This window comes from Streptococcus sp. HMSC065E03 (genome assembly GCF_001815045.1).
Taxonomy (GTDB): domain Bacteria; phylum Bacillota; class Bacilli; order Lactobacillales; family Streptococcaceae; genus Streptococcus; species Streptococcus parasanguinis_AD.
In genome coordinates, this window is record NZ_KV818852.1 from 46,759 (window position 1) to 88,581 (window position 41,823).

Below are 41,823 nucleotides of genomic sequence, written 5' to 3' on the forward strand. Positions count from 1 at the left end.
CTGACGTCCGTACTCACCTAAGGAAAGTTTTTTATATGACTTTGTCTTCAATATGAAGGCAGGATCTTAACATCCTGCTTTTTCTTTATTTTTTCTTTCCCAACATGGTTGCAAATCGAAGTTGAATCCGATGGCCATTCTCATCTCGATGATGGAGATGGCCTGGATTTTCATTGTACTTGACCAATTCCCAATCCTTGTAATACTCCGCCAATTCTCCTTCTTTAAAGGTAAACGAGAAGGGCATATGGCAAGGATAATCTTCCGTATCCATGGCACAGACAATGAGATTGTAGCCCCCTGGATTGGTATGCTCTTGCATATTGCGGATAATCGCTGGAATCCGATAAGCGTCTAAAAACATGAGGACCACAGTTGATACGATGAAATCATAGTTTTGAGTAAGGGCTGCAGCATTGATATCATAGAGTCCCACTGGCATCTCTAGATCTTCCTCAGCGACAATACTTTGTAAGATCTCAAGTGCCAGCTCATTTTGATCCACCGCTGTTACGTCAAAGCCATGTTGGGCCAAAAAGAGGGCGTTTCGACCTTGCCCGCATCCTAGATCCAGCGCCTTTCCAGCTGGGACAATTCCCACTGCTTCTAGCACTTCTGAATGGACAGGGTTGGTATTGTATTTTTTGGGGAAATAGTCTTTTGGCTCACAGTAAAATTCCAAGTACCACTCCACATCGTCCGTCGCTACTTCCACACGGTGCCAGGCCTGGGGCTCAGCCATGGGGTTCTCTGCTCCTGCTTCAAATAGGTGGCTCGCGATTTCTTCCCCCTCTTCGGTCAATTCAATAAATCGTAACTGACCTTTTAAAACTGTAATCTTCCCCCAGGTTCCTACCTTGGTATTGTGCTTTCTTTGAAGAGCTTCTGGCATGCTATCCTTAGTCCAGATAGGCATGCGTTTGTAGGCGATCAATTTTTGTGTCATGCTGCTTCTCCTTTTTCTTTCACTACCCTTATCATACAGAAAAAAGCCCCTTTTTACAAGTTGGAAAAAGGAGAGCCCATCTCCAAGAAAAAAGACAGATCTGAAACAAGTTTCAAAACTGTCTTTTTCTTTAACGTGTATTGTATTGTTTCATGACCCGTGCGATGTCCCGGTTTTGTTCCCGACGCTTGATGGATTCACGCTTGTCATAATCATGTTTCCCTTTAGCGAGCCCCAAAAGCAATTTGGCATAGCCGTCCTTGAGATAGACCTTCAAAGGCACCAAGGTCATTCCGGTCCCTTTGGTGTCTTGGTCCAGCTTTTGGATTTGCTTTTTATGAAGAAGGAGCTTGCGACGACGGTCTGGATCTTGGTTCCAGATATTGCCTTCCTCGTAAGGGGCAATGTGGACATTGCTAAGCCAAACTTCGCCATTTTTTACTTGTGCAAAGCCATCTTTCAAGTTAATGCGTGCTGCACGGACACTTTTGATCTCTGTCCCCGTCAGCACCATCCCTGCTTCAATCGTATCCACGATGGTGTAGTCATGTCTCGCCTTTTTATTTTGCGCGACTACCTTTCCTTCGCCCTTTGCCATGTTTGGCTCCTTTCTTTGCTACTTCCTTGTAAAATGGTTTCTTCCCTTTTTTCTTTTTGGATTTAGAGGAAGAATCTTTCCGCTTGTCATCTTTTCTAGCGGTTGATCCCTTAGAAACTTTTTTGTCCTTGCGTCTACGATCCCGGCGATTGCCATCTCGGTCACGCCCTTTGCCCTTGAGGCCTTTTTCGACGACATCCCATTCACTTGGAATATAAGAGAAATCAATCTCTCCTGTCATCTTGTCGGCTCTTTCTACCTTGATCCGGATTTGCTGACCGACACGGAAGGTTACTCCTGATTTTTCTCCGCGAAGAGTTAGATCTCGTTCGTTAAAATGGTAGAATTCAGGAAGATTGGTGATATGGATCAAGCCTTCCACCGTATTTGGCAACTCCACAAAGAGGCCAAATTTCACCACACTGGAAACCACGGCATCGTACTCTTCCCCAACATAGTCTTCCATGTATTCAGCCTTCTTCATGGCTTCTACTTCGCGCTCCGCATCAATAGCCCGGCGTTCCCGACTAGAGGATTGGCTGGCAATGTCTGGAAGGGCTTGTTCAAAGTGCTCTGCCACTTCTTGGGATTTTCCGTATTCGCGCACCATTCGATGAACCATGAGGTCCGGATACCGACGGATGGGACTGGTAAAGTGGGTATAATACTCAGCAGCAAGCCCATAGTGGCCATGGTTGTGCTCTGAGTAGCGAGCCTGTTGCATCGAGCGCAACAACATCATCGAAAGGACATCTGCATAGGGTTCTCCTTCAACCTTGCGCATAATTTCTTGCAGGGCTTCTTGGCTCATCTCACTAGCCGTTCCGTAGATTTGGATTCCAAAACTGGAAGCATAATCGATAAACTTCTGTACTTTTTCTGCTTTTGGATCTTCATGGATCCGGTAGATGAACGGTAGTTTCAGTCGCGTAAAGTGCTCCGCCACTGTCTCATTAGCGATCAGCATAAAGGACTCAATCATCCGCTCGGCAATTCCTCTTTGACGCAAAACGATATCGACCGGTTTTCCTTCTTTATTGACCAGGATTTTAGCCTCATTGGTATCAAAATTAAGGGCGCCGCGACGAATCCGCATGCTTTCTAGAATGCCATGCAAGGTGGCCATTTGATGAATACTTGGGACAATTTTCTTAAAGGTTTGAGCCTTTTCTTCGTCTCCCGCTAAGATATCATTGACGTCGCTATAGGTCATTCGGAAGGTTGTATTGATCACTGTTTGGGTAATGGTATGCTTGACGACCTTGCCATGAGGATCGATCTCCATGATGGCAGACTGGGTCAGGCGGTCCACATTCGGATTTAAAGAACAGATCCCATTGGAGAGACGCTCTGGCAACATGGGTACTACTCGGTCGGTCACATAGACAGAGGTTGCCCGATTTAGAGCTTCCTTGTCGAGTGCTGTACCTTCTGTAACATAATAAGAAACATCTGCGATGTGAACACCCAGCTCAAAGTTGCCGTTCTTGAGTAGCTTGATATGGACTGCATCGTCCAAGTCTTTGGCATCTGCCCCATCAATCGTAAAGGTGATCTCATCTCGCAGATCTAACCGTCCCTCTAAATCCTTAGCAGACGGTGCATCTGGAACCTGATCAGCCTCTTTCAGCACTTCTTCTGGAAATTCTGAGACGATGTCCATGGATTCTAACACTTCCAAGACATCGATTCCTGGATCTGTCACATGACCGACCACATCCCGCACAGTCGCCACAAAATAATTGTGTTTGCGGCTCGGGTATTGATCAATTTCGACTTTGAGGATTTCGGTCCCTTCCAATTGGATGGCTGGCTTCTTCACATAGATCAGCTGGCTGATCTTTTGATTTTTCGAACGAATGTAGCCGGCATATCTAGGCTTTTCCTCATCCAGAACGATTTGTCCAACTACCGTTTTGATGCTATGCTCCAAGACATCAATAATCTTAGCTTCTGCTGCCGTTCCCTTGTTTCGGTCTGCTACCTTGGTAATGACGATCTCAACGGTGTCACCATCGATAGCGTGATTAACATCATTTCGGCCAACAAAGAGGTCCTCTTCTTCGCCTTCTAAACTGACAAAGCCAAAGCCATTCTTATGCGCATGAAAGATCCCCTTGAGGGTAATAACTGGGGCCTTCTTTTGAGCCAAACGAAGAGAGCCATCATCTTCGAATTTCAACTCATGACGGCGTTCCATCAGAGAGATGGTTTTGACCAAGTCACGGAAATCCTTAGACCCTTCCTTTCCTAGAGCTGCTGCCAGATCATTGATCTGGGCTTTGTCATGCTCTTGTAAATATTCTTTAATACTTGTTTTCATTGATTTATTTGCTGGTTATCCAGCCTCCTTTTTTCTATCTACTTGTGTCTTTGTTTTACAAAATAAAAATAGGCAAAGACATTGTCTGAGCCTATCTTATCTACTAGAAAGTACCATTAAGATCATCGCGATCAATAACCAAAAGAAGATCATAATAGCTGTTAAACGCTGCATCACGGCTTCAAACCCGCGCGCTTTTGAACGTTCAAACAAGTCATTTGAGCTTGCGTCAAAGACGTTGCTCGATTGGTTTTTTGTTGGTTGCATAAAAATTGCGATAATAATCAATACTGATAATACTAGTAAAATAGTTGTTAATGCTCCGCTCATATTCAAAACTCCTTAAAATCTTCACTATTATACCATGAAAATCATTTTGATTCAATATGTAAGGTTACTTTTCTTTCCTTGGGACAATACTTCAAGACCTCGATCTTTTCGGGATGGGTTTTGGTATTTTTACTGGTCAAATAATTCTGACTCCCACAACTGGTGCAGGTCAATTGAACTTTAATTCGCACGTACGTCTCTCACTTTCAAATACTTTCTAAATAAGAATAAGAGGAACATCAAATCGGTAAAGGCCAAAAGGGCTGTACCGTAAAATACCCAATGATAGCCAAAATGCATGAAAATACTCGATCCCATCATTGGCCCTAACACGCCACCTAAGTAATAAAAGAGCTGGTTGTAGCTAAAGATCCGAGAAATTCCTTCAGGAGGGGTTAAACGATTCAATAATGCAGAAACTCCAGGTAGTAGGGCTCCTGTCCCGATCCCAAAGAGGAAGCGTAAGATTCCTAATTGTAGGGGTGATTGCGCTTGGGCACAAAGGATATAGAGACAGCCACTATAGAGAAGGGCGATTAATAAGAGCCGGTGATTCCCGATTCGGTCTCCGAGTTTTCCCATCCAACCTGAAAAGAGCATACTGGAGACTCCCATAGCCGAAACAATCATCCCAGATACAAAGATCAGGTTATCTCTTTGTCCCAAAGCTCGCACATAAAGAGGCAGGATCGGAGAAATAGATTGGGCGATCATTTGAATGGTCATGCTGGTCAAAAAGAGTCCCAAGAGGATATCTTTTTGCTGAATGGACATGAGTAACTCCCAGCTGGATTTTTGTTCTTCTTTTGGAAGGGGTTCATACTCTTCTTCAATGCCCCAGAAGGTTAAGAGGGAAACCAAAAATAAGAAGAAGCCGACCAAGAGAAAGACATTGCGCATTCCTAGATTTTCGGCAATGAGTCCCCCAATCAAAGGGCCCATCAAGGTTCCAGCCACGACACCAGTCGACAAGGTCCCTAGGGCATAGCCGGATTGGTCCTTGGGAACTTGACTGGCAATCAAGGCTGTACTATTGGGAACAAAGCCTGAAAAGACCCCATTGAGCAAGCGCAGGACCAAGAGCCAAAAAACGGATGGCACAAAGGCGATCCCTCCCATGGTCAGCGTCATGGCAATGGAAGCTCTAAGCATCATGGGTTTTCGACCATAACGGTCGGCCAGGCTCCCCCAGATGGGAGACATGATCGCAGAAGTTACAGAAGAACTCGCGACGGCAATCCCAGCATAAAAGGGAACAGCCTTGCCCGTAACACCCAACTCTTCCACAAAGAGGGCCATAAAAGGAACGACTAAAGAAAGGCTGGCTCCGATGAAAAAGCACCCGATCCAGGCAATATATAGATTTTTACGCCAATTGATTTCTCTTGTGATAAAATCATCTTCTTTCTAATTGTTGTAGGGCTGCATCTAATTGGGCATAGAGGGCAGCAAGATCGCCATTATTGTCTAAGACCAGATCTGCATGGGCTCTTTTTTCATCTAGCGGCATTTGAGATGCGATGCGTTCTTGGGCCTGCAGTTCTGATAAATGGTTTCGTTCCATCAGGCGTTTGAGCTGGGTTTCTTTTGATACACCTACCAACCAGACAGATTCAAACCACCCTTCATAGTGCTGCTCGATTAAGAGAGGAATATCCATAAAAAAGAGATCGGATTGGGCAGCTTGTCTATCTCTTACCTCAGCTAGAGCCTCACGAATAAGCCCGCCTTGGACGCGATTGGACCAGTCTCGTTCACTAGGGTCTGAAAAGATCCGCTGACCCAAAGCTAGGCGATCCAGCTCTCCTTCTTTGGTAAGGATCTCTCTCCCAAAATGATCCACTAGGACACGGTAAAGTTCTCCACCTGGTGCTTGCAAATCATGGACCACTTGATCAGCATCAATGACAGGATACCCTTTTTCTCTCAAATAACAGGTGACAGTAGACTTTCCTGAAGCAATTCCTCCTGTTAATCCGATGATTCTTGCCATCTAGTTCTCCTTTTGACAGTGGGGGCAAAAATGGGTTCCGCGTCCCCCCAGCTGGATTTTCTCAATCGGTGTCCCGCAGCGCAAACAAGGCTGGCCTGTTTTCCCATAGACCTGGTGTTCTTCCTGCATGGTGCCATCTTCTCCAAAAGCATTGCTGTAGGAGCGAATGGTGGAGCCACCCTTTTCAACAGCTTGAGCAAGCACAGCAATCGTTTCTTTGCGGATTGCTTTAACTTCTCTAGCAGTCAAGCTTTGACCCAAACGGGCTGGATGAACCTTGGCTCGATAAAGGACCTCATCCACATAGATATTGCCCAGACCAGCCACTAATTTTTGGTCTAAAAGAGCTGATTTAATGGGTTTCTTTGATTTTTTAAGAGATGCTTGGAAGGCTGGTTCTTTAAAATCCACTTCCGTCGGCTCTGGACCAATTTTTTTCGCCAAAAAATAGCTGTCGACAAGCTCAGGTATGAGGACTTCCATGGTCCCAAACTTGCGGACATCTTCATAGACCAGAGTACCACCATCTGTGAAATGAAAGAAGACATGGGCATGCTTGCGAAGAGGAACCTCGTCTGGATAAAAGAAATACTTGCCTTCCATCCGCAAATGCGAGATGAGGACCAGATCCGTCAGATAAAATAAAAGGTATTTCCCACGGCGCCCCATGGCCCGAATTTCTTGACCTGGAAGATCTTGACAAAAAGCATCTAGATCCGTCTGAATCATCTTAGGATACCTTACTTCCACTGACTGAATGGTTTTTCCAAGAATTAATTTCTCAAGACCGCGTCGAACCGTCTCTACTTCTGGTAATTCAGGCATAGAACTCCTTTCAAAAACAAGAAGCAGGCTTCTGCCCACCTCTTCTTAATATTCTTTTTCGTTGTATCCGAAATCGGCTAGGTCTAATTTCTTATCCCGCCAATTTTTCTTGACCTTAACCCAAGTTTCTAGGAAGACCTTATCCCCCAGCATGAGTTCGATATCCTTGCGTGCAAGGGTTCCGATCTTCTTGAGCATGGCGCCGCCTTTTCCGATGACAATCCCTTTTTGGCTATCGCGCTCGACCATGATGGTTGCTCGGATATGGACTTTATCTGTCTCTTCATCCCGCTTCATAGAATCCACCACTACGGCAACAGAGTGGGGAATTTCTTCCCGCGTCAAATGCAAAACCTTTTCACGGATCATTTCAGAGACCAAGAAGCGCTCTGGGTGATCGGTGATTTGATCGGCAGGGAAATATTGGAAACCTTCTTCTAAGTTTTCACTTAAAATATCAATCAAACGTGAAACATTGTTTCCTTGAAGGGCTGAAATCGGCACGATTTCCTTGAAATCCATTTGACTACGGAAGTCATCGATTTGCGCCAAGAGTTGGTCAGGGTGCACCTTGTCGATCTTGTTGACCACCAGAATAACCGGCACCTTAGCAGCCTTGAGGCGCTCGATGATCATGTCATCGCCCTTCCCACGTGGCTCATCTGCTGGCACCATAAAGAGAACGGTATCCACTTCACGAAGAGTGCTGTAAGCTGACTCCACCATGAAGTCGCCAAGTGCGGTCTTGGGTTTGTGAATCCCTGGGGTATCGATAAAGACGATCTGTTCCTTATCGGTCGTATAAATCCCCATAATCTTGTTGCGCGTTGTTTGCGCCTTGTCACTCATGATGGCAATCTTTTGACCCATAACGTGGTTCAAAAACGTTGACTTCCCAACATTGGGACGTCCTAAAATGGCTACAAAGCCTGATTTAAATGTCATAACATCCTTTCACGAGGGCATACTCCCTCTTATCCAAATACCAAGGCCCAGAATTTGGGCACAAAAATGATCAATCCTGTCACCAAGGCAAAGCCTGATACAACGAGGACTGCTCCAGCCGCCATGTCTTTGGCATTTTTTGCCAACATGGAGAAATGGTAGTTACTAGCTAAATCCACCACATTTTCAATAGCTGAATTCATAATTTCAAAAGCAATCACCAAGGTAATGCTCAGCAATAAAAAGAGCCATTCCGTCGCAGAAATCCTAAACACCAAACCAGCAAGCATTGCTACAAGGGCTGATAAGGCGTGCTTGCGCATATTGCGCTCTTCTTTGATCGATGTGAAAATTCCTGTTATCGCAAACTCCAGGCTTGAAGTGAAGTCTCGATTTTTCCATTTTCGCTTATTGTCTTGTGAGTCCATAGGCTGTCAAAATCTCTTCCTGTAAGCCAAACATTTCCTTTTCTTCTTCTGGCGTATAGTGATCATAGCCATTGATGTGAAGAAAACCATGTACTGCCAAAAATCCCATTTCGCGCTCAAAGCTATGGCCATATTCTTCCGCTTGCTCCCGCGCCTTGTCAATTGAAATAAAGAGCTCACCAATATAGGTATCGAATTCCGCCATCATCTCTGCCAATTCTGGATTTTCTGCAAGGTCTTCCTCGTCAAAAGAAATCTCCATCTCTGGCTTGTATTCTAAACTGATGACATCTGTCGGACGATCCGTATCACGGTATTCAAGATTTAGTTCATGACTGCGTTCATTGGTCACAAAAGTCACAGCCATTTCCTTGTCTTCTTTCCCAATTTTTTGAGCAGCAAATTCTAAAATTTCTTGCGTTTGTTTTAAGATTTCGTCAGAAACTTGGCCCGTCTCATCTACCATTTCAATATACATCTGGATCACCTCACTATTATCACTTTATTATATCACAAAAACCAGCCTATATACTAGATACAGGCTGGTTTTCAAACTTTTTCTTTGCATGATCATCTTACACCACTGTTTGCTGGATGGCATTCATCTGGGCATAGATCCCGCCTTGTGCAACCAGTTCCTCATGTCTACCACGCTCTACAATGCGTCCTTCAGATAAGACTAAGATCTGATCCGCATCTTGGATAGTGGACAAGCGATGGGCAATGATAAAGGTCGTCCGGCCCTTTTGCAGGACTGCCATAGCCTTCTGAATGATCTCCTCTGTCTCCGTATCAATGTGGGAGGTTGCTTCGTCCAGAATCAAAATTTTCGGGTTCATATAGAGGGTCCGCGCAAAGGAAATCAACTGGCGCTCCCCGCTTGAGAAGCCAGATCCCTTTTCAACCACTGGATGGTCGATTCCCTTTTCAAGGCGCTCTACAAAGGGCCAAGCCCCGACTTTTTTCAAGGCATCTTGGACCGCATCCCGATCAATGTGATCCTGACTCATGGCCACATTACTAGCAATGGTCCCTGTAAATAGATAAGGATCCTGCAGGACAATCCCCATATGGCTTCGTAGGCTCTCACGAGAGACTTGGCGAATATCTTGACCATCGATCAAAATCGCTCCTTCTTGAGGATCATAAAAACGATAGAGCAGGTTCATAATCGAAGACTTACCTGATCCAGTATGGCCCACAAGAGCGATGGTTTCCCCTGGACTAGCCTGAAAGGCAATATCCCGCAGAACTGGTTTGCCTTCTTCATAGGCAAATTGAACGTCGTCAAACACGACTTCTGCCTTTTCTATCTTCAGTTCCGATGCACCATCGGCCTCCAAAGGTTGGTCCAAGAAAGCAAGGACGCGGCTCCCCGTTTCTAAGGATCGCCGAATATTTGGGAATTGACGACTAAGATTGGCCATGAGATCAAATAGATTAATGACATAGTTAATATTGATAAATAAGAAACCAGCCGTCACACCGATATTGCCTTGTAGGAAAGAAATCCCAGCGATGGTCAAAATACCTGCAATCACTAAAAACTTGAGCAATTCCGTCAAGGTCCAAGAAGCAATGGAATCGGCTAAGAGGATTCGATCATTAGCTCCTAGCATCTTCTGAGTAGTGGCTTCAAACTCATCCACCACACCAGGCTCTTGATGATAGAGTTGAATCATACTGGCACCATGCAAGAGTTCATTGACCTGGGTATTGACCTCGCTTCTCGCATCAAAGAAATCCTTCATCGGTTGGTCCGTCATAACCTTATAGAGATACTGGATCCCATAGAAAATCGGAAAGACCAAACACAAGAGAAGGCCCATCATAGGACTCAGGTAAAAGAGAATCCCTAGAACGAAGAGAAAACGTACTAAAAAGATGATCAACACCATACAGGAGTTATAAAACTGAGTCCGCAAGGTTTCCGTATCATTGACAATTCTTGTCGCGATCTTTCCAGCCGGCTTATCATCAAAATAAGAGATAGGTAGCCCTTGCATGACTTGAAAGGCTTGGTCTCTTAGGTTAGCCGTCACTTGATTGCTTCCGTGTAGCAAGATCCGATTTCCTAGGTAGCTAATCAGCTGTCCAATGCTCAAGACCAAGAGATAAAAACCTCCCATCTGAAGCAAGTCCCCTTGCCCGCCACCATGGGTCAGTGCAGTCAAAGGTCCATCAATCATCTTTTGAAGAACGAATGGAGACAACTCAGAAAAGATGGTGGCTAATAAGAGACAAATAAAGCCAACAAGAAAGACTGTAGGATAAAGCGTGATCCTAGATAATAATCGTTTCAATACTTTCATCTTATTCTCCTTCCTGTTTTTGTTGCCGTTGGTATTGTTCGTAGTACCAACCCTCTTGAACCAGCAGATCACAAGCCCTGCCTTCTTCTACAATCTGTCCTTGATCCAAGACGATGATCCAATCCGCCTGATGGACAGCAGACAAGCGATGGGAAACAATAATGGTCGTCTTGTCTTTTCGTTCTTTTTGAATGGTGTCAATAATGGCCTGTTCGGTCTTGGCATCCACTGCCGAAAGGGAATCATCTAACAACAAGAGATCTGCATCTCTTAAGAAGGCACGCGCCAGAGAGATCCGTTGTTTTTGACCTCCTGATACAGAGACCCCTTTCTCACCGATCATGGTGTCCATTCCCTGAGACATCCGCTCGAGATCATCCGCAAAAGCAGCTTGGGCTACCGCTTCCACTATATCCTCGTCACTAGCACCATTTTTACCCAGAGCGATATTATCACGAATGGACTTGGAGAATAAAATATGTTCTTGGGAAACGTAACCAATTTTATCTTCAATGGAACGCCGATTGTAGGCAACGACCGGTTGCTGGTTAATCAAGAATCCTCCCTCACCAACTGGGTACTGCCGCAAGAACTGTCGGATTAGGGTCGTCTTTCCTGATCCTGTACGACCAACAATCCCTACTGTTTGGCCTTTCTGAACGGTCCAATCAATACCTGAAAGGCTCTTTCGCTCAGCACCAGGATAACTGAAGGAATAATCCTTAAACTCTACCGAATCGATCTGCTCTAAATAGTGTGTACCATCTGGCTCCAGATCATCTGTCTCATCAATCACTTCTTTTAGTTTTTTATAGGACATTTGCCCTGTCTGATAGACCAAGATCAGGTCCGCCATCATCCACATAGGCTCAATTAAAAAGACCAAATACAGCTGCAAGGCCAATAGCTTGCCAAGGCTCAACTGCCCACTTGCCAGGGACTGTCCTCCAAATAGCAGGAGCAAGACTGTCGAGAATCCAATAAACAACAGGGCTAAGGGGCCAAAAGAATATTGGATAGAAGCAATCTTGTCCCCTGTTTTGGAGAGACTAGCCGTTTTCTTCTGAAACTGTTTGACCTGCTGATCCCGTCTACTATAGGCCCGCATGACCCGGATCCCCTCGATGGACTCCAAGACTTCATCGTTCAACTGAGCAACCGCTTCCCGGTTTTGCTCAACATACTCCTCCTGCTTTCTACTCAAAAAATAGGTAGAGACGACAAGGAAGATCATGGGAATAAAGGAAATCAAGGTTAATTGCCAAGAAATGAAAAACATGGTCGGAATAATAAAGGCAAACAAGCCACCGCCAAACAGGAGCACCATCATCCCGTAACCAGCCATATCGGCCATGCCATCCACATCTGTCGTAAAGCGCGTCAAGAGGTCCCCTGAGCGAAATTTCTCAAAAAAGGGACGCCGCATAGCTACTAGCTTACGAAAAGCTTGTCCCTGAAGGGTCGCCTTGAAATGGACTGACGACTGAAAGAGTCGCAACTGCCAATAAAAAGCCGTCAGGTAATTGAGGATGGCTGATCCCACCAAGAGGACCATATCCCATACAAAGTTCGATTGCGTCAGCGTCTGCTGACTCAAATGATCCACTAAGCGCTGGATGACTTGCGTCGGGATCAATAAAGTGTAATCATAAAGAATCAGGACCATAGCGATCTTCACATATCGCCACTTGCGCTCCCTGATATACTCCCAAATAGCTCTGATCATATATTCTCCTTTTCAAAATGGCACAGAAAAAACCCAAGTAGGAGCTGAGTACGTGCTCAGTCCACACTTGGGCCATCTGATGCCTGTCACCAATTCAGTTAAGGCAGGCAAAAATGCATACAAAAAACCCAAGACAGACTCCTCCATCTTGGGTATCATTCAATTTTTACATAGAACTCAACTGAGATTGGAGAAGCTGTGTATTCAATTGTGTCATCAAAACATCTACTTTGTTCATGATGGTTTTCTCCTTTCTCTTTGTTGTTCTAACTTTACCACGTATTTCCTTGCTTGTCAACGCTTTTTTGAAAATTATTGAAAAAAGCAAAATTTTTAAGATGGACTCGCAAAAAAAGAAGCCTAGATCGTCTCTAAGCTTCTCTCTTCTGCTATGCTAGTTGCCGGGATTGAACCGGCGACCTCATCCTTACCATGGATGCGCTCTACCGACTGAGCTAAACCAGCAGTACCTATCTACTATATCATGGAGATAGGTCTTTTGTCAATATCCTGACTCATTTTTCTGCCAAATATTCTTCCTTAGTGAGGACATAATGAACTCTCGTCACCATTCGCCCTTCTTCATGCAAGTCTAGCATCGCGTAGGGCTCCTCGTGAGAATATTTCATCCCTGCTTTGGCCATCACCCGTCCAGAAGCTGGGTTGTCCTTATCATGAACAGCAATGAGCTTGTTCATCCCTAACTCTTCAAAAGCCAGGCCAATGACTGCCTTGGTAGCCTCTGTCGCTAGTCCCTGGTTCCAATAATTTTTATTCAGAACATAGCCGATACTCCCCTTTTTCAGACAAAGATCTAAATTTAGTAAATCAATCGTCCCGATAAATTTTCTATTCTCTTTCAGCTCGATCCCCCATCTTCCAAGTGGGCTCGCTAGGTAAAAGAGGGCAATGTTATTACGCGTTTCTTCCAGACTTTGATTGGTTGGAAACGTATAGCGCGTAACGGTTTCATCAGAAGCGTACTCAAACATAGCCGGTGCATCTTCAAGAGTGACCGGACGCAAGCGCAAACGCTCCGTCTCTGTTTCACGATAAGCTGCTAACTTCACATATAGATTTTCCATTTGACTCTCCTTCTTTAGGGTTTAGTTTAGCAGATAACATAAAAGAAGGCAAGCTCAAATTTTTCTTGCATTTTTACCCACTTTTCTATACAATAAAATCAATTAAAACAATCGGATAAGGAGTAAAAAGGTCATTGAGTCAAGAGAGCCATCTCACACCAATGGCCTTTTTACACCTAAATCCAAGCAAGGAGAAATAATCATGTTAATTGGTATTCCAAAAGAAATTAAAAACAACGAAAATCGGGTCGGTTTGACACCTGCAGGCGTACAAAGCTTGGTGAAGAAAGGACATCAAGTGTTGGTGGAAACAAATGCTGGACTTGGTTCTGGCTTTGTCGATGAAGATTACGCCAAACAAGGAGCGACTATTGTAGCAACTGCTGCAGAAGCTTGGGCCGCTGAGATGGTGGTCAAAGTCAAAGAACCTCTCGCTGAAGAATACGGCTTCCTTCGCGAAGACCTCTTGCTCTTCACTTACTTGCATATGGCTGCTGCTCCAGAATTAGCGGACGCTATGGTCTCAGCTAAAACAACAGGGGTGGCCTACGAAACGGTGCGTGACCTTGATGGACAATTGCCTCTCTTGGTGCCAATGAGTGAGGTTGCTGGACGGATGGCCGTGCAAATCGGTGCTCACTTCCTGACCAAACAAGAAGGTGGATCAGGCGTCCTCCTAGGTGGGGTGCCAGGTGTTCCCAAAGGGAAAGTCACCATCATCGGAGGCGGGGTCGTTGGAACCCACGCAGCTCGTATCGCCCTTGGACTCGGTGCCCAAGTGACCATCTTAGATATCAGCGCCAAACGTCTGGCTGTTCTGGAAGATGTCTTTGGTCATCAAATCCAAACCCTTATGTCCAACCCATTTAATATTGAGGCCAGCGTCCGTGATGCCGATGTTGTCATCGGTGCTGTCTTGATTCCTGGTGCTAAAGCTCCTAAATTAGTGACAGACGATATGGTTAAACAAATGCGTCCCGGTTCAGTCATCGTCGATGTGGCCGTTGACCAAGGTGGGGTTATCGAAACAGCAGACCGTGTCACAACGCATACGGAGCCAGTTTACGAAAAACATGGCGTGCTCCATTATGCCGTTGCCAATATCCCAGGGGCTGTCGCTCGTACCTCTACTATCGCCCTTACCAATGTGACCCTTCCTTATGTCGAATCCCTAGCTGACAATGGCTTCCACAAGGCAATTGCCCTCGACGAAGGCCTGCGCCAAGGGGTCACCACTTACCAAGGCCATATCACAAGCCAACCTGTTGCTACTGGTTTAGAGCGCGACTTCACCCCAATCGATGAATTGGTTTAATTTCTAACATAAAAAAGGCAAAGATCTGATGATCTTTGCCTTTTCTTTTATTCTTCTTCTTCCACATCCGGTTTTTCTTTGAGGACTGGATTTGGAATGGGCTCATAGGCCCGAATAATCTCTGCTACTACTGGATGGCGAACGACATCCTTGGCAGAGAAATGCACAAAGTCAATTTGAGAAATGTTCTTCAATTTCTCCTGAGCATCAATCAAGCCTGATTTGACATTTCGAGGAAGGTCAATCTGGCTAGTATCCCCATTGACAATCATCTTAGAGTTAAAACCAAGACGGGTCAAAAACATCTTCATCTGCATGATGGTGGTATTTTGCGCTTCATCGAGGATGACAAAGGCATCGTCCAAGGTCCGCCCCCGCATATAAGCCAAAGGCGCAATCTCGATAATCTCCCGCTCCATCATCCGAGTTGTTTGGTCTTTCCCTAAAATCTGGTAAAGAGCATCATAGACCGGACGTAGATAAGGGTCTACTTTTTCTTTAAGATCCCCTGGTAGGAAACCAAGGCTCTCTCCAGCTTCTACAGCAGGACGCGTCAAAATGATCCGCTTGACCTGACCACGCTTGAGGGCAGTCACTGCCAAGGTCACGGCTAGGAAGGTTTTCCCAGTCCCCGCTGGTCCAATCCCAAAGGTGACATCATGGTTCTTGACACTATCGACATAGATCTTTTGACCAAGCGTTTTAACCCGAATGGGCTTGCCGTAACTATCCTTGATAATCTCTTCTTCATAAAGAGCGATGAACTTATCCAATTCCCCATTTCTCACCATGGTAATGGCGGTCACCACATCTGGCGTTCCGATGGTCATGCCGCGGTTGACGAGGACCAAGAGAGCCTGAATGACCTGACGAACCTGCTCGCAGCTTTCTTCTTCCCCAATGATTTGGACGATTTCTGTCCGGGCATGAATGGTCACCCCAAATTCTTGCTCCATCAAACGGAGATGGCGTTCGTTGGATCCAAACAAATGAAAGAGATCGTCTGGATGCGTTAATGTAATTTCAACTGAATGTTCTTGCAAATAAAGAACCTCTCTACCTGTGTTTTTCTATTATTATAACAAAGAGGCCGAGAAAAAACCATCCTCGACCTGTCCTTTTCTAGTGGGCTTGGTATTCTTCCCAAATCGCATCAAAATCGCCAAGATTAAAGGAAAAGCTGGCATGCTCTTCTAAATAGCGACTGACCTCGTCGAAGTCATCTGTATGCTTGGGAAAAGCAGACTCGTGAAAAGCAAGATCTGCTAGAATGGCCTTAGGAGCATTGCTTTTAGGATTGCGCTCCGTCATCAGCCAAGTATAAAATGATTTTCGCATAAGCCTCCTCTTAGATCAACTCTGTTCCAAACTGGTCTTGCTTGATTTTTTTGGCCTTCATCAAACCACCCAAAGATTTTTTGAACTGGCCTTTTGAAATCCCAAAAGTTGCCTTGATCTCTTCTGGAGATGACTTATCATTCAAGGTCATAAAGCCTCCATTAGCTTCCAAATAGGTCAAAATCATTTGGGCATCGTTTTCCAACATCTCAAAGGAGCGTGGCTTCAAAGATAGGTTCAAGGTCCGGTCCACCTCACGAAAACCAATAACGCGAGCATTTAAGACCTCTCCCAAACGAGGTTCTGCATAGCGCTCACTTGGGTGGATAAAGCCCAGCATATTATTCTCTGGAAGGTAAACAAAGGTCCCAGACAATTTCAAGCGGTAGACAATGGCTGGCCAGTTTTGGTTTTGCATATTGTTGTAGGCTGGACGAGCCAAACGCTGGAAATCTTCCTGGTAGGCTAAGATCCCCCAAATCCGATCTTTCTTATCGACTTCTAAACGAATATAGAGACGATCGCCCTTTTTAGGCCATAGATCTTTGATCTCCGGTAGGATATCTAGTGAGACAACAATCTGCTTATCTGGAAGCCCTGTATCCACGAAGACTCCCAAATCCTTGCGCACTTCCGTGACCGTTCCCCAGCCAAAGCTTTCTTGAGTTGCAGTGACTTCAAGTGTCGTGAGTCGTAGTTTTTGCTTCATATCTGTATAGGCAAAGCCCTTGACACTTTCTCCGACTTGGTGTGGGCCTTCTGCTTTATCAAGCGCGTAGGTTTGGCCATCTTTTTGAACAAAATAGAAGTGATCATTTTCATCAATGACCATTCCCATGATGTAGCTTGCTAGATTCGTATTCATGTTTCCTTCTTTCCTCTTGCCTCTTCACAAGAATAATGGAAATAAAACCCAGCCAGCAGTGCCAACTGAGTCTATCTTTCCTGTAATGGTTGGGATGGATTAAACTTCCATCAATTCTTTTTCTTTGTGAGCTGTCATTTCATCTACATGCTTAACAGCGTCATCCGTAACTTTTTGAATCTCTTTTTCAAGACCTTTCAATTCATCTTCTGTGATTTCTTTTGCTTTTTCTTGTTTCTTCGCTTCATCCATAGCATCACGACGAATGTTACGGATCGCTACTTTAGCATTTTCACCCACTTTTTTCACTTCTTTTGCTAAGTCACGACGAGTTTCTTCTGTCAAAGCTGGGATAACCAAGCGGATAACAGATCCATCGTTGGCTGGAGTGATGCCAAGGTCAGAAGCATTGATGCTGTGCTCGATGTCTTTCAAAGATGATTTATCAAATGGAGTGATCAACAAGACACGCGCTTCTGGAATGGTGATAGATGCCAATTGGTTCAATGGTGTCTCTACTCCGTAGTATTCTACGAAAATACGATCCAAAAGACTTGCATTTGCACGTCCAGCACGGATGCTACCAAATTCACGTCCCAAACTTTGGTGAGACTGAGTCATTCTTTCTTTTGCTTTTTCTACGATTGGGTTTGCCATAATTTTCCTCTATTTTCTATTATTTTTCTACGTTATTTGATACAGTTGTACCGATATTTTCACCAAAGACAACGCGTTTGATATTGCCTGGTTCATTCATATTAAAGACAACCAAGTCAATGTCGTTGTCCATGGAGAGAGTGGAGGCTGTTGAGTCCATGATGCGAAGACCTTTGTTGATGACATCACGGTGGGTCAATTCCTCAAATTTCACAGCTGAAGCATCTTTTTTCGGGTCGGCATTGTAAACACCATCCACCCCATTTTTGGCCATAAGAATGGCATCTGCTTCAATTTCAGCTGCACGAAGGGCTGCGGTCGTATCTGTTGAGAAGTAAGGAGAACCAATCCCGGCACCAAAGATCACGATCCGATCTTTTTCAAGGTGACGAAGGGCACGACCACGGATATAAGGTTCTGCGACTTGTTGCATGGCAATCGCTGTTTGAACACGGGTATCCACACCAACTTGTTGAAGCGAATCTGCCATCACAAGAGCATTCATGACAGTTCCGAGCATCCCTGTGTAGTCTGCTTGGACACGATCCATCCCTGCTTCAGCAGCAGGTTCTCCACGCCAAAGATTTCCACCTCCGATAACCAAGGCAATTTCAATTCCAAGTTCGTGAACTTCCTTGATTTCTTGAGCCATTTTTTGGACAGTTTTGATATCGATTCCGACACCACGTTCGCCGGCAAGGGCTTCACCAGATAGCTTGATTAAGATACGTTTATACTTAGGTTCTACCATTTTCTCTCTCCTTTTTTGATCTGTATTATTTTACCATAAATTACGTTTTTTATATAGTCATATCCATCAAAATTTTTTATTTTCAAAAAGCTGTCTAACAAGGAAAAATCCCAGTCCGAGGACTAGGATTTACCATTAGACTTTTTTCTTTTCGCGACGGGCAATCCATGGCAAAATAATGCCTAATGCAATCAAGACAAGCGGAGTCAAGATATTGGTCAATAGAGAGAATTGCCAAGCGACTGGGTCCACCTTAAAGTCCACTTTTGGCACCATCCCTAAAATACAGGCAAAGGCCGTGAACAGGAAGCACCAAGCTCCAATAATAAAGCCTAGTTTTGGACTCTTGGTCATCTTGTATTCTGCATCTTTGTACTTCTTCCAAGCACGATTGAGCATGATATAGGCAAAGAAGACCCAGAGGTAACGCATTGGCATCACAACAGAATTCAGGTTGGTCATCCATTTTACTAACCCATCGATTTCTTGAATCCCAAAGAGGGGAACGACGATAAGAAGACTGACCAAAATCCCTGTCAGGAGGTAACCATTGGTCAAGACGCCTTTCTTGCTACGTTTGCGAAGCCAAGAAGGAATATATTCATCGTCTGCATTATGGAGCAAGATTTGAAGCGGAGCATCAATCGAAAAGGCCAGGGCTGCGATTTGTCCAATCATGTCTGTCAAAGCATAGATAATCACTAAGACATTCCCAACTCCCCAGTGTTTTCCAAGAATTTGGAAAGCTTGGAAGGCTCCATTTCGCATCAAATCTTCTGGAATATGTCCACTGTCAAAGAGCATCCCCATAGCCAAGGAACCAAGAATGGCAGAAAGTCCAACCATGATTGCCATGACAATCATTCCTTTCGGAAATTCACGCGCAGGATTACGGGTTTGGTTGACATAAGGAGAGATCTTCTCAGCTCCACCTACCGCAAAGACTAAGAGAGAAATGGTAGTAAAATAAGAGAAGTCAAAGTTTGGAATATAGGTGCTCACCTGATCCATATGTTGGGTCGCAAATTGCATACCCGGATTGATGAAAGGAACTCCAACTGCTAATAAGACAAAAAGGAAGGACATGATCAGCATGGCACTACCAGCCAAACCACCAATGACTTTCAAGGTCATCAAACCTTTGGTAGAGAGATAGAGAAAAATTCCAAAAATAATCAAGCAAAGGATAACCACCCATTGGATGCTTAAGCCACTCACAAATTTGTCATTCCCTTGAAGAACCCAACCTAGAGAAATCAGAATTCGCTGAGGTTTTTGAGCTAAATAGGGAATATGTACAACCCAGTAGGTCCAGGCCGCAAAATAGGCGAGACGTTTTGTAGATGTCTTTTCAACCCACTCACTGACACCACCCCCACTTTCTTTAAAGGTTGAGCCCAATTGGCCAACGATCAAAGCATAGGGAATGAAATAAATTGCCAAGATCAGGATCCAGGAAACAATAACAGAAATGCCTTGGGTCGAATAGTTATTCACGACATTTCCCAATCCCCACACCATATTAAAAGCAATGAGTGAGACCATGAGCCAATTTAATTGGTTGTGATCTTTCTTCATAATAGATCTCCTTATTTTTTGATAGATCTAGTATATCATTTTACTTTTGATTTGTAAGCGTTTTCTCTAACATTTGTTGAAATTTTTTAAAAGAAAAAAGCTACCCGAAGGTAGCTTTTTCATTTCAATTAAAGTGAGTTAACGTCCACTTTGATACCAGGACCTTGAGTTGTAGTCAAAGTCAAGCTAGTTACATAAGTACCCTTAGCTGTAGCTGGTTTTGCTTTTTGGATTGTGTCGTTGAAAGCTTTAAAGTTTTCAACCAATTTAGTATCATCGAATGAAACTTTACCGATGATCGCTTGAACGATACCTGCTTTATCAGCACGGTAAGTGATTTTACCACCTTTAGACTCTTCAACTGCTTTCGCAACATCCATTGTTACTGTACCAGTTTTAGGGTTTGGCATCAAGTTACGTGGTCCAAGGACACGTCCAAGACGTCCAACAAGAGCCATCATGTCAGGTGTAGCGATAACTACGTCGAAGTCCAACCAACCATCGTTGATTTTCGCAACAAGGTCATCTTCACCTACGAAGTCTGCACCAGCAGCTTTTGCTTCTTCAGCTTTTGCACCACGTGCAAATACAAGAACGCGAGCAGTTTTACCAGTTCCGTTTGGCAATACCATTGCACCACGGATTTGTTGGTCAGCTTTTTTCACGTCGATGTTCAAGTTGTATGCAACTTCTACAGTTGCGTCAAATTTTGCAAAGTTAGTTTCTTTTGCAAGAGCTACAGCTTCTTCTACGCTGTAGACTTTTGTGCTGTCGATTTTTTCAAGAGCAGCACGAAGTTGTTTGCTTTTTTTAGCCATTTTATCTTTCTCCTTGTAATGTGGTCATATCGATTTTCATCTCCCACGTCACTCGTCATTTGATCAAGTGTATTGCGGGCAAATAGGATTGTTACAATTAGTCAGTAACAGTGAATCCCATAGAACGAGCAGTACCTTCGATCATACGCATTGCAGACTCAATGTTTGCAGCGTTCAAATCTGGCATCTTAGTTTCAGCAATTTCTTGTACTTGTGCACGAGTAACTGTTGCAACTTTCGTTTTGTTCGGTGTACCTGATCCTTTTTCAACACCTGCAGCTTTTTTCAAAAGAACAGCAGCTGGTGGTGTTTTTGTAACGAAATCAAATGATTTATCTTCATAAACAGTGATCACAACTGGGATGATCATACCAGCTTGGTCAGCCGTACGAGCGTTAAACTCTTTAGTGAATCCCATGATATTGATACCTGCTTGACCAAGTGCTGGTCCAACCGGTGGAGCTGGAGTAGCTTTACCAGCAGGGATTTGCAATTTTACAAGTTTTTCGACTTTTTTAGCCATTTCTTAAATCCTCCTTTGTGGTTTTGGCGGTAATTACAGATTTTTACCTCCCACAAGTATGCTTTGTGCATACCTTTCTATTATACACGATTTCTCTTTTTTTGCAAGAAAAAATTAAAATATAGTAAACTTTTTTTTCGTTTTATGATAGAATGAAGCTATGTTAATCAAAGTTGCTTCTGTATTATTTATTTTTTTAACGCTGATTCTGAGTGGTATCATTGTTCACCTCTTTAAGCTTCAAAAAAGAGGATGGCGATCCACCGATATTGCCTTTCCTTTATTTGCCCTAGAGTACTACCTGATCTCAGACAGCGCCTTTTATCACAGCCTCTTACCGCTGCTAGCTTTAAGCCTTTCGCTTTTAGCCTTGGGGCTAACGATTTATTTCTTAAAAAAGAAAAAGAGTTTTTATTATCCGAAATTTATCAAATACTTCTGGCGTGCGGGATTTCTAGTCACCTTCTTGCTCTATCTGATCCTAACCGCTAGTTTATTTATCTAATGCCAAAAAGAGGCTAGGACAAAAGTCCTAGCCTCTTTTTGTTGTCGAGCAAGACGCAGTGGTTGAGTGGGCTCACTACGCTGATTTCATCAGCTTTTACAGCCCTACTCAACTGTGCGAAGGAGGGACGACGAAATCGAATTCTAACGAATTACCGATTTCTGTCCCACTCACTTTCTTTTATTTCTTCCGATGAAAGAACCAACCCACTAACTTCTTGAAGAGTTGAATCAAGATGAGAGCGAGAACCGCCATGATGGCGCAGATAAGCAGCGTTTGAAGCCTCAAGGGGCTCATGTTAAAGAATTTCCCTAGGATACTACTTGAAACCAGAAAAGCTAGGATATTTCCTAGGAGAACCAGTCTCTTGTAGTGATTGAGAGGCTGGGATTCTTGGTAGATGATGGTAAAACCGACGAAGGCCATCAAGCAGATGGCTGCACTCGAGAGCTCTTCAGAACTCATGCCAAATGTTGAAGAGAGCAATACCAGACTGAAGATCAGTATAAAATCCGTCAAGGCAGCAGGTAGCGCATTTTTAAAGACCGTTTCAATAAAGCGTCCTTTGATGCGCTCGCTATTGGGCTCAAGCGCTAGGAAGAATCCTGGAATCCCAATTGTAAAACCACTGATCAAAGACATCTGCGACGGCATGATCGGATAGGTAAAGGCTAAGAGCGTCACTGAGATAGCCAACAAAATGGAGAAGATATTCTTGATCAAAAAGAGACTAGCTGATCGCTGAATGTTATTGACCACCCGACGACCTTCTGCCACGATAGACGGCATCTTCCCAAAGTCAGAATCCAGTAAGACCACTTGCGCCATCTTTTTGGTCGCATCATTTCCAGATTCCATCGCAATACTACAATCCGCTGTTTTTAAGGCTAAAATATCGTTGACGCCATCTCCTGTCATAGCGACCTTGTGTCCTTTTGCCTGCAAGCCTTCTACAAGGCTTTTCTTTTGCTCTGGGGTCACCCGACCAAAGACTGTATACTGGCTCGCCGCTTGGTGCAAGTCTTCTTCCGTCTGCAAGGTTCTGGCATCAATCAGGTCTTCTGCTCCTTCAATGCCTGCTTTTTGTGCAATAGCAGAGACAGTAGCTGGGTTGTCTCCTGAAATAACCTTGATGCTCACTCCTTGTTTCTTAAAGTAAGCAAAGGTTTCTTTGGCATTTTTTCTCAAAGGATTGGAGAGAATAATCCAGGCTACCAAATCTACAGGAGCCTCTAACGTCTCTCTAAGGTCTTCTCCTCTATATTTTCCAAAGGCCAAGACCCGATGGCCTGCCTGCGTAGCAGGGGCGATCTCTTTTTCAAGCTCAGAGAAGTCTTCTCTTAAGACAAATTCTGGTGCGCCTAATACATAGATCCCAGTTTCAAAGGCAATGGCCCCATACTTTTTCTTGGACGTAAAGGGCAGTATTTCAAGAGTCTTCCAAGGCCGGCCAACTGGTGTCTTGTGAAATTTTCGGATCGCATCCATGGTGTCATTTTGATCCATACTAGCCTTGACATACTGAGCTAGAGCTTCCAAGTCTTGAGCGTCTTTAGCTGGACGAATCTCTGTCACTTCCATACCAGGCTCTGTAATGGTCCCTGTCTTATCGACACAAAGGACATCCACGCGCGATAAGGTCTCAATCCCCTTCATGCTATTGAGCAGAACCTTTTCCTTGGCCAATCTGACAGCACCAAGAGCCAGTGCCAAGGTCATCAAGAGGTACAAACCTTCTGGAATCATCCCGATCAAGGCTCCGACTGTTGAAGTCACACTGAGCTTTAGGCTATCGCCTAGGCTGATATAGCTACGAAGAAAAAGGAGCGAGCCTAGAGGAATGATAAGGAGACCAATGATCCCTACGATGCGGTTAACTGCATGAACCATATCAGACTCCTCATGGGACTTGACCTGCTTGGCTTCCAAGCTCAATTGGTTGATGTAGGAGTCATTCCCCACTTTTTCCAATCGTGCCAGTCCTTGACCAGCAATCACAAAGCTACCTGACATGAGCGCATCTTGCGCTCCTTTTTTGACCTCATCAGCTTCACCTGTCAATTGCGACTCATCGACTTTTAGCTCGCCCTCCAGCAAGACCCCATCCGCATAGATCTGGTCTCCAGCTTGAAAGCGAACGAGATCACCCTCCACCAGCTGATCGATAGGTAGAGCGACTTCTTTACCTTCACGAAGAGCGATCGCCTCACTCATGTGTAGAAATTGCATCTGACGCAAGATCCGTCTAGAGCGGACTTCCTGTACAATACCAACTAAGGAGTTAACCACGACAATCGGGACAAACAAGAGGTTGTTCCAAGACTTCACTGCTACCAGCAAAATAGCCAAAATCAAAAATATCAGATTAAAGTAGGTAAAGACATTGTCTCGAATGATCTGTCCTAGGCTTTTTTCTGTCTTGATTGTGACCTTATTTTGCTTGCCCTCTTGGATCTTTTTTGCTACTTCTTCCTGACTGAGTCCTTCTAATCTATCCATTGCGTTCCTCACTCATGTATTTCCAAAGGCAGTCCTTCTGGATCAAAGAAAAATGCCATTTTCTTACCATCAAAGTCATCATAGCGAAGGCCTGTATTCTCAATACCTAGCTGATCCAATCTAGCTAGATACGCCTCGACATCTTCCACTTTAAAGGCTAGATGACGCAGTCCCGCATGCTCGGGCAAGGGAAGCTTAGGCCGTTCTGGGGCCGTCGGTTTGATAAAGAGTTCTAACGTCAGCTGGCCCTGACGGAGATTGATCAAGATATCTCCGCGTTCAGGACGGTCATATTCACTGACAATCGCAAAGCCCAACTGGTCCACATAGAAATGCAACATGGCATCGCGATCCCGTCCAATGATAGCAATATGATGAATCATGTCTAACTTCATCTGGTCCTACTTTCTATTTCCTATAAAAAGAAAAGGGAGTGGGACAAGCGCCCTTTTTCCCTATCCTTATGATTGTTGCAATACTTTCCGAGGCTTGGTTCCTTCAGCAGGTCCAATCACACCGGCTGCTTCCAACTCTTCCATGAGGCGAGTCGCTCGGTTAAAGCCAACGGATAAGCGGCGCTGAATCATCGAAGCACTGGCTTTTTGAGTTTCAACCACGAGCGCCTTGGCCTCTTCAAAGAGAGGATCGCCTTCATCAGAGCCACCCATGCCTCCGTCAAAGTCCGATTCCGACACTTCGCCTGGATCAAAGGCATCATCATAATCGGCTTCTGCCTGCTCCTTGATAAAGTTGACAATCCGCTCGACATCGTCATCTGAGATAAAGGATCCTTGCAGACGAATCGGGTGGTTTTCATCGATCGGTTTAAAGAGCATGTCTCCGCGACCGAGCAATTTCTCCGCTCCATTTTCATCCAAGATGGTCCGTGAGTCGGTCCCAGATGATACCGCAAAAGCGACACGGGAAGGCACATTGGCCTTGATCAAACCTGAGATAACGTCAACCGATGGCCGTTGAGTCGCAAGAATCATGTGGATCCCAGCCGCACGCGCCTTTTGTCCCAGGCGAATAATGGCATCTTCCACTTCTTTACTTGCGACCATCATCAAGTCTGCCAACTCATCGACAATGACCACGATCAATGGAAGTGGTACTTGCTTCATCTCAGACTGGGCATTGTACTCCGCAACCTTGGCATTAAAGCCAGCAATATTCCGAGCGCCCACTTTCGAGAAGAGCTCATAGCGATTTTCCATCTCATCGACAACCTTTTGTAGGGCTCGACTGGCCTTGCGTGGGTTGGTCACCACTGGAATCAAGAGGTGAGGAATATCATTATAGACAGAAAGCTCCACCATCTTTGGATCGACCATCATAAATTTGACTTCGTCCGGACGGGCCTTCATCAAGATACTCGAAATAATCCCATTAACCGCAACCGATTTACCAGATCCGGTAGAACCCGCTACCAAGAGATGGGGCATCCGAGCCAAATCAAAGGTCCGAGCTGAACCATCTACAGCCTTCCCAAGAGGAATCTCAAGGAGTTTAGCGGGGTCTGTTTTGGACTGCTCCCACAATTCACGGAAGGAAACGGTCGCAATCTCTGAGTTGGGCACTTCAATCCCGACCAGAGACTTCCCTGGAATCGGCGCTTCGATCCGCACATCCTTGGCTGCTAGGGCCAAAGCCAAATCATCTGCTAGGTTGGAGATACGGTTGACCCGTACACCGACAGCTGGCTTGACTTCATATTTGGTAACAGAAGGACCGATCTCCGCTCGCTCCACTGTCGCCTTGATGTTAAAGCTTGCAAAGGTTTCTTCCAGAATGCGGATATTCTGGCGAACGATGTTTTTCTCTTTGGATTGATTTTTGGGCTTATCAGGCGCAAAGAGATCAATCGTTGGGAGTTTGTACTGAAGGAGTTCCTTAGGCGTGAAGTCCACTTGAACTTCTTCCCCATCGTCCTCGAATTCTTCGGCTACCGGAAGCTCTTCATATTCTTCAGGCTCTTCCGGCCATTCTTCATCTGGCAGGTAGATTTCTGGCCTTGCTGGTGCAACAATCTCAGCTTCTGGGAAGGGCTCTGTAAAGGGCTCTTCCGCCAACACTTCTCCTGTTTCAGGATCTACAGGGTGCCCTTCCATAGAAAGGGGAGTTGGAAGAGCAGCTCTTGCTTCTTCTTGCTCTCTATCAGCTGCAGCAGCTTCCTCGGCAGCTCTCGCTTCTTTTTCAAGGAATTTCTGTTCGCGACGCTCTTTGCGTTTTTCCATAGAAGCATGGAAGACTTCGGACCCCTTTTCAAACAAATCATAGATGGAGTAAGGGCTCATCAAGAGGATCCCCAACCCGATAAAGAGAAGACCGATAAAATAAGAGCCAATATTTGAAAAAAGGAAGGAAATCGGAGCATAAAGAAGGGCACCGATCATACCACCACCAGCAAAACTCTCCACCCGCAGATGAATCAAGTCTGCCATGATCCTTGAAAAGGTAACCTTGATCCCATTATTGTCTAAATGAAGCGAAGATACAAAGAAGGCCTGAAACATCAAAAGAACCCCAGCAAAGAAACTTAGGAATCCTGAAATCACCCCTTCGTGTTTGTCCAGCCATTTAAAGGCATAGAGGTAGAAAAAGGTCGCTAAAATAGCCAAGTAAGCCAAACTCCCAACAAAGAGTCGGATCAAGTTGTAGGCCAAGACCCCTACTGCCCCCAATTTCAAGGACGCAAAAATTAAGACCAGACTAATCAGAATGGTCGCAATCATGCGATGAATTGCTTTTTTTCTTTCTAATTCTGCTTTGGACAGTCGTCTTGTCGACCGTGTTTTTTTTGATTGATTATTGTTTGCCATAACCTTTATTATATCACATTTCCAAGCTAGTTCTCTAGTAAAATCACTTCCTCTCCTGTGCGAAATAAACAACGAAAAGAGGATCGGACAAAAGTCCTAAGTCTCTCAATTGTCTTTGGATTGTCGAGCAAGACGCAGTGGTTGATGGGCTCTACTACGCTGATTTCATCAGCTTTTACAGCCCTACTCAACTGTGCGAAGGAGGGACGACGAAATCGAATTCTAACGAATTACCGATTTCTGTCCCACTCTCTCTTTAGAGCTGTTTAGAACGATATTCAATGATGTTCAAATTCCAAAATGGTTCTTACTCAGATTTTTTATCCTCCGGTGTGATGGTATCTAGAACTTGGTCGAATTTTTGCTCTCTTTCCAAGTCATGATCCATTTGAATGATATCGATTTGATCTTGTAAATTTGTCTGTTGGACTTGTGGTTTATATAGTGAGGTAAATCCTACTCCAATCACCAGTAGACTCGCCCCAAGGACGCAAAGTCTTTTGACATGCCAAGCCATAGGCAAGGGAATTTTTGCTCCGAAACCTGATTTATTGACCCAATCCGGATGTTCTCGCATCACGCGATTTGCTGCCATCAGAGGCTTCAAGTAGCCAAAGAGCGCAATGACCGTTGTCAAACCAATACCCCGAAGACGATTCTGATTGGACGGAGAAACATGGTTCACATCCATAAATACCATTCCCGTAATCACTAAAATAATGACCAGTAATAAGCCCAAAGATCTCCAAAGAACTTCTCTACGGTAACATTTCAATTCATCAAACGACATCTCGTTAAAATTCTTATTCATTTTTCAATAACTCCTTGTGTTTTCTCAGGTTCTTTCATTTAATCTCTATTTCGATTGTAGAATTTACAGATGATTGCCTTCATCCTTCAAGTATCGTTTAGCCTTTCGAACGATATAGAGCGACTCATCTTCTGAGACTAACTTGTGAAAGAGATCGTTTGCTCTATGCTTATCTCCTTTGAGAGCAGCATTCAAGGCTTGGTAGTAGATGATTTCCAACTGCTGGTACTTGAAGTCATTGCTTAAGTCTTCAAAATAATCATTGCTTTGGTGCGCAATGGTTAAATCATAAAGAGCGAGACAGACCTCTTTTGTTTTCTCAGCCAGTGTAGGGGCTGTAATGGTCAATCCATTTAACTGAGCCTCTAGCTCTTCTCTAGACAAATCAGGATCTGTCAGGACCGTTGATCGCATGAGATAACTCTCAAAAAAGTTCTTATATTTCTGCGGTAGTTCCTTCTGACTAAGTGCCTCCCTAGCTTCCTCTATGACAGTATCGAAATCTCCCATCATAAAAGAATAGGCGACCGATGTTAGCTTCATATCTATCTGTAAAATGGGCTTTTTCACATTCTTGTTCAACTGAAGGTATTGCTGCCAAAAAGCTATATCTAAGTCTACATGCAGCAAGGTGTTGCACTTGTTAGTGTAGCTCTTCTTGATCCATTGGATGAATAAAAACAAGCCTGCAAGGACAAATAAGAGACCACCCGTCTGAAGAAGGGTATCTCTGACCAATAATCCTATACAAACAATCAGAAGCATTGCCAACAAGCCAGCAGATCTAATATAGAGTCTATAGTTTTTTCGTAGAGTTTTATAATCCAATTTATATCCTCCTATTCATGATACAGTTTTTGAGGGAATTCGTTTGTTTTCCAACAAAACAACTTATCTCCCATCATACCGAATTATCCATCTATATGCAACTTCCTTCTTAATTAGTGATTTAGGCCAAAAAGAAAACACCCATACGGGTGAATGTTGCTTTAAAGAAATAAGAAAACTATTTCTTTTCCAAAATTTTTAAATAGTGTGTTTTCTTGAATTGACTACATAATGTTAACAAAACAAAGAAATACCACATTAAAAAACTGATAAACAATAACAAAAAGCTTCCGAAGGTAAGATATAAGATGGATAATCCTAAGGTGATGAGTCCAAAAACAAGAATTAGCAAATAGGATTTCAATCCATTCGACTTCTGTACTTTAAAATAATGCTCCGGCATTTCATAAGGAATGACATTCACTGTATACTTCTGCCTTCTGCGTTTCAATTGGCCTATAGCGATGACAAGCATCAATCCAAATGATAACACTAGTGGGATGAGGCCATGAAAGGATACTCGATCCGTTAACAGATAAATGCCATAAAAAAGGATGCCACTTGGAGTAAAGATAATGGGAAATGGAACACTGTTTCCGACATATAGTTTATTTTCTTTAGGATGATAAAATACTGTTCTTTTGAGATTCCCTTGATCTGCACCAAATTCGACCAAATCGCGTAAAGGGAATTGTTGTCGCTCCTTCGACGCTAATACGATTTGTTCAAAGTCCACTTCCGTAGGCTCCTGCTCAAGAGCTTTCTTTGCTTCTACTTGAGCTTGAAGATGCTCTTGGTAATACTTCAGTAATTCCTTATTTTTCCGTTTGGTACCAAGGAATTTAAGTGTAACTGAACGATCAGAAGTCCCATTGCCTATGACTTTTCCTTCCACATAAATTGGATAATTGGTGATCCCTCGAGACGTATTCTTTTCTCCCAAACGGACCACAATGGTGAATGGGTCTAGGCGATAGCGCTTGAAATTGCGATCGACCACTATTTCTGAGTTCCTAATCTCTATTCTTCCCATCGATGAAAAAGCAATCCAGCCAACTGTCACTAGAAGAGAACAAGCAGCCAATAAGGCTGTTAGGTTTTCAAAAAAATCATCTTCAAGCAGCGATTGAATGACAGCGATGAGCATTGACACTGCCAAAAAAATCAAAAAATACAGTGAACTTCTCGAGTAAATATAAAATTTACGTGGTTGTTTCATTTATGACTTTCTTCCTCTTTAAAAATCTATTTCACAGCTCTAAAAGTACTTTCCATCATACCGAATTTTCTATCTCTACGCAACTTCCTTCTTAATTAGTGATTTATCAAGCCTTGTCAATCTTGAAATAACTCTAGTGAATAGAGATTTCCATCTAAATTTGAAAGTATCGTAAAATTAAGGTACAATAGAGGAAGACAACTATGTTGGAAAGGAAGAATATGAAAAAATTAATCGCATTACTATTATTTTCCGGCTTGGCTTTAACAGCTTGTTCGTCCAATAAAACAGACGCTAACTCTTCAAGCTCAAGTAAAGAAAAGACAGAGCAGACAGCAACTTCTAGCTCTAGTGAAAAAGATCAAAAGAAAATTGAAGAAGAACAAAAGAAATTAGAACAACTGCGCAAAGATTTTAACGATGCCATGACCAATGAAAATGCCGTCTTCCCACAACTCTCAAATGAAGTGGCTGAAGACGAAGCAGAGGTTAAAATCACAACAACTGAAGGCGATATCACTGTGAAGCTCTTCCCTAAATATGCCCCACTTGCAGTTGAAAACTTCTTGACCCATGCAAAAGAAGGCTACTACAATGGCTTACTTTTCCACCGTGTCATTAACAACTTTATGATCCAAACTGGGGATCCTAAGGGAGATGGTACTGGTGGTGAATCCATCTGGAAGGGCAAAGACAAATCCAAAGATTCAGGTACTGGTTTTGAGAATGAGTATTCTCCATACCTTTACAACCTTCGTGGAGCCCTAGCCATGGCCAATTCTGGTCCAAATACCAACGGTAGTCAATTCTATATCAACCAAAATAAGGAAGATATTTCTAGCAAGCTCCCGACGGATCGCTTCCCAGCTAAGATCATCGATGCTTATAAAAATGGTGGAAATCCAACCCTTGATGGCGGTAACTACACTGTCTTTGGACAAGTCATCGATGGCATGGATGTCGTCGATAAAATTGCATCTGCCGAAACCGATGATAAGGACAAACCAAAAACGGACATCAAGATTGAAAAAATTGAAATCGTAAAAGACTACGATTTCAAGAAATAATGAGAAGAGAACCAAACGGTTCTCTTTTTAAGATATTGATAAACATTTTACATAAAATTAGCTAATAGATTCATTGGTAAATAAACTGAATTCTAATTATTTAAGACATCCATCTACTGAAACTTTCCGCTATGAGAAAAGTGCCTGAAACAATACAGTTTCAGGCACTCGGAATTATTTAGACCTTAGGCTCAATAATTAGTCATGGAACTTCTTCGAAGTTCGCTGACGTCCGTACTCACCTAAGGAAAGTTTCTAAGAAGTCTTTAACTTCAATCTGAAAAGAGAACCGCACGGTTCTCTTTTTGTGTTTACGTTAATTCATTAAAGTCCCAGATTTGGTCCATCCAGCCTTCATAGAAGTCTGGCTCGTGGCAAACCATGAGGATCGATCCCTTGTATTCTTTCAGGGCCCGTTTCAACTCTTCTTTGGCATCTACATCCAAGTGGTTGGTTGGTTCGTCTAGTACCAAGACATTGTTTTCACGGTTCATCAAGAGACAGAAGCGTACCTTGGCTTGCTCTCCACCGGATAACACCTGGATTTGGCTCTCGATATGTTTAGTGGTCAAGCCACAGCGGGCAAGGGCGGCACGGACTTCTGCTTGGTTGAGAGCCGGAAAGGCATTCCAGACTGCTTCAAGCGGTGTCTGACGATTGCCCCCTTCGACCTCTTGCTCGAAATAGCCAAGTTCTAGGTAATCTCCACGTTCTACTTCTCCAGCGATCGGTGAGATAATTCCTAACAAGTTCTTCAAGAGAGTGGTTTTCCCGATCCCGTTGGCCCCGATGATGGCCACCTTTTGATTGCGTTCAAAGGTTAGGTTCAAAGGCTTGGTTAAAGGACGGTCATAGCCAATCTGAAGATCCTTGGCCTGGAAGATAAAGCGTCCAGGAGTCCGGGCATTCTTAAATTCAAAGGAGGGTTTCGGTTTCTCACTTTGCAACTCAATGAGTTCCATCTTGTCCAGCTTCTTCTGACGAGACATGGCCATATTCCGTGTCGCCACACGCGCCTTATTGCGGGCTACGAAATCTTTCAAATCAGCAATCTCTTTTTGCTGGCGCTCATAAGCCGCTTCCAATTGCGATTTCTTCATTTCATAGACTTCAAGGAATTGGTAGTAGTCTCCTGAATAGCGGGTTAACTGCTGATTTTCCACATGGTAGACGATATTGATCACATCATTCAAGAAAGGAATGTCGTGGGAAATGAGGACAAAGGCATTTTCATAATTCTGCAAATAGCGTTTGAGCCAATCGATGTGCTCTGCATCCAAGTAGTTGGTCGGCTCGTCCAAGAGAAGGATATCTGGTTTTTCAAGGAGCAATTTAGCCAAAAGGACCTTGGTCCGTTGCCCACCTGACAAGGAGGTCACATCCGTATCCATGCCAAAGTCCATGACCCCAAGAGCACGCGCCACTTCATCAATCTTGGCATCCAAGGTATAAAAATCACGACTTTCTAGACGCTCTTGAAGTTCCCCAACCTCTTCCATCAAAGCATCGACATCGGCTCCCTCTTCCGCCATGGCCATATAGAGGTCATTGATGCGAGCTTCAGCTGTGAACAACTCATCAAAAGCGGTCCGTAAGACATCGCGAACCGTTTGTCCTTCTTCTAAGACCGAATGCTGGTCCAGATAACCTGCTGTCACGTACTTAGACCACTCAACCTTTCCTTCGTCTGGTTGCATTTTACCCGTCACGATGCTCATGAAGGTCGATTTCCCCTCACCATTGGCCCCGACAAGACCGATATGCTCTCCCTTTAACAAACGGAAGGACACATCCTCAAAAATCGCCCGGTCCCCAAAACCGTGACTCAAATTTTTCACTTCTAAAATACTCATGCTTGACTCTCTTTCATTGATTTCACTCGTATGATTATATCATCTTCACTGCAAAATGAAAAGGGAGCCCAACTCCCTTTAGAATATATATAAATAAATTATAAGTAAGATAGGTTACGCGATTTTGTCAAGAAATCAAAATAAGTTCTAACTTATGAATCTCATAAAGAATATACCGAAACTTTCCGCCGTGAGAAAAGTGCTAGAAACATTATTGTTTCTAGCACTCGGGAGTTTTGAGACCTTAGGCTCAAAACTAAGTCATGGAACTTCTTTGAAGTTCGCTGACGTCCGTACTCACCTAAGGAAAGCTTCTGGCATACTTTTATTATATATCTGAAGAAAACCCAACTCCCTTTTCTTTTACAAACCTAATTCTGCGTATGGTTTTCGGTAGCCCACTTGAACAACTTTTCCGTCTTTGACAAGCAAAGGCCGCTTGATCAGCATACCGTCTGAAGCAAGGAGATCCGCCGCTTCTTTCACTGTCAGTTGATCCACCTTATCTTTCAAACCGAGTTCACGGTATTTCATTCCGCTAGTATTGAAGAAAGACTTGATCGGTAGGCCAGATGCTGCCATCCAGTCTTGCAATTCTTTGCTAGTCGGTGTTTCTGTGACAATGTTTTGGCTTTGGAACTCACATTGGAGACCGTCCAATTCTGATTTAGCCTTTCGACAAGTCGAACATTTTGGATATTCAATAAAGGTATACATCGATTTCACTTCTCCTTCCAGGTAATTCCTTCGTGTTGTAAGAGCCAGCGTTTGCGATCGAGTCCAGACGCGTAGCCCGTCAGTTGTCCATCTTTTCCCATCACACGGTGACAAGGGACTAAGATCGTCAAGGGATTGCGTCCGACAGCCTGTCCCACGGCCTGGGCTGAACCACAAGAAAGATCCTGGGCAAGTTGGCCATAGGTCTTGGTCTCACCATATGGGATCTCTCGCAATAACTGCCACACCCGCTCTTGAAAGGCTGTCCCTTGCGGTGCTAGTGGAAAGCTGATAGCGATTGGCTCCCCAGCAAAATAGTGATCCAACCACTCCTTTACCTTATCATGGTAGGGATGGATCTGTTCCAGCGCCCCATAGGGATCAGGAGCATCCTCTTTCGGATCATAAAAATCAAGCTCTACAAGGCCTTCTTCACTGACAATGATCGAAAGAAGCCCCATAGGGCTTTCATAAAATTGTTTAAGATAGAGAGTCATTGTAGGCTGCTTCTGCTCTTTGGTCCCAGCGGTCCTCTTCTGAGACCACTTGGAATAGACTAGTTTCTGCTTTTCGCTTGATCTTTTGATAAGCCAGGCGGACGCCATCAATAGGGACCTTTCCACAATAATGGTAACCCAATTTTTCAAGCAAATGCTGCATCACCAGATTATCCGGGTGCGTATCGCAACGGAAATCCGGTCCTTTTTCTCCTTCGATTAAACCTTGAAGGAAGGTCTGAGCCACCCCTTTCCCAGCAGCTTCTTTGGCTACAGCGACACGGTGAAAAGTGACATACATATAATTGTCATGCTCCCACTTGCCATCATAAATCTCATTATAGGCCGCTTCATTTCCCTTGTGGACGGCCGCATAGGCGACAACTTCCTGATTTTCAACCGCCACATAGCCACGACTTTCTAGAATATCCTCAAAAATGATCTCTTCATCTGGATAGCCATCCTGCCACTGGTCGACCTGTCTTTGAGCCAGGCTTTCCTTGGCATCTTGGATAATTTCCATAATTCGCTTAATCTCGTTGGGATAAGCCATTCTAATTTCCATCCTGCTTCCAACCTTTCCTAGTCTTGATGGTAACGAGCATAGAGCTCACTCTTTTGCAGGCCATATTGTTTGGCGACCTGTTTAATTGCTTGATTTTTCTTCATGCCCTCTTGGACCAAGGTGTCGATCTCTTGAATCAAGTCGACCTCTTCTAGGTCTAGCTCTTCTTCCTTGGCTCCTTCGACGATCAAGAGACACTCCCCTTTGAGGGGATTTTCTTCAAGAAATGCGACTAACTCAGAAATACTGCCACGAGTATATTCCTCGTAGATCTTGGTCAATTCACGAACCAGGACGACCGAACGATCCCCATAGACAGCCAACATATTCTCTAAGGTCGCCTTCACCCGATGGGGCGACTCATAAAAGATCTGAGTCTCAGGATAGGCCACTTTTTCTTGGAAAAAAGCCTTCTGTTGCCCCTCTTTGCGAGGCAGAAATCCATAAAAAATATGAGGTTGAGGGGCTAGGCCACTGGCAATCAAACCCGTTATACCTGCACTAGGACCAGGCACAGCTACGACAGGAATCTCGCGTTCAATCGCTGCCTTGACCAAATCATGACCAGGGTCAGAGATACTAGGGAGTCCTGCATCTGAGACTTGCGCCACATCCTTTCCGGATTCTAAATGGGCGATCAAATCTGGAATTTTCTCCATGGCATTATGCTCATGAAAGCTAGTCTGGGGTGTCGCAATCTCAAAATGCTTGAGCAAGAGGCCTGTATTTCTAGTATCCTCAGCTGCAATCAAGTCCACATCCTTTAAGGTCTGGACCATGCGGTAACTCATATCCTCCCGGTTACCGATCGGTGTTGGAACCAGGTAAAGCACCCCAGTTTTCTTTTCCCCTTTAAAACTTCGTTGGATCTGCATGTTTACTCCCTAAATAACAACTCGTCACAAAACATACACTCTTCATCGTTCTCACGGCGTTGACCGTAGGAATAAGTGCAGATATGAAAACCGTCATTGTAAATACGTTGCAAATTTTCACGACCATGGTGTTGGGACTTTGCGGATGAAGTCTTCTCAACTTCCCCCAAACGCTCTCTCAATTTATCATTTTCTAAGCGAAGAGCTGTATTTTCTTCGATGACTTGTTTCAAATTTTTCTTGATGGCTTCGACTTCAGCCAAGGTGACCAACAAATTCTGAGAAAAGCCGTCTAAAGCATCAAATAATTCTTTTTTATTCATTCTGACTCCTTAACTTTCTAAGCTCAAAACCATATATTCTAGAGCATTTTGAAAAGAAACATTGGCCTTCCACATCCTGCGAGCAAGACTCAATTTCTCAAGCAACTGCTGGGATCTACTCAAACGCAACTGCTCTTCTAAAGCCAACTCCATCAAACGAAAGGCTTGGCTTTGTTTTTCCTTATCATCTGCTAGGCTCACTAAGCGGGTCACTTCCAAATAAGCACGATTCAAATTGGATTGACACCGTTCGATGAACTGATCACAAACTTTTGCTAGTTCAAAAAACGTAGCATTCTTTTTTTGTTGCTCTGCTTCTTCGAGACTAAAACTAAAACGAGCTACTAAATTTGCCTGTGACTTGATCAAGCCTTCTTTTTCTAGCAGTTCGGTTAGGTAGGCTTGCTTTTTAGGAAAATGGACCTGCTGGGCCCGACTCTTGATAGTCGGTAAGATCAAGTTTTCATCGGATGTCAACAAGAAGAGATAGATCTCACTCTGGGGTTCTTCCATGACTTTTAAGAGAGAGTTGGCCGCATTGGTATGCATCTTATCCGCATCTTGGACGATAAAGACCTGGCGACTGCCTTCAAATCCTGATTGAGAAAAGTCTTGAACGAGCGAGCGAATACGGTCAGTCTTAATGATCTGGTTGACTGGACGCACGATCTTTACGTCTGAGAATTCTTCTTCTTCAATCAAGCGGCAGGAACGGCATTTGCCACAAGGCCAGACTCCCTGCAAGTCTTCGCAAAATTGACTTTGAGCTAGCAAGAGGGCCATCTCAAAACTGGCAAAAGAGCCTGTAAAAAGATAAGCATGACTGAGCTGTTTGTGTTCTAAGATCTGGGTGAAGCGCTCCACCAATTCTGGCTGAAGCTGTTGGATCTCTTCTAGCTTCATTTCAATATCCCCAAGCGATTTTCTAAAACAGCCAAGACATCCGCAAAGACTGCTTCAAAGGATTGACTGGCATCGATTTTCACAATGCGCTCTGGCTCCTTTTCATACAAGGCCAAATAACCTTGTCTGACTTTTTGGTGAAGCTCCAAACCTTCCAAATCCAAACGATTGACTTCCCGCTCTTGGTTTTTGGCAATTCGGGCGAGCCCTTCTTCGACATCCAGATCAAAGTAAAGGGTGAGATCTGGTTTAAGACCATCTGTCGCGAATTGATTGAGCCACTCGATATCTTCCACACTCAGACCGCGACCATACCCTTGATAAGCGACAGAGCTATCAATAAAGCGGTCCATCAAGACGATTTTCCCAGCTGCAAGGGCTGGCAAGACACGTTCCACCAAATGCTGCCGGCGACTAGCAATATAGAGCAACAACTCGGTCTTGGCATCCATACTAGTATGGTCTGGATCCAAAATGACTTGGCGGATCTTTTCGGCAATGTCGACACCACCTGGTTCACGGGTTGTAATAAAAGGAATTCCTTTTTCTTCAAGTAGAGGCAAAATGGCTTCTAGGACCGATGATTTTCCCGCTCCTTCTGGACCTTCAAATGAAATTAATGTACCGTTTACCATAGTATCCTCTTTCTGTTTTTCTTCTTTTTATTTTACCAAAAATAAGGGTAAAAATCTTGTATTTTAGGAGAGAAAATTTTTCAAAGTCATTTTCATTTTTTCACTTTTTTGTTACAATATTCTTATAAAGTTTTAGGAGACAACCTATCATGTTTAAATTTAAAGATATTCTGGCTATCATTTTTGGGGCCGGCATTTTTTCGTTTGGGATCTATTTTTTAGTCATTCCCTTTCACTTCTATGAAGGAGGAGCAACAGGGATTACCTTGATTACCTATTACCTTTTCAAAATCCCTGTATCCATCATGAACTTGCTGATCAATATCCCTCTCTTCGTTTTGGCTTGGAAGCTGCTGGGCAAGAAATCTCTTTATCTGAGCTTACTGGGGACTTTCTCGGTTTCGGCTTGGATGGCTATTTTTGAAGCCATGCCCCTCAGCCACCGCTACCATCACTTCATCTTTGACGCCTTTAAAGGAGATATTCTGCTTGCCTGTATTGCCTCAGGGGTTGTGCTTGGTTTGGGGCTAGGGATCATCTTCAATGCTGGAGGAACCACTGGAGGAACAGATATCCTCGCTCGCATCTTTAATAAATACACTTCCCTCAGTATGGGAAAACTCATGTTGATTGTAGATGCCATTGTTCTGACAACTGTTGTCGTAGTCTTCCAAGATGTCCGTACCGCCATGTATACTCTCTTCTTCATCCTGATTGACACCCTGGTGATCGACTTGATTGGAGAAGGTGGTTTTGCTGGAAAAGGCTTCCTCATCGTTACATCTAAACCAGAAGAAATTGCCCAAAAGGTATCTGACGATCTGGGTCGCGGGATTACCTTTATCCGCGGGATGGGCTATTACAGCCGTAAGGACCTGGATATCGTCTACTGTGTCGTTTCGCGGAATGAGATGAAACAAATGAAAGACATCATCAATCGTATTGATCCATTCGCCTTTATTACGATTTCCGAAGCCCATGAAATTCTCGGCGAAGGCTTCACTTTAGATAAAGAAAAACAACCCATTACCCGTTAATAGAAAAATCAGACTGGATTGTCATCCAGCCTGATTTTTTATTAAATAGCTTTTGCGGTTGTTCGAATGATTTCATCGACTTTCAAACCGTTGGCTTCAAATTTAGTACGGATCCCTTCTAGATCTGTCACCCCATCAATTTGAACTTCGATGACGACACGATCGTCTTTGGTTGGGATATTGACTGTATTTGCGATGTTATACCCTTCTTCTACAATCAAGTGAATGATTTGCTCTAGAACGCCAACCTTATCTTCCGTCACGAAGCGTACACGGACTCCTTCTTCTCCATAACCGGATACTTCAAGGAAGGCACGGAAAATATCACGATCCGTGATGACACCGGATACTTGCTCATTGTCTACGACTGGAAGAATTCCCACCTTGTTCTTATACATGAGGTAGGTCGCATCTTCTAAGCTTGCAAATTTTGAGACGGTAATGACATCGCGAAGCATCACATCTTTGACCTTGGTCTTGTTCAAGAGATAGTTCATTTCATAAATCGACAAGCTGGTTGCTTTAGATGGACTTGCTTCTGCAATCGTACCTTCTGTCACCAAGCCAACTAATTGATCATTTTCAATGACCGGCAAACGGTGTAAGCCTTGTTCGCGCATCAAATCTGCCGCGTGGGCAATTGTAGTATCTGGACTAATGTAAACCACTTTACGTGTCATAAAATCTTTAACAGCCATAACAAGTTCTCCTATGCTTTTATTAGTTTCATTATACTTGATTTTAAGAATGATTTCAAACGCTTTCAGCAGTTTTCTCTTGTTTTCAAAATTTAGAAAAATCAAACACACGTACCTTTTTATGCAACATTTAATCTTGTAAACTAATCTTAGTCACTAGTAACCGATTTATTAGAAGATAAGGAAAGTACAAATACCACAATGGATAATAATAAGAATATACCCCAGGCAAACTGAGAGTTCCACATAGATAAACTTGTAAATAAAATAGTTGCTATTGGCATTGATAATACTGATATAACCTTAAAAAAACTACTAGTTTGTGCAAGAATATCCGGTGGAAGTTTTGCCATTAAGAGACTATTTAATTTGGGATTTACCTTACTACTAAGATACATCATGAATGCCAACACACTAAAGGAAATAATTTCCAAACCATTTATCCAACCACATATTCCTATGACTATTAATAATCCACTATCTATTTGAAGTATTTTAATAAGTGATAGTTTAGAAAAATAATCATTAGGGGTCATTCCACCAATTAGGGCTGAAACAAATAATATTGTTTGAAGTAAAAATACCGACTGAGCAAAAGATAAACCAAAAGGAGTTATTTCTGTAAATTTCAGATTGTACATTATTAAAATAGCACTGCCTAACGAATTTAATCCTAAAATTGAAAAAATCATTAGACCAAAACGTACTTTCTCTTGATATTTAAATATACTTTTACTATTTTTGTAAAGGTTCTTAAGTTGTGAGATAAACCCATTTTCTGGTGAATAATTAACTTCTGGATGTGTCAATTGTCTTTGGATTTTAAGCAATACCATCGATGATAATAAGAAACTTATAGCATTTATCGTAGCTAAAAAGAAGAAATTATTATGAGAAATCGTTAGTAACCAAACTCCCAAAGTTTGACCAGAAATCAAAGTTATTTGACTAATTACTTGATCAAAAGAGTACGCTTCCATCAGCTCTTCTTCGGGAATGTGGGACTGAAACATGGGTAATACTAAGCCTCTTCTGTACTCTGCAATACAATCTGATAGGATGTTAATGAAACATACAATCGAGAAAACTAGCCATGAATTTTCTTTCGATAAGAACGCAACCATAATAAATAATACTGCTTGTATATATCCTAATAATAGCAACCACAATTTCTTATTCTTTGTTTTGTCAGCCTGCATTGCAATAAAAAGAGCACAAATCGTTGGAATATATTGTATAAAACTTGCTACACCAACCGCCAATTTACTATTCGCCATACTTGCTGCAAATACTACAAAAACAAGATTATAAATAGTTGATCCTAAATCATCGAAGAAACTAGATAAGACCAGATTCCTAAAAAAAATATTTCTTAAAAAAACTTTCATCTGCTATACCTTTCTAATAGAAACTTGATAGACATAACTTCATTCAAATAAAAAATATTTTTAAGTTTTTCAGAATTACTTTTTCTTTTATATGAATTAACAAAATATCGAAGTATTTAATTGTTATATCTAAATATAGTTTACTACTAAATTTTAAATATTTAACAGAGTTTCAAATATGAAATATCCTATCTCATACATCTGATCTTTTGCCTAATTTATATGTATCCCAAACTGGTCCAATTTTACCTCTAAAATATTAATCAGTTGACTATCACCAACAACTCGAAGAGACTCTATAAATTGTTTAATTTCCTTTTTAGAATTTTTTGACTTTAAGTAACCATTTACTAATTTTAAAAATTTTAACAACATGATTTCTAGCATATCATATGGGAAAAGAAGCTTTTCTAGCTCGAGTATAAACAATGGAACTTGAGTATCAATTTTTCTTAAAATCAATTCGCCAATTAAATTTATGTACGTTAATTTTAAAGAACTTAAATTGTGTTTAAGAAAATTATAATCTTTAGTCCTTTCCGCAAGCTGATCTCCAAAAAATAATAGATCTTCATCTGAAATTAAAGTCATTGTATTTCCAAATACATATAATTCAAACCATGTCCAAGATTCAATTGAAAATAGATAATCTACCAATACTTTTCTATCTTCTATATTTCTTTCATAGTTTTGATCTAATGAATGTATCGCATTTTCAATAATGAATGACTGAATTCTTTGATATCGATCCGTCTCTTCACTCTGTAATACTTCAGTTAATAGATACTCTAATCCTTTAATATCCTGTTTCAAAAATAAAGTGGATATCTTCTTACCTAAAATAATATCTTTAGGTAATTCATAATTATTTAATTTATGGCCAAACTCTTCAAAAGTCATGTGGATTGATTCTATCGCTATTAATAATTTATCAGCACTTAACATCGTTTGCCCATTTTCAAATTTAGACAATTGTGCTATGCTTAACCCTTTCCTAGCAACATCCTTTTGTTTTAAGCCTCTGGCAATTCTCAGTTCCTTATATAATTCACCCAATTGAATTTTTCGATCTATATGCATAACTTATAATCCATTTCAATCATTAGTAATTACGTTTATTTTACCAAATTAATAAAGGAAATTATATATTTTAAATTATTTTACTAAGAAAAAATCTTAGCCAGTAAAAATGAAAAAAGAGAGTGGGACAGAAATCGGTAATTCG

Annotated in this window: 42 protein-coding genes, 1 tRNA gene and 2 pseudogenes; 4 read left to right on the forward strand and 41 right to left on the reverse strand. The window is 43.0% G+C overall.

What is annotated here, in order from left to right:
• Positions 1 to 85: 85 nt before the first annotated feature.
• From tehB to HMPREF3002_RS04965, 15 genes are all read right to left on the reverse strand, one after another.
• Positions 86 to 946, reverse strand: coding sequence for an SAM-dependent methyltransferase TehB (gene tehB, locus HMPREF3002_RS04900; RefSeq protein ID WP_070665438.1), 861 nt, complete (start codon positions 944 to 946; stop codon positions 86 to 88).
• A 130-nt stretch (positions 947 to 1,076) separates the two neighbouring features.
• Complete coding sequence (gene smpB, locus HMPREF3002_RS04905; protein WP_003005443.1) at positions 1,077 to 1,544, reverse strand: SsrA-binding protein SmpB; 468 nt, start codon at positions 1,542 to 1,544, stop codon at positions 1,077 to 1,079.
• A complete protein-coding gene (rnr, locus tag HMPREF3002_RS04910; RefSeq protein ID WP_070665439.1) occupies positions 1,507 to 3,867 on the reverse strand; it encodes a ribonuclease R in 2,361 nt (786 codons plus the stop codon). Before rnr ends, smpB begins: the two co-directional genes overlap by 38 nt.
• Positions 3,868 to 3,963: 96 nt before the next feature.
• Positions 3,964 to 4,197: a preprotein translocase subunit SecG gene (secG, locus tag HMPREF3002_RS04915; protein ID WP_003008189.1), complete on the reverse strand. Its 234-nt coding sequence runs from the start codon at positions 4,195 to 4,197 to the stop codon at positions 3,964 to 3,966.
• 41 nt (positions 4,198 to 4,238) lie between these two features.
• The gene (rpmG, locus tag HMPREF3002_RS10655) at positions 4,239 to 4,388 is read right to left on the reverse strand and encodes a 50S ribosomal protein L33 (protein ID WP_003005699.1); all 150 of its coding nucleotides are present in this window, start codon (positions 4,386 to 4,388) and stop codon (positions 4,239 to 4,241) included.
• Positions 4,378 to 5,577 (reverse strand): multidrug efflux MFS transporter, encoded by a 1,200-nt coding sequence (locus HMPREF3002_RS04920; protein ID WP_223325177.1) that lies wholly within the window; start codon positions 5,575 to 5,577, stop codon positions 4,378 to 4,380. Before HMPREF3002_RS04920 ends, rpmG begins: the two co-directional genes overlap by 11 nt.
• 16 nt (positions 5,578 to 5,593) lie before the next feature.
• Entirely contained in the window at positions 5,594 to 6,190 is a 597-nt protein-coding gene (gene coaE, locus HMPREF3002_RS04925; protein ID WP_070665441.1) for a dephospho-CoA kinase, read from the reverse strand.
• A complete protein-coding gene (mutM, locus tag HMPREF3002_RS04930; protein ID WP_070665442.1) occupies positions 6,191 to 7,015 on the reverse strand; it encodes a DNA-formamidopyrimidine glycosylase in 825 nt (274 codons plus the stop codon).
• 45 nt (positions 7,016 to 7,060) lie between these two features.
• The gene (era, locus tag HMPREF3002_RS04935) at positions 7,061 to 7,960 is read right to left on the reverse strand and encodes a GTPase Era (RefSeq protein WP_003004993.1); all 900 of its coding nucleotides are present in this window, start codon (positions 7,958 to 7,960) and stop codon (positions 7,061 to 7,063) included.
• Positions 7,961 to 7,989: 29 nt separating this feature from the next.
• Positions 7,990 to 8,388, reverse strand: a complete 399-nt coding sequence (locus HMPREF3002_RS04940; protein WP_049514264.1) for a diacylglycerol kinase family protein — start codon at positions 8,386 to 8,388, stop codon at positions 7,990 to 7,992.
• Positions 8,369 to 8,866: an rRNA maturation RNase YbeY gene (gene ybeY, locus HMPREF3002_RS04945; RefSeq protein WP_003005431.1), complete on the reverse strand. Its 498-nt coding sequence runs from the start codon at positions 8,864 to 8,866 to the stop codon at positions 8,369 to 8,371. Before ybeY ends, HMPREF3002_RS04940 begins: the two co-directional genes overlap by 20 nt.
• A gap of 97 nt (positions 8,867 to 8,963) precedes the next feature.
• Complete coding sequence (tetB(46), locus tag HMPREF3002_RS04950; protein ID WP_070665443.1) at positions 8,964 to 10,700, reverse strand: tetracycline efflux ABC transporter Tet(46) subunit B; 1,737 nt, start codon at positions 10,698 to 10,700, stop codon at positions 8,964 to 8,966.
• Between the two features lies 1 nt (position 10,701).
• On the reverse strand, positions 10,702 to 12,426 hold the full coding sequence (gene tetA(46), locus HMPREF3002_RS04955; RefSeq protein WP_070665444.1) for a tetracycline efflux ABC transporter Tet(46) subunit A: 1,725 nt from the start codon (positions 12,424 to 12,426) through the stop codon (positions 10,702 to 10,704).
• 392 nt (positions 12,427 to 12,818) lie between these two features.
• Positions 12,819 to 12,891: transfer RNA gene (locus tag HMPREF3002_RS04960), tRNA-Thr, on the reverse strand.
• 50 nt (positions 12,892 to 12,941) lie between these two features.
• A complete protein-coding gene (locus tag HMPREF3002_RS04965; protein ID WP_023918762.1) occupies positions 12,942 to 13,511 on the reverse strand; it encodes a GNAT family N-acetyltransferase in 570 nt (189 codons plus the stop codon).
• Positions 13,512 to 13,713: 202 nt separating this feature from the next.
• Here HMPREF3002_RS04965 and ald point away from each other — a divergent pair, with 202 nt between their 5' ends.
• Positions 13,714 to 14,826, forward strand: a complete 1,113-nt coding sequence (ald, locus tag HMPREF3002_RS04970) for an alanine dehydrogenase (RefSeq protein ID WP_023918764.1) — start codon at positions 13,714 to 13,716, stop codon at positions 14,824 to 14,826.
• A 47-nt stretch (positions 14,827 to 14,873) separates the two neighbouring features.
• Here the strand turns inward: ald and HMPREF3002_RS04975 are convergent, their stop codons facing one another.
• The 8 genes from HMPREF3002_RS04975 to rplK all read right to left on the reverse strand — a co-directional run bounded on the left by HMPREF3002_RS04975 (position 14,874) and on the right by rplK (position 21,356).
• Positions 14,874 to 15,869, reverse strand: a complete 996-nt coding sequence (locus tag HMPREF3002_RS04975) for a PhoH family protein (protein ID WP_023918766.1) — start codon at positions 15,867 to 15,869, stop codon at positions 14,874 to 14,876.
• Between the two features lie 79 nt (positions 15,870 to 15,948).
• The gene (locus HMPREF3002_RS04980) at positions 15,949 to 16,164 is read right to left on the reverse strand and encodes a YozE family protein (protein ID WP_003005127.1); all 216 of its coding nucleotides are present in this window, start codon (positions 16,162 to 16,164) and stop codon (positions 15,949 to 15,951) included.
• Positions 16,165 to 16,174: 10 nt separating this feature from the next.
• A complete protein-coding gene (cvfB, locus tag HMPREF3002_RS04985; protein WP_070665445.1) occupies positions 16,175 to 17,029 on the reverse strand; it encodes an RNA-binding virulence regulatory protein CvfB in 855 nt (284 codons plus the stop codon).
• Positions 17,030 to 17,128: 99 nt separating this feature from the next.
• Complete coding sequence (gene frr, locus HMPREF3002_RS04990; protein ID WP_003005165.1) at positions 17,129 to 17,686, reverse strand: ribosome recycling factor; 558 nt, start codon at positions 17,684 to 17,686, stop codon at positions 17,129 to 17,131.
• 19 nt (positions 17,687 to 17,705) lie between these two features.
• Positions 17,706 to 18,437: a UMP kinase gene (gene pyrH / locus HMPREF3002_RS04995; RefSeq protein ID WP_009731451.1), complete on the reverse strand. Its 732-nt coding sequence runs from the start codon at positions 18,435 to 18,437 to the stop codon at positions 17,706 to 17,708.
• 135 nt (positions 18,438 to 18,572) lie between these two features.
• A complete protein-coding gene (locus HMPREF3002_RS05000) occupies positions 18,573 to 20,015 on the reverse strand; it encodes an APC family permease (RefSeq protein ID WP_070665446.1) in 1,443 nt (480 codons plus the stop codon).
• A gap of 128 nt (positions 20,016 to 20,143) precedes the next feature.
• On the reverse strand, positions 20,144 to 20,833 hold the full coding sequence (gene rplA, locus HMPREF3002_RS05005; protein ID WP_003005355.1) for a 50S ribosomal protein L1: 690 nt from the start codon (positions 20,831 to 20,833) through the stop codon (positions 20,144 to 20,146).
• Between the two features lie 97 nt (positions 20,834 to 20,930).
• Complete coding sequence (rplK, locus tag HMPREF3002_RS05010) at positions 20,931 to 21,356, reverse strand: 50S ribosomal protein L11 (RefSeq protein ID WP_006595850.1); 426 nt, start codon at positions 21,354 to 21,356, stop codon at positions 20,931 to 20,933.
• 160 nt (positions 21,357 to 21,516) lie between these two features.
• Here rplK and HMPREF3002_RS05015 point away from each other — a divergent pair, with 160 nt between their 5' ends.
• Positions 21,517 to 21,861: a DUF3397 family protein gene (locus HMPREF3002_RS05015; RefSeq protein ID WP_013903943.1), complete on the forward strand. Its 345-nt coding sequence runs from the start codon at positions 21,517 to 21,519 to the stop codon at positions 21,859 to 21,861.
• A gap of 180 nt (positions 21,862 to 22,041) precedes the next feature.
• On the opposite strand, the gene HMPREF3002_RS05020 is transcribed toward HMPREF3002_RS05015, so the two are convergent.
• The 7 genes and pseudogenes from HMPREF3002_RS05020 to HMPREF3002_RS05045 all read right to left on the reverse strand — a co-directional run bounded on the left by HMPREF3002_RS05020 (position 22,042) and on the right by HMPREF3002_RS05045 (position 30,040).
• Entirely contained in the window at positions 22,042 to 24,360 is a 2,319-nt protein-coding gene (locus HMPREF3002_RS05020; protein ID WP_070665447.1) for an HAD-IC family P-type ATPase, read from the reverse strand.
• 8 nt (positions 24,361 to 24,368) lie between these two features.
• Positions 24,369 to 24,755, reverse strand: a complete 387-nt coding sequence (locus HMPREF3002_RS05025; protein WP_070665448.1) for an SMU1112c/YaeR family gloxylase I-like metalloprotein — start codon at positions 24,753 to 24,755, stop codon at positions 24,369 to 24,371.
• A 66-nt stretch (positions 24,756 to 24,821) separates the two neighbouring features.
• Positions 24,822 to 26,354 (reverse strand): annotated as a pseudogene (locus tag HMPREF3002_RS11410) (DNA translocase FtsK); the annotation flags it as partial.
• A 218-nt stretch (positions 26,355 to 26,572) separates the two neighbouring features.
• Positions 26,573 to 27,182 (reverse strand): annotated as a pseudogene (locus HMPREF3002_RS11415) (DNA translocase FtsK); the annotation flags it as partial.
• Between the two features lie 307 nt (positions 27,183 to 27,489).
• Positions 27,490 to 27,993: a hypothetical protein gene (locus HMPREF3002_RS05035; protein ID WP_070665450.1), complete on the reverse strand. Its 504-nt coding sequence runs from the start codon at positions 27,991 to 27,993 to the stop codon at positions 27,490 to 27,492.
• A 63-nt stretch (positions 27,994 to 28,056) separates the two neighbouring features.
• Positions 28,057 to 28,821 (reverse strand): hypothetical protein, encoded by a 765-nt coding sequence (locus HMPREF3002_RS05040; protein ID WP_070665451.1) that lies wholly within the window; start codon positions 28,819 to 28,821, stop codon positions 28,057 to 28,059.
• Between the two features lie 178 nt (positions 28,822 to 28,999).
• The gene (locus tag HMPREF3002_RS05045) at positions 29,000 to 30,040 is read right to left on the reverse strand and encodes a hypothetical protein (protein WP_083312663.1); all 1,041 of its coding nucleotides are present in this window, start codon (positions 30,038 to 30,040) and stop codon (positions 29,000 to 29,002) included.
• Positions 30,041 to 30,261: 221 nt separating this feature from the next.
• Between HMPREF3002_RS05045 and HMPREF3002_RS05050 the strand changes: the two genes are divergently transcribed.
• Positions 30,262 to 31,107 carry a peptidylprolyl isomerase gene (locus HMPREF3002_RS05050; RefSeq protein WP_070665700.1) on the forward strand — a complete coding sequence of 282 codons (846 nt, stop codon included), beginning with the start codon at positions 30,262 to 30,264 and terminating at the stop codon, positions 31,105 to 31,107.
• A 311-nt stretch (positions 31,108 to 31,418) separates the two neighbouring features.
• On the opposite strand, the gene HMPREF3002_RS05055 is transcribed toward HMPREF3002_RS05050, so the two are convergent.
• The 8 genes from HMPREF3002_RS05055 to tmk all read right to left on the reverse strand — a co-directional run bounded on the left by HMPREF3002_RS05055 (position 31,419) and on the right by tmk (position 37,475).
• Positions 31,419 to 32,960 (reverse strand): ABC-F family ATP-binding cassette domain-containing protein, encoded by a 1,542-nt coding sequence (locus tag HMPREF3002_RS05055; RefSeq protein WP_070665452.1) that lies wholly within the window; start codon positions 32,958 to 32,960, stop codon positions 31,419 to 31,421.
• A gap of 363 nt (positions 32,961 to 33,323) precedes the next feature.
• A complete protein-coding gene (locus HMPREF3002_RS05060; RefSeq protein ID WP_070665453.1) occupies positions 33,324 to 33,677 on the reverse strand; it encodes an arsenate reductase family protein in 354 nt (117 codons plus the stop codon).
• A 5-nt stretch (positions 33,678 to 33,682) separates the two neighbouring features.
• The gene (locus HMPREF3002_RS05065) at positions 33,683 to 34,174 is read right to left on the reverse strand and encodes a methylated-DNA--[protein]-cysteine S-methyltransferase (protein WP_070665454.1); all 492 of its coding nucleotides are present in this window, start codon (positions 34,172 to 34,174) and stop codon (positions 33,683 to 33,685) included.
• Entirely contained in the window at positions 34,158 to 34,739 is a 582-nt protein-coding gene (locus tag HMPREF3002_RS05070) for a GNAT family N-acetyltransferase (protein WP_024055250.1), read from the reverse strand. The genes HMPREF3002_RS05065 and HMPREF3002_RS05070 overlap by 17 nt, the downstream gene beginning before the upstream one ends.
• Positions 34,740 to 34,756: 17 nt before the next feature.
• On the reverse strand, positions 34,757 to 35,614 hold the full coding sequence (gene rsmI / locus HMPREF3002_RS05075) for a 16S rRNA (cytidine(1402)-2'-O)-methyltransferase (RefSeq protein WP_003008262.1): 858 nt from the start codon (positions 35,612 to 35,614) through the stop codon (positions 34,757 to 34,759).
• Between the two features lie 2 nt (positions 35,615 to 35,616).
• Complete coding sequence (gene yabA, locus HMPREF3002_RS05080) at positions 35,617 to 35,937, reverse strand: DNA replication initiation control protein YabA (protein ID WP_003005416.1); 321 nt, start codon at positions 35,935 to 35,937, stop codon at positions 35,617 to 35,619.
• Between the two features lie 9 nt (positions 35,938 to 35,946).
• Positions 35,947 to 36,840, reverse strand: a complete 894-nt coding sequence (locus HMPREF3002_RS05085; protein ID WP_049491212.1) for a DNA polymerase III subunit delta' — start codon at positions 36,838 to 36,840, stop codon at positions 35,947 to 35,949.
• Positions 36,837 to 37,475: a dTMP kinase gene (gene tmk, locus HMPREF3002_RS05090; protein WP_070665455.1), complete on the reverse strand. Its 639-nt coding sequence runs from the start codon at positions 37,473 to 37,475 to the stop codon at positions 36,837 to 36,839. Before tmk ends, HMPREF3002_RS05085 begins: the two co-directional genes overlap by 4 nt.
• A 149-nt stretch (positions 37,476 to 37,624) precedes the next feature.
• On the opposite strand from tmk, the gene HMPREF3002_RS05095 reads away from it, so the two are divergent.
• A complete protein-coding gene (locus HMPREF3002_RS05095) occupies positions 37,625 to 38,512 on the forward strand; it encodes a YitT family protein (protein ID WP_014713700.1) in 888 nt (295 codons plus the stop codon).
• Between the two features lie 41 nt (positions 38,513 to 38,553).
• Here HMPREF3002_RS05095 and HMPREF3002_RS05100 read toward each other — a convergent pair whose 3' ends face one another.
• The 3 genes from HMPREF3002_RS05100 to HMPREF3002_RS05110 form a co-directional block, all read right to left on the reverse strand.
• Entirely contained in the window at positions 38,554 to 39,210 is a 657-nt protein-coding gene (locus HMPREF3002_RS05100; RefSeq protein ID WP_024055245.1) for a CBS domain-containing protein, read from the reverse strand.
• A gap of 149 nt (positions 39,211 to 39,359) precedes the next feature.
• Positions 39,360 to 40,598 carry an MFS transporter gene (locus HMPREF3002_RS05105; RefSeq protein WP_045759741.1) on the reverse strand — a complete coding sequence of 413 codons (1,239 nt, stop codon included), beginning with the start codon at positions 40,596 to 40,598 and terminating at the stop codon, positions 39,360 to 39,362.
• Between the two features lie 213 nt (positions 40,599 to 40,811).
• Entirely contained in the window at positions 40,812 to 41,678 is an 867-nt protein-coding gene (locus HMPREF3002_RS05110; protein ID WP_021153668.1) for an Rgg/GadR/MutR family transcriptional regulator, read from the reverse strand.
• Positions 41,679 to 41,823 lie beyond the last annotated feature (145 nt).

Bases quoted from the DNA above. Each gene is read 5' to 3' on its own strand.
- tehB (WP_070665438.1), bottom strand. From the start codon at position 946: ATGACACAAAAATTGATCGCCTACAAACGCATGCCTATCTGGACTAAG.
- smpB (WP_003005443.1), bottom strand. From the start codon at position 1,544: ATGGCAAAGGGCGAAGGAAAGGTAGTCGCGCAAAATAAAAAGGCGAGA.
- rnr (WP_070665439.1), bottom strand. From the start codon at position 3,867: ATGAAAACAAGTATTAAAGAATATTTACAAGAGCATGACAAAGCCCAG.
- secG (WP_003008189.1), bottom strand. From the start codon at position 4,197: ATGAGCGGAGCATTAACAACTATTTTACTAGTATTATCAGTATTGATT.
- coaE (WP_070665441.1), bottom strand. From the start codon at position 6,190: ATGGCAAGAATCATCGGATTAACAGGAGGAATTGCTTCAGGAAAGTCT.
- mutM (WP_070665442.1), bottom strand. From the start codon at position 7,015: ATGCCTGAATTACCAGAAGTAGAGACGGTTCGACGCGGTCTTGAGAAA.
- era (WP_003004993.1), bottom strand. From the start codon at position 7,960: ATGACATTTAAATCAGGCTTTGTAGCCATTTTAGGACGTCCCAATGTT.
- HMPREF3002_RS04940 (WP_049514264.1), bottom strand. From the start codon at position 8,388: ATGGACTCACAAGACAATAAGCGAAAATGGAAAAATCGAGACTTCACT.
- ybeY (WP_003005431.1), bottom strand. From the start codon at position 8,866: ATGTATATTGAAATGGTAGATGAGACGGGCCAAGTTTCTGACGAAATC.
- HMPREF3002_RS04965 (WP_023918762.1), bottom strand. From the start codon at position 13,511: ATGGAAAATCTATATGTGAAGTTAGCAGCTTATCGTGAAACAGAGACG.
- ald (WP_023918764.1), top strand. From the start codon at position 13,714: ATGTTAATTGGTATTCCAAAAGAAATTAAAAACAACGAAAATCGGGTC.
- HMPREF3002_RS04980 (WP_003005127.1), bottom strand. From the start codon at position 16,164: ATGCGAAAATCATTTTATACTTGGCTGATGACGGAGCGCAATCCTAAA.
- cvfB (WP_070665445.1), bottom strand. From the start codon at position 17,029: ATGAATACGAATCTAGCAAGCTACATCATGGGAATGGTCATTGATGAA.
- frr (WP_003005165.1), bottom strand. From the start codon at position 17,686: ATGGCAAACCCAATCGTAGAAAAAGCAAAAGAAAGAATGACTCAGTCT.
- pyrH (WP_009731451.1), bottom strand. From the start codon at position 18,437: ATGGTAGAACCTAAGTATAAACGTATCTTAATCAAGCTATCTGGTGAA.
- HMPREF3002_RS05000 (WP_070665446.1), bottom strand. From the start codon at position 20,015: ATGAAGAAAGATCACAACCAATTAAATTGGCTCATGGTCTCACTCATT.
- rplA (WP_003005355.1), bottom strand. From the start codon at position 20,833: ATGGCTAAAAAAAGCAAACAACTTCGTGCTGCTCTTGAAAAAATCGAC.
- rplK (WP_006595850.1), bottom strand. From the start codon at position 21,356: ATGGCTAAAAAAGTCGAAAAACTTGTAAAATTGCAAATCCCTGCTGGT.
- HMPREF3002_RS05015 (WP_013903943.1), top strand. From the start codon at position 21,517: ATGTTAATCAAAGTTGCTTCTGTATTATTTATTTTTTTAACGCTGATT.
- HMPREF3002_RS05020 (WP_070665447.1), bottom strand. From the start codon at position 24,360: ATGGATAGATTAGAAGGACTCAGTCAGGAAGAAGTAGCAAAAAAGATC.
- HMPREF3002_RS05025 (WP_070665448.1), bottom strand. From the start codon at position 24,755: ATGAAGTTAGACATGATTCATCATATTGCTATCATTGGACGGGATCGC.
- HMPREF3002_RS05035 (WP_070665450.1), bottom strand. From the start codon at position 27,993: ATGAATAAGAATTTTAACGAGATGTCGTTTGATGAATTGAAATGTTAC.
- HMPREF3002_RS05045 (WP_083312663.1), bottom strand. From the start codon at position 30,040: ATGAAACAACCACGTAAATTTTATATTTACTCGAGAAGTTCACTGTAT.
- HMPREF3002_RS05050 (WP_070665700.1), top strand. From the start codon at position 30,262: ATGAAAAAATTAATCGCATTACTATTATTTTCCGGCTTGGCTTTAACA.
- HMPREF3002_RS05055 (WP_070665452.1), bottom strand. From the start codon at position 32,960: ATGAGTATTTTAGAAGTGAAAAATTTGAGTCACGGTTTTGGGGACCGG.
- HMPREF3002_RS05060 (WP_070665453.1), bottom strand. From the start codon at position 33,677: ATGTATACCTTTATTGAATATCCAAAATGTTCGACTTGTCGAAAGGCT.
- HMPREF3002_RS05065 (WP_070665454.1), bottom strand. From the start codon at position 34,174: ATGACTCTCTATCTTAAACAATTTTATGAAAGCCCTATGGGGCTTCTT.
- HMPREF3002_RS05070 (WP_024055250.1), bottom strand. From the start codon at position 34,739: ATGGAAATTAGAATGGCTTATCCCAACGAGATTAAGCGAATTATGGAA.
- rsmI (WP_003008262.1), bottom strand. From the start codon at position 35,614: ATGCAGATCCAACGAAGTTTTAAAGGGGAAAAGAAAACTGGGGTGCTT.
- yabA (WP_003005416.1), bottom strand. From the start codon at position 35,937: ATGAATAAAAAAGAATTATTTGATGCTTTAGACGGCTTTTCTCAGAAT.
- HMPREF3002_RS05085 (WP_049491212.1), bottom strand. From the start codon at position 36,840: ATGAAGCTAGAAGAGATCCAACAGCTTCAGCCAGAATTGGTGGAGCGC.
- tmk (WP_070665455.1), bottom strand. From the start codon at position 37,475: ATGGTAAACGGTACATTAATTTCATTTGAAGGTCCAGAAGGAGCGGGA.
- HMPREF3002_RS05095 (WP_014713700.1), top strand. From the start codon at position 37,625: ATGTTTAAATTTAAAGATATTCTGGCTATCATTTTTGGGGCCGGCATT.
- HMPREF3002_RS05100 (WP_024055245.1), bottom strand. From the start codon at position 39,210: ATGGCTGTTAAAGATTTTATGACACGTAAAGTGGTTTACATTAGTCCA.
- HMPREF3002_RS05105 (WP_045759741.1), bottom strand. From the start codon at position 40,598: ATGAAAGTTTTTTTAAGAAATATTTTTTTTAGGAATCTGGTCTTATCT.
- HMPREF3002_RS05110 (WP_021153668.1), bottom strand. From the start codon at position 41,678: ATGCATATAGATCGAAAAATTCAATTGGGTGAATTATATAAGGAACTG.